Genomic DNA, 45,374 nt, shown 5'->3' with positions numbered 1-45,374 from the left:
TTGGTGGAGCTAAGCGGGATCGAACCGCTGACCTCTTGCATGCCATGCAAGCGCTCTCCCAGCTGAGCTATAGCCCCACGATGCGTTTACGTACCAAATTTGCTGGGTGCAAAATTTGGTGGAGCTAAGCGGGATCGAACCGCTGACCTCTTGCATGCCATGCAAGCGCTCTCCCAGCTGAGCTATAGCCCCGTCACGTAAAGCTTGTCGAGTTGACGGGCGGCATCATATGAATTCCGCCCGAATGTGTCAACGGCAAATTGCAGCGTGTAGTTTCAATCGCTGAAAAATCAGGCAAATGAACAATTTTGGAAAACCGCTCGCATTCAGTAGTTATTCATGTCACGGTTTCCTGTAAAGTGGTGTTATAAAATGAACTACTAATAGACCCACATACATTCAGGGAATTGTTATGTTCAAGGAGAGGATGACGCCAGATGAACTTGCCAGACTGACCGGCTATAGCCGCCAGACCATTAATAAATGGGTACGCAAGGAAGGCTGGACGACGTCACCAAAACCAGGCGTCCAGGGTGGCAAAGCCCGACTGGTTCACGTCAATGAACAGGTTCGTGAATATATTCGTAATGCTGAACGTCCAGAAGGTCAGGGAGAAGCGCCTGCCCTTTCTGGTGATGCGCCGCTTGAAGTATTGCTGGTGACACTGGTGAAAGAGATGACGCCAGTTGAACAAAAACAGTTTACATCCTTGCTTCTGCGGGAAGGGATTATCGGATTGTTACAACGCTTAGGGATTCGCGATAGCAAATAATATGAAAAGATTACGCAATAAAATGACCACCGAAGAACTGGCTGAATGCCTCGGTGTGGCTAAACAAACTGTTAACCGTTGGATCAGAGAAAAAGGCTGGAAAACGGAAAAATTTCCCGGCGTGAAAGGCGGTCGTGCCAGACTTATTCTGGTCGATACGCAAGTTTGCGAGTTTATTCAGAACACGCCAGCCTTCCATAACACACCGATGCTTCTGGAAGCCGAAGAACCCCTTGCCGAATACGCACCGGGGATTCGCACTCCTGCTTATCGGCAAATCATAAGCGCAATAGACAACATGACTCACAGTGAGCAGGAAAAAGTTGCGCAATTTTTGTCACGCGAAGGAATTCGTAATTTCCTTGCTCGTCTCGACATAGATGAATCAGCTTGACATCCTCCACGCCCTGAATGACGAGGATCCCTGCTACGTTCAGGCTGTCGCCTGAATCATTTCGGTGGGTTCCTGCTTCAACGAGTGGCCTGACTGCACCATCTCTCCACAGGCAAGAACGGCGTGCCCCGCCGCTAAAATGTTACGAGCGCCGTTTACATCGGCGTTCGCTGTATATCCACATACCTGGCATCTGAATTTACTTTGTGACAGGCGATTTTCTTTCGCTGTATGACCACAGCACGCGCAACGCTGGCTTGTGTACGCTGGCGGAACAGCAAGCACCTGACCGCCTCGCCAGAGCTGCTTGTACTCAAGCTGGCGGCGCATTTCATACCAGCCCTGATCCAGTATCGAACGGTTTAAACCTGATTTTGCCCGGACATTGCGCCCCGGCTGGCTGACCGTACCCGCTGCTGACTTTGACATGTTGCTGACCTTCAAATCCTCAATGACTATCATTGCGTGGTTTTTGCTGACGGTCGTTGTGACTTTGTGAAGGTAGTCTCTGCGGATATTTGCGGTACAGGAATGCAGTCGCTGTATTTTGCGTTTCTGCTTCTGCCAGTTATTGCTGAATTTGACCTTGCGGCTTAACTGTCGCTGAAGTCTCGCCAGCTTCTTCTGGTTTTTCTGAAAACTGTTTACAGGCTCAAAGACTGTGCCATCTGACAGCGTGGCGAGTTTAGCCACGCCAGCATCCAGTCCGACCATTGATGCTGAAGGGTGAACCGGAGTTGATACTTCACTTTCTGTCTGAATACTGATGTACCACTTACCGCAGGACTGGCTGACAGTGACATTTTTCACAACACCCGTGACCTGACGGCTGTTCCGGTAGCGCATCCAGCCAAGTTTCGGCAGAAAAATACGGCTGTTTTCCTGATCGAGCTTAACGCCCTGCGGGTAGCGGAATGCATCATTCTGTCCCCGCTTTTTGAATCGGGGAAAAGCAGCCCGCTTCCGGAAGAAGTTTTTGTAAGCCCGCTCAAGGTCTTTCAGTGACTGTTGCAATGGCTGTGAGGGCGAATCTTTAAGCCATTGCGTTTCAGTGGCATTTTTCCACTCAACCAGCCAGGAAGCCATTTTCCCGTAAGGGATGTATTTATTACCGGCCTCATGATTCTCATTCTGACGTGCCAGAGCACGATTGAAAACGAAACGACATGCGCCTGCGAAGCGCCTCATTTCACGCTCCTGTTGACCAGCGGGTCTTAACTGGAATTTAAATGCCTGTAGTCGTTTCACAGGCCAAATGATACTTTGGTCTATGAATAAAGAAACCGATATCCGACGGGGAAGGCATTGTGTTTTCCTGATGCATGTTCATCTGGTCTTTGTCACCAGATACCGACGTCAGATTTTTGACTATGACGCGACAGAAAAACTACGCACTTACTTTTCAAATGTATGTGCTGATTTTGAAGCTGAACTGGTTGAAATGGATGGCGAACCAGATCACGTCCATTTGTTAATTAACTATCCTCCCAAACTGGCGATATCCAGTCTGGTAAACAGCCTCAAAGGCGTATCGGGTAGGTTACTGCGACGAGATCGACCAGATATTGCAGTCAGGTATTACTACAAAGGCGTTTTGTGGAGTCCTGGCTATTTTGCCAGTAGCTGCGGAGGTGCGCCAATATCCGTCATCCGCCAATACATTGAACAACAGCAAACACCTGGTCAGGTGGAAAACCGCGCCTTATATCCCCGCCCTGAAGGACGGGGTTTTACGGCGCACCGGATAAATAAAAAACGGCAGGGGTATCTCTCCTGCCGTTTATCTTTTATGCGCTAATTACTGCTGATTTTCGCGTTCCGCAATAAAAGCCAGCGCTTTGTTGATACGCTCGATACTGCGGGTCTTACCGATTGCGTGAACGGTAACATCCAGTGCTGGAGACTGCCCCGCACCGGTTACGGCGACACGCAGCGGCATACCAACTTTACCCATACCCACTTCCAGCTCATCCGCCGTCGCCTGAATAGCGTGATGAACGTTTTCAGCGGTCCAGTCAGTAATCGCGGCCAGTTTGTCACGAACCACTTCCAGCGGCTGACGCGCTACCGGACGCAGATGTTTTTTCGCCGCATCGGCATCGAACTCAGCAAAATCTTCGTAGAAATAACGGCAGCTCTGTGCCATCTCTTTCAGCGTCTTGCAGCGTTCGCCCAGCAGTTTCACCAGATCAGCCAGCTGCGGGCCGTTACGGGTATCGATATTTTCCTGCTCAATGTGCCACTGTAAGTGAGTAGCAACATACTCCGGCGGCAGCGCGTTAATGTAGTGATGGTTCAGCCACAGCAGCTTGTCGGTGTTGAACGCACTGGCAGATTTGCTGACGGCATTCAAAGTGAAGTATTTGATCATCTCTTCACGAGTGAAGATTTCCTGATCGCCGTGGGACCAGCCCAGACGCACCAGATAGTTCAGCAGTGCTTCTGGCAAATAACCGTCATCACGATACTGCATTACGCTGACTGCCCCGTGACGTTTGGACAGTTTTTTGCCGTCATCGCCGTTGATCATAGAAACGTGCGCGTAAACCGGTACCGGCGCTTTCAGGGCTTTAAGAATATTGATCTGGCGTGGCGTGTTGTTGATATGGTCTTCGCCACGGATAACGTGGGTGATTTCCATATCCCAGTCATCGACAACCACACAGAAGTTATAGGTTGGGGAACCATCGGTACGGCGGATAATAAGATCGTCCAGTTCCTGGTTGCTGAACTCGATCGGACCACGGATCTGATCGTCAAAAACAACAGAACCTTCCTGCGGGTTAGCAAAACGTACGACACACGGCTCATCATCAGCGTGATGCTCATGACTGTGGCGGCAGCGACCGTCATAACGCGGCTTCTCACCTTTCGCCATTTGCTCTTCGCGCAGCGCTTCCAGGCGCTCTTTAGAGCAATAGCATTTATAAGCAGTGCCCTCTTCCAGCATCTGATCGATCACCGCGTTGTAGCGATCAAAACGTTTGGTCTGGAAGTACGGACCTTCATCCCACTCCAGGCTCAGCCAGTTCATGCCATCCATAATGGCTTCGATAGCTTCCGGCGTGGAACGCTCAAGATCGGTGTCTTCAATACGCAGCACGAACTCACCGCCGTGATTACGTGCAAAAAGCCAGGAGTAAAGAGCAGTACGCGCGCCGCCAACGTGCAGATAGCCTGTTGGGCTTGGCGCGAAGCGAGTTTTGATTTTCATGAAATGGCCTTACGTTTAGAAAGATGCCGACAACCGGCAAATCCTGGAAAAATTGAGTGGGCGATATTCTATCACTCCCGCCTGATTCCTCAATGTAGTTCGGGTTGCAACCTTACGCATTATTGTTTTCGTTGACAAATTGCGCAACACGGTCTGTTTTGCGATCATCTTGCTTAAATTTACGACGAACGAACAATTTCTTTAGAAAATGCGTTGACTCATTTTGAACTCTCCCTATAATGCGACTCCACACAGCGGGGGTGATTAGCTCAGCTGGGAGAGCACCTCCCTTACAAGGAGGGGGTCGGCGGTTCGATCCCGTCATCACCCACCAACTGCTTTATGTAGTCTCCGCCGTGTAGCAAGAAATTGAGAAGTGGGTGATTAGCTCAGCTGGGAGAGCACCTCCCTTACAAGGAGGGGGTCGGCGGTTCGATCCCGTCATCACCCACCACTTTCTCACCAGCTAAATTTCTTGTAAAAATGTGAAGTACCGAAGTGGGTGATTAGCTCAGCTGGGAGAGCACCTCCCTTACAAGGAGGGGGTCGGCGGTTCGATCCCGTCATCACCCACCACTTCGGGTCGTTAGCTCAGTTGGTAGAGCAGTTGACTTTTAATCAATTGGTCGCAGGTTCGAATCCTGCACGACCCACCAATGTAAAAAAGCGCCCTAAAGGCGCTTTTTTGCTATCTGCGATTTGTATGATTGATTTTTCTTCTCAAGTTCCTTGTTCTTCTACCGATATTACCTCGTACAGTGACGAGGACTGAACAATGGCCACTATCTCTTCAACTTCAATTCCTTCCATACAAACACAGAGTAGTAACAGGGCATCACAAGGTAGCGATGTTGCTTCACAAATCGCGCGGATAAGTCAGCAAATCATCAAACTCACTCAACAAATTAAAGAGATTGTAGATACTAGCGGCAGTGCTGAAGACAAGCAAAAACAGGCCGAATTGATTCAACAGCAAATCACCCTACTGGAAACACAACTGGCGCAGTTGCAGAGACAGCAGGCAGAAAAGGCGCAGGAGAAAGAGCAGCGTTTGTCTCTGAATGTATCCCTTCTAAATCCTGTTGAAAATACGACTCATATCGATATCTATATCTGATACAACGGATCCCCTTCCCGACCAGCCATTAGCGCATTGCCCTGGTCTCGTACCACGTCCCATAACGCTTCAGCGGCGGTGGAAAGTGAACGGTTCTTCCTGCGCACCAGCATCAACTGGCGTTCAACAACCGGCGTAATGCGCTTTACCACCAGCGGGCTACCTTCAGGCAATGGTAGCGCCAGTGCGGGAAGAATACTGATGCCGATGCCTGCGGCTACCATCGGGAACAGCGTCGCCGGATGTCCAATCTCCTGCACAATATTCGCCTGAATACCATTGCGCGCCAGCGCTGCGTCAATCAGCGGTCGGCTGCCTGACGCGTAATCCTGCAACACCAATTTCGCTCCCTGTAATGCCTGCCAGGGTACATAATCTTCCACGGTCAAAGCGCTATCGCGATGGCAAAGCAGAAAGAAAGGCTCGGAAAGAATCGCTTCACATTGCAGATCGCCCACTGGGCCTGGATCGATGACGATGCCAAAGTCGACATCTCCCTGGCGAATACTTTCCATCACCCACTGCTGCGGACGATCGTGCAGGACAAACTGAATATCTGGATAGCGGCGATGGCTTTCAGCAATGCATTGCGGAATAAGATGCGCGGAAATGGTCTGGCTGGCAGCGACCCGAACTTTTCCGCTCAGTTGTTGCCCCATACGCCCGGTATCGCGCAACGTGCTGTTAAGTTCATCCAGCAGTCGCTCAAGACGCAAAGCCAACTGCTGCCCTGCATCTGTAAGCACCACTTCACGCGTGGTTCTGTCCAGCAGGCGAACACCAGTATGATTTTCCAGCTCCTTCACACTGTGACTTACTGCCGACTGGCTCAGGCCGATACGCTCTCCTGCACGACTAAAACTTTTCTCCTGCGCTACTGTGACGAAAACCTTTAATTGTTTTAAAGAATAATTCATCTGTTTTCTTCATGAATGGATGCAATAAATCAATTTTATTTCTCAAACTGGAAGAAGCACAATAGAACCATCGATCATCTGGAGTCTTTATGAAACTTTTTCGTATCCTCGATCCTTTCACCTTAACCCTGATCACGGTGGTGTTGCTGGCCTCTTTCTTTCCGGCCAGAGGCGATTTCGTCCCCTTCTTTGAAAATCTGACCACCGCAGCTATTGCCCTGCTGTTCTTTATGCACGGCGCGAAGTTGTCGCGTGAGGCGATTATTGCTGGCGGTGGTCACTGGCGACTGCATTTGTGGGTAATGTGCAGCACCTTCGTGCTGTTTCCGATTCTGGGTGTACTGTTTGCCTGGTGGAAACCGGTAAATGTCGACCCGATGCTCTACTCCGGTTTTCTCTACTTGTGCATTCTCCCGGCTACCGTGCAGTCTGCAATCGCCTTCACGTCAATGGCGGGCGGTAACGTCGCGGCGGCGGTTTGTTCTGCGTCAGCATCCAGCCTGCTGGGGATTTTCCTTTCACCATTGCTGGTTGGTCTGGTGATGAATGTTCACGGTGCAGGGGGCAGCCTTGAGCAAGTCGGTAAAATTATGCTGCAACTGCTGCTGCCGTTTGTGTTGGGGCATCTTTCCCGGCCGTGGATTGGTGACTGGGTGTCGCGCAATAAAAAATGGATTGCGAAAACTGACCAGACGTCCATTCTGTTAGTGGTTTATACAGCGTTCAGCGAAGCCGTCGTTAATGGTATCTGGCATAAAGTTGGCTGGGGATCATTGCTGTTTATCGTGGTGGTCAGCTGCGTTCTTCTGGCTATCGTGATTGTAGTTAACGTCTTTATGGCACGCCGACTGGGCTTCAATAAAGCAGATGAAATTACTATCGTCTTTTGTGGTTCGAAAAAGAGTCTGGCAAATGGCATCCCGATGGCAAACATTCTGTTCCCCACATCGGTGATCGGTATGATGGTGCTGCCCCTGATGATTTTCCATCAGATCCAATTGATGGTCTGTGCGGTGCTGGCGCGTCGATACAAACGCCAGACCGAACAGTTACAGGCGCAGCAGGAAAGCAGCACCGATAAAGCTTAAAGCGGACGCTTCAGGGGCTGGACCAGTTGCGTCAGCCCCTCGGTTTTAATCAGCAGCGTGATTTGCATTAGCTCACCGAGCTTCCCTGCCGGGAACTCATCTTTGCGGGCAAACCACAGCAGATACTCCTCCGGCAGGTCGATTAAGCGACGCCCTTTGTATTTGCCAAACGGCATTATCGTATTGGCTATTTCAATCAGCTGCTCTTTTTCCATCTCAGCTACCCAGCAAACGCAGCATTTCCGCTTCGTCGATGACTTCAATGCCCAGTTCCTGCGCCTTCGCCAGTTTAGATCCTGCAGCTTCACCCGCTATCACCAGATCGGTTTTCTTCGACACGCTGCCCGCGACTTTCGCGCCCAGTTCGACCAGTCGAGCTTTAGCGTCATCACGCGACATCTGGCTTAAGCTGCCCGTAAGCACCACGGTTTTACCAGCAAACGGGCTGTCAATCTCTTCCGCGTTGATAACGATCGGCGCAGGCCAGTGAACACCTTCCGCCAACAGCTCGCTGATGACATTGCGGTTGCTTTCTTCGGCAAAGAAGTTGTGAACGTGGGATGCAACGACAATGCCAACATCAGGTACCTTTTGCAGCTCTTCAATCGAAGCGGCTTCCAGCGCTTCCAGCGTGCCGAAATATGCCGCCAAACCTGCTGCGGTGGCCTCGCCGACTTCACGGATGCCAAGTGCATAGAGGAAGCGAGCAAAGGTGGTTTCTTTCGCTTTTTCCAGCGCGTTAACCACGTTTTGTGCCGATTTTGGCCCCATACGCTCCAGTCCGGTCAGTTTGCCTGCGGTGAGTTTGAACAGATCCGCCGGAGTGTGGACATATTCTTTTTCAACCAGCTGATCGATGATTTTGTCGCCCATTCCGTCAACATCCATCGCACGGCGGGAAACAAAGTGTTTCAGCGACTCTTTACGCTGCGCACCGCAAATCAGGCCACCGGTACAGCGGGCAACCGCTTCACCTTCCACACGCTCAACGTCAGAACCACATACCGGACAATGCGTCGGGAATACAACCTCACGGGTATCTTCCGGGCGTTCAGAAAGCACGACGTTAACCACCTGCGGGATCACGTCGCCAGCGCGGCGAATCACCACTTTATCGCCAATGCGTAAACCAAGACGTTCGATTTCATCCGCATTGTGTAAGGTTGCGTTACTCACCAGCACGCCAGCAACATGGACAGGTTCCAGACGCGCAACAGGCGTAATCGCGCCAGTACGCCCAACCTGAAACTCGACGTCACGCACAAAGGTCATCTGCTCCTGCGCCGGGAATTTAAACGCTACCGCCCAGCGCGGGGCACGCGCGACAAAGCCAAGCTGCTCCTGCTGTTCCAGTGAGTTGACCTTAATCACCACGCCGTCGATATCAAAGCCCAGCGTCGGGCGGTCTTCTTCCACTTTGTGATAGAACGCCAGCACTTCTTCCGCCGATTCACAAAGCGTTACCCGATCGCTGACCGGCAACCCCCACTTTTTAAATTGCAGTAAACGGCCAAGATGAGTATCCGGCAGCTCGCCACCTTCCAGAACACCAACGCCATAGCAGAAAAAAGTGAGCGGTCGCTTCGCTGTAATACGCGGATCAAGCTGACGCAGTGAACCAGCTGCCGCATTACGTGGGTTAGCAAACACTTTCCCGCCCGTGCGTCGCGCATCTTCGTTAATCTTTTCGAACCCCGCCTGCGGCAGGAACACTTCACCACGCACTTCCAGACGCGCCGGGATATTCTCTCCGTGCAGCTTCAGTGGAATGGCGCGAATGGTACGCACGTTAGACGTGATATCTTCCCCGGTGGTGCCATCGCCACGGGTCGCGGCACTGACTAAAACGCCATTTTCATACAGAATACTGACAGCAAGGCCATCCAGCTTCAGCTCACAGCACCAGGTGACTTTCTCGTTGCTTTTCAGACGGTCCTGCACTCGTTTGTTGAAGGCAAGAAAGCTTTCTTCATCAAAAACGTTATCCAGCGACAGCATTGGCACTTCATGGCGAATCTGGCTGAAAGCCGCCAGCGGCGCAGCACCTACACGTTGGGTAGGCGAATCAGGCGTAATCAGTTCTGGATGTTTGGTTTCCAGCTCGCGCAGTTCGCGCATCAGCCTGTCGTATTCAGCGTCGGGAATTTCCGGCGCATCCATCACATGATAAAGATATTCATGATGGCGAAGCGTCGTTCGCAGTTCTGTCAGTTGTTGTTCGATTGATTCCATATCGCACCATCAATGCTAAAAACCCCCGACAAGCGGGGGTTCGAAGAGGAGTTAATTTGCCTTAAGTGTATCAGGCGTTGGCGTCTTTGACTTCGCGGATGATGTCCTGGTACTCACGCAATTTCTGCGGAGTCATCATACGGCGCTGATCGTCAAGCACGACACCGCCCACTTCATCGGCAATATGCTGCGCAGATTGCAGCATCAGCTTGAAGTTCTGCAGCTCGTCACCGTAAGACGGTACCTGCATAAAGATAGTGACACCCGGAGTAGTGAAATCCTTCATTTCAGGATCAAAGGTTCCCGGTTTCACCATATTCGCCAGGCTGAATAACGCCGGGCCGCTGCCATCCGGGCTAAGATGACGATGGTAAATATTCATATCGCCAAAAATGAAGCCCGCTTGTTGAATGCTGTTAAGAAGCAGTTCACCGTTTAGCTCGCTACCGTGATGCGCCGCGACGTTCATGATAATCACCGCTTCTTTGCGCTTCGGTTTATCCATAACTGGAGCCGGTTCCGCTACAGGCTCAGGCTGTGGTGCCGCTACGGGTTCTGCAGGCTGGAAAGCCTGTTGTGCCGGTTGCGGTGCTGAATGCACTGGCTGTGGCGCTGGCGCGACCTGTGGCGAAACTGGCTGCTGCAACGGCTGTTCAGGCTGCGGCTGATAGGCAGGCTGCTGCACGGGTTGCTGCACCGGCTGCGCTGGACGCGGAGCATGTTGCGGCGGTACCTGCGCTTCAGGCGGCTGCTGGACCGGTTGACGCGGCTGCGCAGACGCATAAGGCGGTTGGTACTGGTGTTGCGGCGACGGACGAGCAGCCTCATGCTCCTGGGCGTTAGCCGGGGCATGATTCACGCGGTGAACACGAACCTCACCAACGCCCTCATCATCTTCGACATCCTCGTCATAAGAATCGTCGTCACGTTTTGACTTCATTCGTTTTAATGGCCGATCGCGGAACATAGAAGATCGTTCTTTACGGCTGGTCCAGAAACCATGTACCAGTAAAGCGATTATGGCGATCGCGCCAACAATGATTAATATCAGACGCAAATCCTGCATCATTATATTCTCTGTTGTTCTAACACCTTGCCACCACGGCAAACATTTACTCACTAAGAGTATTTGCCGATTACCTCAAGTGCAAGTGCACTATTAACTTTCACAGCACAAAGATAGATGAAATCGTGCTTTTTGCTGTTTTTTCGAACATATCCTAACTGTCCATTGCGCAATTACCCGGTAAAATACGCACAATTTTCCTGGGATTGGTCAAAAGGAGCTCATCCTGATTATGGTTTCATCATTCACATCTGCCCCACGCAGCGGTTTTTACTATTTTGCGCAAGGCTGGAAGCTCGTCTCGCAACCTGGGATTCGGCGTTTCGTTATTTTACCGCTGCTGGTCAATATTTTGTTGATGGGGGGCGCATTCTGGTGGCTCTTTACGCAACTCGATGTCTGGATCCCGACTCTCATGAGTTATGTTCCGGACTGGTTACAATGGCTGAGCTATCTGTTGTGGCCTCTGGCTGTCATCTCTGTGCTGTTAGTGTTTGGCTATTTCTTCTCCACGATTGCTAACTGGATTGCCGCTCCGTTTAACGGTTTATTGGCTGAACAACTGGAAGCACGATTGACTGGCGCTACACCGCCAGATACCGGGATTTTCGGTATCATGAAAGATGTGCCGCGAATCATGAAACGCGAATGGCAAAAATTTGCCTGGTATCTGCCGCGCGCAATTGTATTACTAATTCTTTACTTCATCCCTGGTATTGGGCAAACCGTCGCGCCGGTACTGTGGTTCCTGTTTAGCGCCTGGATGTTAGCCATCCAGTATTGCGATTACCCCTTCGATAACCACAAAGTGCCGTTTAAAGAGATGCGCACCGCCCTGCGCACACGCAAAATCACCAATATGCAGTTTGGTGCTTTAACCAGCCTGTTTACGATGATCCCGCTGCTTAATCTGTTCATCATGCCCGTTGCCGTTTGTGGCGCGACGGCGATGTGGGTCGATTGCTATCGCGATAAACACGCAATGTGGCGGTAACAATCTACCGGTTATTTTGTAAACCGTTTGTGTGAAACAGGGGTGGCTTATGCCGCCCCTTATTCCATCTTGCATGTCATTATTTCCCTTCTGCATATAGATATGCTAAATCCTTACTTCCGCATATTCTCTGAGCGGGTATGCTACCTGTTGTATCCCAATTTCATACAGTTAAGGACAGGCCATGAGTAAGATTTTTGAAGATAACTCGCTGACTATCGGTCACACGCCGCTGGTTCGCCTGAATCGCATCGGTAACGGACGCATTCTGGCAAAGGTGGAATCTCGTAACCCCAGCTTCAGCGTTAAGTGCCGTATCGGTGCCAACATGATTTGGGATGCCGAAAAGCGCGGCGTGCTGAAACCAGGCGTTGAACTGGTTGAACCGACCAGCGGTAATACCGGGATTGCACTGGCCTATGTCGCTGCCGCTCGCGGTTACAAACTCACCCTGACCATGCCAGAAACCATGAGTATTGAACGCCGCAAGCTGCTGAAAGCGTTAGGTGCAAACCTGGTGCTGACCGAAGGTGCTAAAGGCATGAAAGGCGCAATCCAAAAAGCAGAAGAAATTGTCGCCAGCAATCCAGAGAAATACCTGCTGCTGCAACAATTCAGCAATCCGGCAAACCCTGAAATTCACGAAAAAACCACCGGTCCGGAGATCTGGGAAGATACCGACGGTCAGGTTGATGTATTTATTGCTGGCGTTGGGACTGGCGGTACGCTGACTGGCGTCAGCCGCTACATTAAAGGCACCAAAGGCAAGACCGATCTTATCTCTGTCGCCGTTGAGCCAACCGATTCTCCAGTTATCGCCCAGGCGCTGGCAGGTGAAGAGATTAAACCTGGCCCGCATAAAATTCAGGGTATTGGCGCTGGTTTTATCCCGGCTAACCTCGATCTCAAGCTGGTCGATAAAGTCATTGGCATCACCAATGAAGAAGCCATTTCTACCGCCCGTCGTCTAATGGAAGAAGAAGGTATTCTTGCAGGTATCTCTTCTGGAGCAGCTGTTGCCGGGGCGTTGAAACTACAAGAAGATGAAATCTTTACCAACAAGAATATTGTGGTTATTCTACCATCATCGGGTGAGCGTTATTTAAGCACCGCATTGTTTGCCGATCTCTTCACTGAGAAAGAATTGCAACAGTAATGCCAGCTTGTTAAAAATGCGTAAAAAAGCACCTTTTCAGGTGCTTTTTTGTGGCCTGCTTCAAACTTTCGCCCCTCCTGGCATTGATTCAGCCTGTCGGAACTGGTATTTAACCAGACTAATTATTTTGATGCGCGAAATTAATCGTTACAGGAAAAGCCAAAGCTGAATCGATTTTATGATTTGGTTCAATTCTTCCTTTAGCGGCATAATGTTTAATGACGTACGAAACGTCAGCGGTCAACACCCGCCAGCAATGGACTGTATTGCGCTCTTCGTGCGTCGCGTCTGTTAAAAACTGGCGCTAACAATACAGGCTAAAGTCGAACCGCCAGGCTAGACTTTAGTTCCACAACACTAAACCTATAAGTTGGGGAAATACAATGTTCCAGCAAGAAGTTACCATTACCGCTCCGAACGGTCTGCACACCCGCCCTGCTGCCCAGTTTGTAAAAGAAGCTAAGGGCTTCACTTCTGAAATTACTGTGACTTCCAACGGCAAAAGCGCCAGCGCGAAAAGCCTGTTTAAACTGCAGACTCTGGGCCTGACTCAAGGTACCGTTGTGACTATCTCCGCAGAAGGCGAAGACGAGCAGAAAGCGGTTGAACATCTGGTTAAACTGATGGCGGAACTCGAGTAATTTCCCGGGTTCTTTTAAAAATCAGTCACAAGTAAGGTAGGGTTATGATTTCAGGCATTTTAGCATCCCCGGGTATCGCTTTCGGTAAAGCTCTGCTTCTGAAAGAAGACGAAATTGTCATTGACCGGAAAAAAATTTCTGCCGACCAGGTTGATCAGGAAGTTGAACGTTTTCTGAGCGGTCGTGCCAAGGCATCAGCCCAGCTGGAAACGATCAAAACGAAAGCTGGTGAAACGTTCGGTGAAGAAAAAGAAGCCATCTTTGAAGGGCATATTATGCTGCTCGAAGATGAGGAGCTGGAGCAGGAAATCATAGCCCTGATTAAAGATAAACACATGACAGCTGACGCAGCTGCTCATGAAGTTATCGAAGGTCAGGCTTCTGCCCTGGAAGAGCTGGATGATGAATACCTGAAAGAACGTGCGGCTGACGTACGTGATATCGGTAAGCGCCTGCTGCGCAACATCCTGGGCCTGAAGATTATCGACCTGAGCGCCATTCAGGATGAAGTCATTCTGGTTGCCGCTGACCTGACGCCGTCCGAAACCGCACAGCTGAACCTGAAGAAGGTGCTGGGTTTCATCACCGACGCGGGTGGCCGTACTTCCCACACCTCTATCATGGCGCGTTCTCTGGAACTGCCTGCTATCGTGGGTACCGGTAGCGTCACCTCTCAGGTGAAAAATGACGACTATCTGATTCTGGATGCCGTAAATAATCAGGTTTACGTCAATCCAACCAACGAAGTTATTGATAAAATGCGCGCTGTTCAGGAGCAAGTGGCTTCTGAAAAAGCAGAGCTTGCTAAACTGAAAGATCTGCCAGCTATTACGCTGGACGGTCACCAGGTAGAAGTGTGCGCTAACATTGGTACGGTTCGTGACGTTGAAGGTGCAGAGCGTAACGGCGCTGAAGGCGTTGGTCTGTATCGTACTGAGTTCCTGTTCATGGACCGCGACGCGCTGCCCACTGAAGAAGAACAGTTTGCTGCTTACAAAGCAGTGGCTGAAGCGTGTGGCTCGCAGGCGGTTATCGTTCGTACCATGGACATCGGCGGCGACAAAGAGCTGCCATACATGAACTTCCCGAAAGAAGAGAACCCGTTCCTCGGCTGGCGCGCTATCCGTATCGCGATGGATCGTAAAGAGATCCTGCGCGATCAGCTCCGCGCTATCCTGCGTGCCTCGGCTTTCGGTAAATTGCGCATTATGTTCCCGATGATCATCTCTGTTGAAGAAGTGCGTGCACTGCGCAAAGAGATCGAAATTTACAAACAGGAACTGCGCGACGAAGGTAAAGCGTTTGACGAGTCAATTGAAATCGGCGTAATGGTGGAAACACCGGCTGCCGCAACAATTGCACGTCATTTAGCCAAAGAAGTTGATTTCTTTAGTATCGGCACCAATGATTTAACGCAGTACACTCTGGCAGTTGACCGTGGTAATGATATGATTTCACACCTTTACCAGCCAATGTCACCGTCCGTGCTGAACTTGATCAAGCAAGTTATTGATGCTTCTCATGCTGAAGGCAAATGGACTGGCATGTGTGGTGAGCTTGCTGGCGATGAACGTGCTACACTTCTGTTGCTGGGGATGGGTCTGGACGAATTCTCTATGAGCGCCATTTCTATCCCGCGCATTAAGAAGATTATCCGTAACACGAACTTCGAAGATGCGAAGGTGTTAGCAGAGCAGGCTCTTGCTCAACCGACAACGGACGAGTTAATGACGCTGGTTAACAAGTTCATTGAAGAAAAAACAATCTGCTAATCCACGAGATGCGGCCCAATTTACTGCTTAGGAGAAGATCATGGGTTTGTTCGATAAACTGAAATCTCTGGTTTCCGACGACAAGAAGGATACCGGAACTATTGAGATCATTGCTCCGCTCTCTGGCGAGATCGTCAATATCGAAGACGTGCCGGATGTCGTTTTTGCGGAAAAAATCGTTGGTGATGGTATTGCTATCAAACCAACGGGTAACAAAATGGTCGCGCCTGTAGACGGCACCATTGGTAAAATCTTTGAAACCAACCACGCATTCTCTATCGAATCTGATAGCGGCGTTGAACTGTTCGTCCACTTCGGTATCGACACCGTTGAACTGAAAGGCGAAGGCTTCAAGCGTATTGCTGAAGAAGGTCAGCGCGTGAAAGTTGGCGATACTGTCATTGAATTTGATCTGCCGCTGCTGGAAGAGAAAGCCAAGTCTACCCTGACTCCGGTTGTTATCTCCAACATGGACGAAATCAAAGAACTGATCAAACTGTCCGGTAGCGTGACTGTGGGTGAAACCCCGGTTATCCGCATCAAGAAGTAATTCTTGCCGCAGTGAAAAATGGCGCCCATCGGCGCCATTTTTTTATGCTTCCGCCAGCGGCGGCAAAATCAATTCATCGCTCTCATGCTGCTGGGTGTAGCGCATCACTTCCAGTACGCGCAACCCCGCGCGGTGCACCGCATCGTTTAATGCCTTCCCTTTCAGCAAACCACTGATAAGCTGAGCACAAAACAGGTCGCCAGTCCCTTTCAGGTCGGTTTTTACCCGTGAATGGGAAATGACATTCACGCTGTCGGCAGTGACCACCACAACCTGCATCTCCTGATTTTCTTCATTACCGGAGGCGCTGGTAATCACCACCCATTTTAATGTGTCTGAAAGCAGACTTTTTGCGGCAGCAATGGCACTGTCGAGATCGCGGCAATTTTTACCGGTCAGGATTTCCAACTCAAAGATATTGGGGGTAATTCCCTGCGCCAGCGGCAGTAAATATTGTCGATACGCTTCGGGAAGGTCAGGTTTGACATAAATTCCGCTGTCAATATCGCCAATCACCGGATCGACCATGATCAATAGGTCAGGATGGTCTTTGCGTAGCGCAGTCAGCCACTCGGCAAGGATTTTGATTTGCGATGCCGTTCCCATATAGCCCGTGGTTACAGCACGAAGTTGGCGCAGCGCATCACGCTCCTGAAGCGCACGCAAATAGCCGCTAAACCATTCGTCCGGAATCGCACCACCGTAGAAAGTGTCATAATGCGGCGTATTGCTCAGCAATACCGTCGGCACGGCAAAGACATTCAGGCCGTTCTGTTTGATAGCAGGCACGGCAATGCTGTTGCCTACGCTGCCGTACACTACCTGCGACTGCACGGCGACGATATCCGCCTGCAGTGCCCTGCTCTTATCGTTAAACAACAACAAACTACTCATTTAATTTTTTCTCCTTGCCGATGATCCTCATCGTATTCCAACCGAAACTTTACCTGATTCTGGCAGTCAAATCGGCTATTACAAAACAAGGATAAGGTAATTCAGTGAAGAAAATCATTTGTCTGGTCATTACACTACTAATGACACTCCCCGCTTACGCGAAGTTAACTGCCCATGAAGAAGCCCGCATCAACGCCATGCTGGAGGGATTAGCACAGAAAAAGGATTTGATATTTGTGCGCAACGGTGATGAACATACCTGCGATGAAGCGGTTTCTCATCTGCGTCTGAAGCTGGGCAATACCCGAAACCGCATTGACACTGCCGAGCAGTTTATTGATAAGGTTGCTTCGTCGTCATCGATTACCGGGAAGCCGTATATTGTGAAGATGCCCGGTAAAAGCGATGAGAACGCACAGCCTTTTTTACATGCGCTAATTGCGCAGACGGATAAAACGGTGCCTGCGCAATAATCTTAAATCCCCGCCCCCTGACTAAAATGCTCTTCCCCAAACACCCCGGTGGAAAGGTAGCGATCGCCACGATCGCAGATGATCGCTACCACCACCGCACCAGGGTTAGCTTTTGCCACCCGCAGTGCTCCGGCAACCGCGCCGCCGGAGCTGACGCCACAGAATATTCCTTCCCGCACCGCCAGTTCGCGCATGGTGTTTTCCGCATCGCGCTGATGAATATCCAGCACCTCATCCACCAGAGAAGCGTTGAAAATCCCCGGCAGATATTCCGCAGGCCAGCGGCGAATGCCGGGAATGCTACTGCCCTCTTCCGGCTGCAGGCCAACAATGGTCACCGGTTTGGATTGTTCGCGCATAAAGCGTGAAACGCCGGTGATAGTGCCGGTTGTTCCCATGCTGGAGACAAAATGGGTAATGCGCCCGCCAGTCTGCTGCCAGATTTCCGGCCCGGTAGTGGTGTAATGGGCGTAAGGGTTATCGGGATTGTTGAACTGATCGAGCAGCTTTCCTTCACCACGATTCGCCATCTCCAGCGCCAGATCGCGCGCACCTTCCATGCCCTGCTCTTTGGTGACAAGAATCAGTTCCGCACCATAAGCACGCATCGCCGCACGGCGTTCCTGACTCATGTTGTCGGGCATCAGCAATTTCATGCGATAGCCTTTAAGCGCGGCAATCATTGCCAGCGCAATGCCGGTGTTACCACTGGTGGCTTCGATTAACACATCACCCGGTTTAATTTCCCCGCGCTTTTCCGCCTCGACGATCATCCAAAGCGCAGCACGATCTTTCACCGAACCTGCCGGGTTATTGCCTTCCAGTTTTAACCACACTTCACTGCCGTTATTCGGCCCCATTCGCTGCAACTTCACCAGAGGCGTATTGCCTATTGTTTGTTCTAATGTACTCACGATCTCTGTCCATACGTGGTGTCGCCTGATGCGACGCTTGCGCGTCTTATCAGGCCTACAGGTTACAAACCTTGCCATTAAAAAACCCGGATCGCGGGAAGCGCCTCCGGGCGTTTAACATTCACTCAACCTATCAGGCGCTTTGTGCGAGAGCAAGTTCCTCATCTCGGGTTTCGATACGCTCGTCGCCGTTATACAGCCGCGCATGTTGCAGACCAACGAATAAACGCTCGCCACGCTGCGGGGCATCGTCGCCATGCATCACGACCGTCAGCGGTTCGTTGTACCACCCCAGCGGCTGCACCACTAATTGGGTGTAGTGACCTTTCGGGCTGGCTTCCAGTACCTGTACCGGCAGCGGCGAATCGAGGCTGGTACGGCGGCTGATATCCACTTCCCACGGGCGCAGGAAGAGATCCACCGGCCCCTGATACGCAGGTGTGTAGCCCAGCGGCCAGCGATGTGCGCCAACATGGAACTGCCCGCCGCGAATGGTTCCCTGCAGGCGGTTCACTTCGCCCATAAATTCGAGCACAAAACGGGTCGCCGGTTCGCGCCATACCTGATCCGGCGCGTCAGCCTGTTCAATATTGCCCTGGCTCATCACAACTACACGATCAGCTACTTCGGTCGCTTCTTCCTGATCGTGGGTCACAAAAACGCTGGTGAATTTTAGTTCTTCATGGAGTTGACGCAGCCAGCGACGCAGCTCTTTACGCACCTGCGCATCCAACGCGCCAAACGGTTCATCAAGCAGCAGAATTTGCGGTTCTACAGCAAGCGCACGCGCCAGCGCTACACGCTGTTTCTGGCCGCCGGAAAGCTGCGCCGGATAACGATCCGCCAGATGGGCAAGCTGGACCATTTCCAGCAATTTTGTCACTTTCGCTTTGATCGCCGCGGCATTCGGGCGCTCGCGACGCGGCAGCACCGTCAGGCCAAAAGCGATATTGTCGAATACCGTCATATGGCGGAACAGCGCGTAATGCTGGAACACGAAACCGACTTTACGGTCGCGCGCATGCAGGCGGCTGACGTCGGTACCGTGGAAACGGATATGCCCGCTGGTTTGATGCTCCAGCCCGGCGATAATCCGCAGCAGCGTGGTTTTCCCGGAGCCGGAGGGCCCCAGCAACGCGACCATCTGACCAGAAGGAATATCCAGTGAGATATCGTTCAGCACCTGGGTGCGACCAAAAGACTTCTTAATATTGGCAATCTCAATGCTCATGATGCTCCTCCTGCTGCGCGCGTTTTTCCTGATTCTCCAGACGCCACTGCAACATACTCTTTAAAAACAGGGTGATAATCGCCATCAGCGTCAACAGCGCGGCGGCGGTAAAGGAGCCGACGGTGTTGTAGTCCTGCTCCAGCAATTCAATCTGTAACGGCAGCGAAAGTGTTTCGCCACGAATCGAGCCGGAAACCACCGACACCGCGCCAAACTCGCCAATCGCGCGGGCGTTGGTCAGCACCACGCCGTAAAGCAGCGCCCAGCGAATATTCGGTAATGTAACGCGACGGAACATCTGCCAGCCAGACGCGCCAAGCAAAATCGCCGCTTCGTCTTCCTGGCTGCCCTGGCTTAACATCACCGGCACCAGCTCGCGCACCACAAACGGACACGTCACAAAGATGGTGACCAGCACCATTCCCGGCCAGGAGAACATGATTTGCAGATTATGTTCATCCAGCCAGCCGCCCAGCGGGCCGTTAGAGCCGTAGAACAGCAGATACACCAGACCGGCAACCACCGGCGATACGGCAAACGGAATGTCCAGTAGCGTCAGCAGTAACTGGCGTCCGGGGAAGTTAAAGCGCGTCACCAGCCAGGCCAGCAGAATGCCGAACACCAGGTTCACCGGTACGGCAATCAGCGCAATCATCACCGTCAGCCAAATCGCGTGCAACATGTCCGGATCGGCCAGATTCTGTAAAACCGGCATCAGCCCCTTGCTGAATGCCTGCACGAAGATGTAAATCATCGGCACCAGCAGGATGAACGCCGAAACCAGCATCCCGATGCCAATCAGAAACCATTTGCCCCAGTTAATCGGGCGCGCGTCATAACGCTTCAATTGGGTAACTTCCGCCATTAATGACCTACCACACGCCGACCAAAGCGACTTTGCAGAGTGTTAATTGAGAACAGCAGCAGCAGAGATGCCGCGAGGATCACCGAAGCAATCGCGCTCGCCGCCGGGTAATCAAACTCCTGCAAGCGCACAAAAATCATCAGCGACGTCACTTCCGTCTTCCAGGCGATGTTCCCGGCGATAAATATCACCGCGCCAAACTCACCAAGACTACGGGTAAACGACAGCGCCACGCCCGCCACCAGCGCCGGAGAAAGCTCCGGCAGCACCACTTTGCAGAAACTTTGCCAGCGCGTTGCGCCAAGCGTTTCTGCCGCTTCTTCATATTCCGGGCCCAACTCTTCCAGCACCGGCTGCACGGTACGCACCACAAACGGGATGCTGGTAAAGGCCATCGCCACCGCGATCCCAAGCCAGGTGTAGGTGACTTTGATATCAAACTTCGCCAGCCATTCACCGTAAAAACCGTTCACGGAAAAGAGCGAGGCCAGCGTTAAACCGGCGACTGCCGTTGGCAGCGCAAAGGGTAAATCCATCAGCGCATCAAGCAGCGTGCGGCCCGGAAAGCGATAGCGGGTTAAGATCCACGCCATCAGCAGACCGAAAACGCCGTTAAAAATTGATGCCACAAACGCCGACAGCAGCGTCACTTTGTAGGCCGCGACCACCTGCGGGTTGGTGATCACCTCCCAGTACTGCGCCCAGCTCATCTCAGAGAGTTGCATAACCAGCGCAGAGAGCGGTAGCAGCAAAATCAGGCACACAAACAGCAGACTGGTGCCGAGGCTTAAGGTAAAGCCCGGCAGCACGCGTCTTGATGAAACTGCAAACATTACTTACGCCCCGCCGCTAACAGCTTGTCTAACTCGCCGCCGCTGGTGAAATGGGTTTTCATCACTTCCGGCCAGGAGCCAAATTTGTCTTCCACGCGGAACAGCTCGGTCTGCGGGAATTTGTCTTTCAGTTTGTCCATGACTTCCGGGTTATTTACGCGGTAGTAATAGTCGGTGATGATGGTCTGCGCCTGCGGGCTGTAGAGCCAATTCAGATAGGCAATTGCTGCTTTTTCCGTACCGTTGTCCTGCACGTTTTTATCGACCCACGCCACCGGGAATTCCGCCAGAATGTTGGTTTTCGGAATCACCACTTCAAAGCCCTGCGCTTCATACTGTTTGCGGATGTTGTTCACTTCCGACTCGAAGCTGATCAGCACATCGCCCAGGCCGCGCTCGGCAAAAGTGGTGGTCGCGCCACGACCGCCAGTATCGAACACTTCAACGTTTTTCAGGAACTGGGTCATAAACTGTTCGGTTTTGGCTTTATCGCCACCGTCAGCTTTGTCCGCTGCGCCCCATGCCGCCAGATAGGTGTAACGCGCGTTACCGGAGGTTTTTGGGTTCGGAAAAATTAGCTTCACATCGGAGCGCACCAGGTCGTTCCAGTCGTGGATATTTTTCGGGTTGCCCTTACGCACCAGGAAGCCCATGGTGGAGTAGAACGGCGAGCTATTATTCGGCAGGCGCGACTGCCAGTCCGCCGGGATAAGCTTGCCTTTATCGTGCAGAATTTGTACGTCGGTCACCTGGTTATAAGTGACAACGTCGGCTTTTAAGCCCTGCAAAATTGCCAGCGCCTGTTTTGATGACCCGGCATGAGATTGTTTTATCGTCAGTTTGTCGCCGCCGTTATCTTTGGCCCATTGTTGCTCAAACGGCGGGTTCAGGGCGGCAAACAGCTCGCGGGAGACGTCATAAGAACTGTTCAGCAGTTCCGTTGCCTGTACATGGCCCGCCAGCAGCAGAGAAGCGACCAGCGCGAGTGAGTTCTTTTTCAGTAAGTTAACGGCCATTGCGCACCCTTATAAATTTAATGACTTTCTAATAGCCATCATATTTATAACGGACGTGAAAGGAGTAACGGTTTTATATACCGTTTGGTGATTTGGAAGTTGAAAAGGGAATAAGACGAAATCCTCCCCACACATGCAGGGAGGAAACAGAGGTGAATCAGATACCGACGCTGACCGTCTCCGGCAGTGTGCTGCCGCCATCAATCACATTCTGTGTACCGGTTAAATAGCTGGATTCATCCGATGCAAGGAAGGCCGCCAGTTCGCCGACTTCCAGCGGATCGGCGAGGCGACGCAGCGGGATTGCTTTTGCCATATCAGTCAGCACCGACTCTGGATCTTCCGGGTTCGACTGGCGGGCAATGCTTTCCGCCATTGGCGTGCGGACGTATCCCGGGCAGATGGCGTTAACGCGAATACCGGATTGCGCGTACTCCACCGCCAGCGATTTTGTCAGGCCAACAATCGCCGCTTTCGTTAAGGCGTACGCCGTTTCACCCGGATCGGCCACCATATCACCAGTGACTGAAGACATCATCACAATGCGACCATCTTTGCGGGCAATCATCTCCGGCAGCACCGCCTTCGTGACGTTCCATACGCCTTTAATATTGATGTCAATATGGAAATCGCGATCGTCATCGCTCATATCGAGGAAACTGCCCAGACGACAAACGCCTGCGTTATTCACCAGGATATCAATGCGCCCTTCTTTTTCCTTCGCGCGTTTGATAGCTGCGGCTACCGACGCCGGGTCACGCACATCGGCGACAACCGCCGTACAGCGATGACCACGACCACACAGTTCGTCCGCCAGCTTTTCGATCTCAGGGGAGATATCCAGCAAGATTAGGTTTGCGCCATGACGCGCAAAAGTTCTGGCAATTCCTTCGCCAATTCCCTGCAATGCGCCCGTAATCAGTGCTGTCTTGCCCGTGAGTTTACCCATTTTAATGCTCTCCTTGTTAATACAGAGCGTTACACTCCATTCCCTCTGAAAATACAGGATAAACAAAATATTGCTGCGGATCAGCTCACTAATTCAGGAAAATCTCAATCCAGTCGCTGCTTTATGCATCATTTCAGGCGTTGTGTTAGCTCACTGCTGCGCTGAATCATTTTCAATGACTCCACATCATTGAGTTGCACAAGACCAACAAACAGTAAATCGGTAACAGAATTTTGCGCCGTGCGGGTAGACATCGACGAGCTACGCCATTCGGTTTCACCGGAAACGGTATCGAGCGTGAAATGCGCCAGCCGCCGCAGCGGAGAGTCAGCCAGAGAAGTAATGGCAATCACCGTTGCCCCCTGCTTTCGTGCCGCTTCTGCGCACAAGACAATCTCTTTTTTACTGCCGCTGTAAGAGATAGCGATTTGTACATCGCCTTTTTTCAACGCCTGGGAAACGGTAGCTTGTACGTGCGTGTCGGCTTCGCAGGCCACGCGATAGCCAATTTTCATCAGTTTGAACGACAGATCGCGCCCCACCAGCGCCGATCCGCCCAGGCCCGTTATCTGGATAAACGGTGCTTTACTGATGACCTCAATGATTTTTTGCAGCCGCGCGTAGTCGAACAACGCGCAGGTTTGCTCCAGCGCCAGCTCTTTTTCGCGATTCAGTTTGCGGGCAATCACTTCCAGCGAATCATCACTGGTAATCGAACTGTGCAGGTGCAGCGCCGTGGCATTCGTTTTCTCCCGGCTGGCACAGTATTCGCCTATTAACGCCATACGCAATTCAGTAAATCCTTGTGCGCCGAGCTTCTGGGCAAACTTCACAATACTCGACTGGCTGATGCCGAGCTGTTTCGCCATCTTGCGCGAAGAGACGGATTTCAGCTCACTCACGTTGGCCCGCAGAAAGTCAGCAATTTTTTGCTCGTTCTCGGTAAATTCACTTTCCGCATTGCGTATTTTCGTCAGGTACAACATCTTCCACTCTCCTGGGCTGGCAGCAAAAATTCCGCTTAAGTTCTTATGACGCTCTTCACACTCTGCGAGTGTAGACTCAATGATTCCTTTATGTCTGTCAATTCGGGATATATGATTCCATACATCTGCAATTATTTGATCGTAAATAGTAAGGTCACCACCGATGCAACTTGAAAAGATGATTACCGAAGGCTCGAACGCCGCCTCGGCTGAAATTGACCGCGTATCAACGCTGGAAATGTGCCGGATTGTCAACGATGAAGATAAAACCGTACCGCTTGCCGTTGAGCGCGTACTGCCGGATATCGCCGCGGCGATCGATGTTATCCACGCCCAGGTAAGCGGCGGCGGTCGTCTGATTTATCTCGGTGCGGGAACATCCGGTCGTCTGGGGATTCTGGATGCCAGCGAATGTCCGCCCACCTACGGCGTGAAACCGGGTTTGGTGGTTGGTTTGATTGCTGGAGGCGAATATGCCATTCAGCACGCGGTGGAAGGCGCTGAAGATAGCCGGGAAGGTGGTGTTAACGATCTGAAAAATATTAATTTAACGGCACAGGATGTGGTGGTTGGTATTGCGGCCAGTGGTCGCACGCCGTATGTAATTGCCGGACTGGAATACGCACGCCAGCTCGGCTGCCGTACAGTGGGAATTTCCTGTAATCCGGGGAGTGCCGTTTCAACCACCGCCGAGTTTGCCATTACACCGATTGTAGGTGCCGAAGTGGTTACCGGTTCTTCGCGAATGAAAGCAGGCACAGCGCAGAAACTGGTGCTCAATATGCTCTCCACCGGGCTGATGATTAAATCCGGCAAAGTGTTCGGCAACCTGATGGTCGATGTGGTCGCCACCAACGAAAAACTGCATGTGCGCCAGGTCAATATCGTTAAAAACGCTACCGGATGTAGCGCAGAGCAAGCGGAAGCGGCGTTAATTGCCTGCGAGCGCAACTGTAAAACGGCCATTGTGATGTTGCTGAAAAATCTCGATGCCGCAGAGGCTAAAAAACGCCTGGATCAACACGGCGGCTTTATTCGTCAGGTTTTAGACAAGGAATAACCCATGGCCAAAGAGATCAGCAGTGAACTTCTGAACACCATTCTTACCCGTGTCGGCGGACCGGGAAATATCGCCAGTTGTGGTAACTGTATGACGCGCCTGCGTCTGGGTGTACATGACAGTTCACTGGTTGATCCCGATATCAAAACGCTGGAAGGCGTGAAGGGCGTCATTTTGACCAGCGACCAGGTGCAGGTCGTTTTTGGGCCTGGTAAAGCGCATCGTGCCGCAAAAGCGATGAGCGAGCTGCTGGGAGAAGCACCGGTACAGGATGCCGCAGAAATCGCCGCCCAGAACAAACGTCAGTTAAAAGCCAAACAAACCTCCGGCGTGCAACAATTTCTCGCCAAATTCGCCACCATCTTCACGCCGCTGATCCCCGGTTTTATTGCCGCCGGTCTGTTGCTGGGAATAGCGACGTTAATTGCCACGGTGATGCACGTTCCGGCAGATGCTCAGGGCACGCTACCCGACGCGCTGAATTTTATGAAGGTGTTCAGCAAAGGTTTGTTCACCTTCCTGGTGATTCTGGTGGGCTATAACGCCGCCCAGGCATTTGGCGGCACGGGCGTCAATGGCGCAATTATTGCCGCACTCTTTTTGCTCGGTTATAACCCCGCTGCAACCACCGGTTACTACGCCGGTTTTCACGATTTCTTTGGTCTGCCCATCGATCCGCGCGGCAATATTATCGGCGTGTTGATTGCCACATGGGCCTGCGCTCGCATTGAAGGCATGGTGCGCCGCTTTATGCCGGACGATCTCGACATGCTGCTGACCTCGTTAATCACCCTACTGATCACCGCTACGCTGGCCTACCTGATCATTATGCCGCTGGGCGGCTGGTTATTCGAAGGTATGTCGTGGCTGTTTATGCACCTGAACAGTAATCCGCTCGGTTGTGCGGTTTTAGCCGGGCTGTTCCTGATCGCCGTGGTATTTGGCGTGCATCAGGGCTTTATTCCTGTTTACCTCGCGTTAATGGACAGCCAGGGATTCAACAGCTTATTTCCCATCCTTTCAATGGCAGGCGCGGGCCAGGTGGGCGCGGCGCTGGCACTCTACTGGCGGGCGCAACCGCACAGTGCATTACGCAGTCAGGTACGCGGGGCGATTATTCCCGGTCTGCTGGGCGTTGGTGAACCGTTGATTTACGGCGTCACCCTGCCCCGCATGAAACCGTTTATTACCGCCTGTTTAGGCGGCGCAGCGGGCGGTTTGTTTATCGGGCTGATAGCCTGGTGGGGTCTGCCGATGGGCTTAAACAGTGCTTTCGGGCCATCCGGCCTGGTGGCGCTGCCGCTGATGACTTCCGCGCAAGGCATTCTTCCGGCAATGGCGGTTTATGCCGGTGGGATTCTGGTGGCATGGGTTTGCGGGTTTATTTTCACCACGCTCTTTGGCTGCCGTAACGTCAATCTGGACTGATATTATGAAACGGACAATGCTCTATCTTTCTCTGCTGGCTGTCAGCTATAGCGTCAGCGCCGCAAAATACCCTGTTCTGACAGAAAGTTCGCCAGAGAAAGCAGGGTTCAACGTCGAACGGCTTAACCAGATGGATCGCTGGATTAGCCAGCAAGTGGACGCCGGTTATCCCGGCGTAAACCTGCTGATTATAAAAGATAATCAGATTGTGTATCGCAAAGCCTGGGGAGCGGCGAAAAAGTACGATGGCAGCGTATTGATGGAACAGCCTGTCAAAGCCACCACCGGGACGCTGTATGACCTGGCTTCCAATACCAAGATGTACGCCACTAACTTTGCTCTGCAAAAGCTAATGAGCGAAGGCAAGCTGCATCCTGACGATCGGATTGCGAAATATATTCCGGGATTTGCCGATAGTCCAAATGACACCATCAAAGGCAAAAACACGCTGCGGATTTCTGACCTGCTGCATCACAGCGGCGGTTTCCCGGCGGACCCACAATATCCGAATAAAGCGGTCGCGGGCGCGTTATATTCCCAGGATAAAGGCCAAACGCTGGAGATGATCAAGCGCACGCCGCTAGAGTATCAGCCCGGCAGCAAGCATATTTACAGTGATGTCGATTATATGCTGCTTGGATTTATCGTCGAGTCGGTCACCGGTCAGCCGCTTGACCGCTATGTTGAAGAGTCGATTTATCGCCCGCTCGGCCTGAAACATACGGTATTTAACCCGTTGCTGAAAGGCTTTAAACCGCAGCAAATTGCCGCCACGGAATTGAACGGCAATACCCGCGATGGAGTGATCCACTTCCCGAATATCCGCACCTCCACTCTCTGGGGTCAGGTGCACGATGAAAAAGCCTTTTATTCGATGGGCGGCGTTTCCGGGCACGCAGGTTTGTTTTCCAATACCGGCGATATTGCGGTGTTAATGCAAACGATGCTGAACGGCGGGGGCTATGGCGATGTGCAGCTGTTCAGTGCGGAAACGGTGAAGATGTTCACCACCAGCTCTAAGGAAGATGCCACTTTTGGCCTCGGCTGGCGCGTGAATGGTAATGCCACCATGACGCCGACGTTTGGCACGCTGGCAAGCCCGCAAACCTACGGTCACACTGGCTGGACCGGAACGGTGACCGTTATCGATCCGGTGAATCATATGGCGATTGTGATGTTAAGCAACAAGCCACATTCGCCAGTTGCCGATCCGCAAAAGAATCCCAATATGTTCGAAAGCGGTCAGTTACCGATTGCAACTTATGGTTGGGTGGTTGATCAGGTATATGCGGCGTTAAAGCAGAAATAATAAAAAGGCCAGTCAGTTGTGTTACTGGCTGGCCTTGAATCATCGAATCAGAAACGCTTACAGCGCCATCAGCTTGTCCAGCGACGGGGCGAAGTAATAGCCGCCAGTAACCGGTTTGGTGAAACGCAACATCGCGTCTCGCTTACCATCGGTATCGCCAAACATGCTCAGCAGTTGCTGCTCAATGTTATGCAGACGCGCGCAGTAGGCGCAGAAGTACAGACCGTGAGTGCCACTGGCGGTGCCGTACGGCAGGCTCTGGCGAACAATCTTCAGCCCTTTGCCATCTTCTTTCAGATCAACGCGGGTCAGGTGAGAGGTTTCCGGACGTTCGTCGCCGTCAATCTCTTCGTTGGCCTCTTTGGTGCGCCCGATCATCATCTCCTGATCGTGAACGCTCATCCGGTTGAGCTGCTTCAGGTTGTGCTCCCAACGCTGCACAAACACATAGCTGCCGCCGGCATCCACGCCGTCTTTGATAACCGCCACTTCGCGACGCGTCTCTTCACCCGCCGGGTTTTCTGTACCGTCAACAAAGCCGCTCAGGTCACGCTCTTCCACCCAACGGAAGCCGTGGATCTCTTCTTTCACTTCAATGCAGTCACCAAAGGCTTCCATCGCCGCCTGGGCGACAGAGAAGTTTACGTCGTGACGCAGAGAAAGAATGTGGATCAACACATCGAACTGGGTGGTCGGCGCAAGGCCTTTACCGTAGCCCGGAAAATCTTTCAGCTCTTCTGCCCCAACGCCGCCGCTCAGAGCGCGCCAGGTGTTGTTACCAAAGGCAACCACCGCACCAAGATGCGCGTCCGGGAATTTCGCTTCAAAAGTTGCCAGTTTGTCGGCAAATGTTTTACTGGCCGCACGCAGGGCGTCAACTTCCCCTTTCACGTTGGCTTCGATCCAAATCGCCGCGCGGCAATGTTCTGGCAAAATGCCACTCTGAACCTGAGACATTGTTCCTCCTGAAAATAATAATGCCACGCAATCCGTGGCATTGTTGAGCGCTATTTTACGTGTTTTTTCGCGGCGGCGGTTTGTTCAGACGCAAATTAACGCCGCCAGATAATTTTACTGACTTTCCAGTTTTTCAGGGTATCGTCCGAAGGCATTAACCCTTCAGGACCACTCCATTCCCCGCTGAACTGGTAGCTAATATGTTGACTGCCTTCGGCTTTACATTCGACGGCACGATTATCATCACCATCAGCTTTTTGGCAATTGCCAAATGCTTTGCTGTAAAGGTCGCTAAACGGTGTACCGATTTTAACACCGGTGTCAGCAGGAATATCGCTATCCAGCACGTCAATGCGACTGATCGTGCCTTGATCGCCGTTAATCACCATCGCCACGTTGTCGCCCTTCATCACTTCAAAAAAGCGCACCACGTTGCCGTTCGCGGTTTTCATTCCGCTGCGCAGGCGATAATCGCCATCAAGCGCATCGGCAATGGCTTGTTCTTGCAGTGGTGTGGACGCCGTTAATTCACCAACGCCCTGCTCGCTCACTTTGGTGGACGACCCAAACCAGTTCCACGGGTTAGCGGCAGACCAGTTAACTGACGACATCGTGGAACAGCCGGTCAGCATCAATGGCATAGCGCATAACATTAAACGCAGCGATTTCATGTCACTTCCTTTGGTTATTCAATAACGTTGCTTGGAGTGCAAATTCACCAAAAAGTGCCGTTATTCTTTTACTTCATTAAAACAAGCGCGTAAACGTCGATTGGTCAGCAGCCAGATTAACGCCACAATATCCGCCACTACCAGCGCCAGACCGAAACCGCTAACGGATTCACCGTTCAGCCACAGCCACGGTTGCCAGCAAAGTAAAACCACCTGCGCCAACAGCAACAGAAAATAGAGTACACGCCAGGTGCGAGGAAACGTAGCCCGCCGACCGCTCAACAAAAACGCCAGCACCGCCGGAATGCCAGGAATCAGCCCCAGCCAGAAATTATCGTGATCGGGATAAAACAGATTTAGCAGCGCAGTACCCTGCTCGCGCGACGCACCGGCAATGACAAACAGCACCCAGGTTCGCGCCTGAAGCAATAGCACAAGCCAGAAGAGCAAGGGTAAACGCAGGCGACCGTGCGCATCATAATGGACAGGATGAAACTCAGTACTCTTCATCTTCAATCAAACGCTTACCCAGACTCAGCACGTCGGCGTGTTCATATCCCAGGCGTTCATACATTCCGAGCACCATGTCGTTATCTTCCGGCACGTTGATCTGAATTTTCGGGCAGCCGCGAGCAATCAGCTTTTTCTCCAGCCGGTTAAGCAACGCATTGGCAATCCCACGCCCACGAAACTCTGGATGCACGCCAAGATAATAAGCAGACCCGCGATGCCCGTCATAACCGCCCATCACCGTTCCGACCACTTCACCGTTCACCTCAGCGACCAGAAACAAACTGACGTCATGGTTCATCTTACGCTCGATGTCCATTTCCGGATCGTTCCACGGACGCAGCAAGTCGCAACGCTCCCAAAGGGTGATGACCTCTTCGAAATCTTCCTGGCGAAATACGCGTATCTCCATGGTATTCGTTACCTTTTTGCGGGTTAAAAGGCTGATTATGGCGTGAACGGTCGAATTAGCCAATATCTGACGAAAATCGGTTGAAAAAGTGGCATAATGGGGAGTTGTCAACTATTGAAATGAAAAGTAAAACAATTCTCAACAGCAAACGGTCGTAACGGATTACGCGATACGATATAACATCTGGAACTTTATTATTACAACTCAGGCCGTATGAGCACTTTTAAACCACTAAAAACACTCACTTCGCGCCGCCAGGTGCTGAAAGCCGGTTTGGCTGCCCTGACGTTGTCAGGAATGTCGCAAGCCATCGCCAAAGACGAACCTTTAAAAACCAGCAATGGACACAGCAAGCCGAAAGCTAAAAAATCTGGCGGCAAACGTGTCGTTGTTCTCGATCCAGGCCACGGCGGGATTGATACCGGAGCGATCGGGCGCAACGGTTCGAAAGAAAAACATGTGGTGCTGGCGATTGCTAAAAACGTCCGTTCCATTTTGCGTAATCATGGGATTGATGCGCGTTTAACGCGTTCTGGCGATACGTTTATCCCACTTTACGATCGCGTTGAAATCGCCCATAAACATGGCGCAGATCTGTTTATGTCAATTCATGCCGATGGCTTTACCAACCCGAAAGCTGCCGGTGCTTCGGTATTTGCCCTCTCTAACCGTGGGGCAAGTAGCGCAATGGCGAAATACCTGTCTGAACGCGAAAACCGCGCCGATGAAGTTGCCGGTAAAAAGGCGACTGACAAGGATCACCTATTGCAGCAAGTGCTGTTTGATCTGGTGCAAACCGATACTATTAAAAACAGCCTGACGCTTGGCTCGCATATTCTGAAAAAGATTAAGCCGGTGCATAAACTGCACAGCCGCAACACCGAACAAGCCGCGTTTGTGGTGTTGAAATCGCCGTCGGTTCCTTCGGTGCTGGTGGAAACCTCGTTTATCACCAACCCGGAAGAAGAGCGGCTGTTAGGCACGGCGGCGTTTCGTCAGAAAATCGCCACAGCGATTGCTGAAGGCGTGATCAGTTATTTCCACTGGTTCGACAACCAGAAAGCACATTCGAAAAAGCGATAAGTTATGAAACCCGACGCACACCAGGTTAAACAGTTTCTGCTCAACCTTCAGGATACGATTTGTCAGCAGTTGACCGCCGTCGATGGCACAGAATTTGTCGAAGATAGCTGGCAGCGCGAAGCTGGTGGCGGCGGGCGTAGTCGGGTGTTGCGTAATGGTGGTGTTTTCGAACAGGCGGGCGTCAACTTTTCACATGTCCACGGTGAGGCGATGCCTGCTTCCGCCACCGCTCATCGCCCGGAACTTGCCGGGCGCAGTTTCGAGGCGATGGGCGTTTCGCTGGTAGTGCATCCGCATAATCCGTATGTTCCCACCAGCCACGCGAATGTGCGCTTTTTTATTGCCGAAAAACCGGGTGCAGAGCCCGTCTGGTGGTTTGGCGGCGGCTTCGATTTAACCCCTTTCTATGGTTTTGAAGAAGACGCCATTCACTGGCACCGCACCGCCCGTGACCTGTGCCTGCCATTTGGTGAAGACGTTTATCCCCGTTACAAAAAGTGGTGCGACGAATACTTCTACCTTAAACATCGCAAAGAACAGCGCGGCATTGGCGGGCTGTTCTTTGATGATCTGAACACGCCAGATTTCGACCACTGTTTTGCCTTTATGCAGGCGGTAGGCAAAGGCTACACCGACGCTTATTTACCAATTGTAGAGCGACGGAAAGCGATGGCCTACGGCGAGCGCGAGCGCAATTTTCAGCTCTACCGTCGCGGTCGTTATGTCGAGTTCAATCTGGTCTGGGATCGCGGCACTCTGTTTGGCCTGCAAACTGGCGGGCGCACCGAGTCGATCCTGATGTCAATGCCGCCACTGGTACGCTGGGAGTATGATTATCAGCCAAAAGATGGCAGCCCAGAAGCGGCGTTAAGTGAGTTTATTAAGGTCAGGGATTGGGTGTAACTCCCTCACCCCCATTCCCGCATCCGCTGATGCAACGTCAACGACGGCTTCTCGGCAAACAGCTGCTGGTAATCCGTGGCAAATTGCCCCAGATGCCAGAATCCCCACTGCATGGCGGCGTCTTTTACCGTTGTGCTTTGCGACCACGGGCTTATCAGTTCGCGGCGCACGGCGTTCAGGCGAATGCGTTTCAGCCACGCGTTTGGGCCAATGCCTAAAATAGCGTGAAACGCGTTTTGTAGCGTGCGGCGGCTGACATGCAGTTGATTACACAAATCCAGCACCGTCACCGGTTCGGACATGTTTTCCAGCACATATTCACGGGCGCGGGAAAGTAATCTACGGTAACTCTGATGACTGATGCTTTCCGCCGTCACCATTGGCTGTGCTTCTTCCAGCATCGCCCCCATCGCCATTAGCAAATTATCCCCCAGCACTTTTCGCACTGCAGGCTGATGGAGATTTTCCGGGTTCTCGCAAAACGTCGCCAGCGCCTGTTGGACAAAGCCCCACAGCGCGGCTTTATGCTGCTCTTTCACTTCCAGCGCCGACTGGCTACGCAGCATATGTAATACCCGATCCGGATTATGCAAAAAGTTAGCCTGACGGGTGATGACATCTTCAGAAAGCACTACGCCCAGGATCGTGTAATCGTCCGGCGTACTTAATTCAAACTCGGTTCCACCGGGGCGCGTCGCTATTTCTGCGCTTCCCAGACATTGCGAACCGATAAATCCCTGCTCACCGCGCGTCGCCGGAATGCCAAACCAGAACGAGTTCGGCCAGACCAGGCACGACTGACGCAGCGCCAGACCGGTGTATTCACGAAAAACCTGAATATCATCGAGTAGAATTTCCGTAAATTCACCATGAAACTTGCCCGGATGCAGCTGATCGTAAATCTGCTGCCAGGCGGTAATCGTTAAAGCATGTTCATAGACATCCGTTGTCTGTCGTTGATGAACATTATCCACTTCGACCTTCGGCGTGAGCTTCAGGTTTTCGGGTAAGGGTTCATGATAAAGATGGTGCAAATTGGCTGTACGGGTCTTTTTCATGATGTTAATGCCGGGTGTTGTAGGACACCCGGCACCTCCGACAGGTTAATGGGGCTTGAGACGATAACGACTACTGCGTTTACGTAACGTCCCGGCAGAAAAGAGCTGTTCGAGCGCATTTCTGGCTTTTTCCAGCGGCCAGCCAAAGTGGGCAGCCACTTCTCCTGCCGTCATTCCCTGACGTACTGATGTTAACAGCGCCAACAACTCGTCAGCAGATTCCGCGACGATAACTGGCGCGTCGGGTTCCTTTACGGGTTGCTTCGGCTGGCGGTTAAAGCCAGTAACCAGCCACTGGGTGTCATCGTCTGGCCGACCGATCTCCTTACGGCTGATGACACGCCCGGTACGCATCGCGGCAGCACAACCTGCGTCCAGCGCAGCACGACACGCCGCCAGATCGCCTTCCACCACCAGCGTTAAGCGACCAGGGTCAAGCACTTCGTGACTGAGCAGACAAACGTTAGCTGCTTTGAGCATGGCCGCTGCATCTATCGCAGCGGCCATGCCGTCCACTTCCAGCAATCCCAGTGCATTGATCATCGGCAACCTCCATTACGCACGCTGGATTGGATTACGCGCGATTTCCAGCACTGCATCGGTAAAGGCGTTACAGGCCGCTTTACACGCTGCCTGGCTACCGGTTAAAAATGCTGCCGAGTAGTTAGTTTCAGACGGTGGCGGGACATAGGTCACCAGCTGTACGTCGGCAGATTTCAACGCTGCATCAATGCCGTAGGTCGCTTCCAGCGGCGGTGCCACCAGATACGCCATCGGATCGCCAAGCGTGATCCCGGCGGTTGATGAGAGATAAGAACCGGTACGCGAAACTACATGTGCCAGGAATGCCGTATCTTGCGCATCATTAGCCCACTGGAAAGCAGCGCCATTTTCAATATGCGCAACCATCGCATCCAGACCGGCACGCACTTCCGCCGGGTTTGGCCCACCAAGCATAATCAGTACTTCACCGGCAGTCGGTGACGGGCCGTGTGCAGCGCCCGCATACAGCGAGCGGCCATACACCACTTCTACCATCGCTTGTTTGGTCGCTTCGTCAGCCGCAATGTAGGTTACGTCATCGGAATCAGCAGAAATCAGCCCGAGGCTACGAATATGCGGCGGCAATTTCAGTTCACGCGCAAAATCGGCGTTAACGGAGGCAATCACCCGCATAGCGGTGACAGACGGTCGAATCAAATCTAAAGCTGGCATGATGCCTCCTTATCGGGTCATGTTGATGCCGGATGCTTTCTGCTCCAGCATACGTTTCGCCAAATCCACAATGACGGCTGCGGCTTCAACCGGCGGCGTGCCGCCCTGGTGAATGTTAGAGATACAGGTGCGATCGGCCTCAACGGTGGTCGCCATACGCGGCGAGTAAACGGCGTAGCAGGAGAGGCTTTCTGACTGACCCAACCCCGGACGTTCGCCCACCAGCAGGATCACTACTTTCGCGCCGAGGATCTCACCGATCTGATCTTCAATCTTCACGCGACCATAACGAACAAAGAATGGTGTACCGACTTTCAGCCCGGCCTGTTTCAGCCCCGCCATCAGCGGTGGCAGGATCTCTTCGTAGTTCACGGTGATCGCATCAGTTGACAGGCCATCAGAAATAACGACCTGTACGTCCGGATTAGCAACACACTGTGCTTTCAGCGCTTCAACAGCTTCTGCACACAGGCGGCGGCCCATATCCGGGCGAGTCAGGTAGAGATTTTTGTCGCTAATTTCAGAGCGTACTTCCAGCAAGCCCTGCGCTTTCACCCACTCTTCCGGCACTTCTTTAAGTACGGTATCTTTCGAACGAGAGTGATCGGCCAGGAAACGCAGCAACGCCTGGGTACGCGGACGCGGACCGGCACGACCGGTACAAACGCGGGCCACGGTGCTGCGACGCAGTTCTGTTAACACATCCGCACGATGTGGGTTTTCAACACCAATCCACGCTTTTGCTTCCGCAGAACCTAAATCCAGCGCACAGCTTTCCGAGGTCACCGGTGCCGCACAGGTGGTAGTGGCGCACTTTGCTTCTGACGGCGCGGGGGCCGTTTGTCCCATTGACGCCATCACGCTGCGTACAATTTCTTCAATCTGTTTTTGATCCATGATGTGTTATCTCCGCGTCATCAGAAGAACAGTGACGGATCGCCCGCCCGTTTGGTCAAGCGACCGTTTGCCATAATGCCCATGCTTTCCAGCCAGCGTTCAAACTCCGGTGACGGGCGCAGGTTGAGTAACTGACGCACAGTGGCAGTGTCGTGGAAGGCGGTGGTCTGGTAGTTGAGCATGATGTCATCGCCCAACGGCATCCCCATGATGTAATTGCAGCCTGCGGTGGCGAGCAGGATCATCAGGTTTTCGTTGAGGTTCTGGTCAGCGTCAGCGTGGTTGGTGTAACAGCAGTCACAGCCCATAGAGATGCCGCTCAGCTTGCCCATAAAGTGATCTTCTAAGCCCGCACGGATAATCTGGCGGTCGTTGTAGAGATACTCCGGCCCAATAAAGCCGACCACGGTGTTGACGATAAACGGATCGTAATGACGCGCCAGCCCATAGTTACGTGCTTCCATCGTCACCTGGTCTGCGCCGAAGTTAGCGCCAGCGGATAGCGCTGAACCTTGTCCGGTTTCGAAGTAGAGGCAGTTTTCCCCGGCGATACGGTTGAACTCTGCACCCACTGCGCGCGCTTCGTCGAGCATCGCCAGTTCCACGCCAAACTCTTTCAGCCCTTTTTCACTGCCACAGATACTCTGGAAAATCAGCCCGCCTGGTGCGCCACGACGAATCGCTTCGATCTGGGTGGTGACGTGCGCCAGTACGCAGCCCTGAGTTGGGATGTTGAATTTGTCGATCACGCCATAGATGGTGTCCAGCACGCGGCTTAAGTTTTCCACGTCGTCAGTCACCGGGTTAACGCCGATCACCGCATCGCCCACCCCGAAGGAAAGCCCTTCGTAGATTTGCGCGGCGATACTTTGCACGTCGTCACGGGTGTCATTTGGCTGCAAACGGGCGCTGAAGGTGCCCGGAATACCGATGGTGGTATTGGCCTTTTTGATTACCGGCATTTTCTTCGCGCCGTAGATCAGGTCCGCGTTGGAGCAAATCTTCGCTATCGCCGCGACCACTTCCGAGGTCAGCCCTTTGCGGGTAAAGGTAATGTCGTCCACGCTGGTTTCATCGCTCAGCACATACTCACGCAGTTCGCTGATGCTCCAGTTTTTAATCTGGTTGTAGGCCGTTTCGTTAACATCGTCCTGAATCAGCCGCGTCACGCAGTCATCTTCATAGGCAATCACCGGATTATTGCGGATGTCCGCTACGGTCATTTCCGACAACACCTGCTTTGCCGCCACGCGCTCCTGTGAACTTGCCGCTGCAACGCCTGCCAGCACATCCCCCGAACGCAGTTCGTTGGCTTTAGCCAGCACCTCTTTTACATCCTTAAACTGATATACATTGCCGAACAATGTGGTCTTTAGTTTCATAAGTCGTTCCCTCAGGAAGAAGTGATGAGTAACATTTCTTCCAGCATTCGAACAATTCTATTTCATCGTTAGCCCTTGTCCTGTAAGGTAATTGTCTTAACACGCCCGTTATTCATCATGCCGAACGCAACCGAACGCGCCGGATACATGATCGGGTTTATCCAGTCGTTACGTCGAGGTATCCGGTTTGAGCAAGACACCACTCACAGCAAAGGCCATCGCAGCCGCGCAGCCAAAAGACAAGCCCTATAAACTCACCGATTCACTGACGCCAGGACTGTTTTTGCTGGTGCATCCCAACGGCAGCAAATACTGGCGATTCAGGTATTGGTTGAATAAACGAGAGTTTTTGCAGGCCATTGGTGTTTACCCGCTAATCACACTCAAAGAAGCACGCAGACGCGCCACAGAGAGCCGATCTCTGATTGCTAATGGAATTAATCCAGTGGAAGAAGCACGCAAGGAAAAAGCCATTGATGCGCTCAACATGGCGGCAGGTTTTAAGACGGTAGCGGAGGACTGGCTGGCTACCAGGGTCAGCGGGTGGTCAGAGTCCTACACGAAACAGGTTAGATCGGCACTGGAAAAAGATGTTTACCCCGTGCTGGGGAAGCGGTCAATTGTCGATATAACGGCCCGTGACGTGCTGGAATTGCTTCAGAAGAAAGAGCGTACCGCACCGGAACAAGCCAGGAAGCTACGCCAGCGTATCGGGGAGATCTTCAAATTTGCCGTTATCACCGAACTGGTGGCAAGAAATCCGGTTGCAGATCTGAACACAGCACTAAAAGCCCGCCGTCCGGGCCACAACGCATGGCTGCAAATTAACGAAATTCAGGCGTTCTATGAAGCACTTGAGAGAGCCGGGAGCGTCCAGATTCAGACGGCAATACGTTTGCTCATATTGAGCGCTCTAAGGACGGTGGAACTGCGTAAAATGCGCTGGGAATGGGTTAACCTGGAAGACGCGATCATCACCCTACCCGCTGAAGTCATGAAGGCCCGTCGCCCGCATGTGGTCCCGCTATCACGGCAGGCGGTAGAGCTATTGCAGGACCAGTTTACTCGCACCGGATACAGCGCTTTCGTCTTCCCTGGTCGATTCATGGATAAGCCCTTGTCTGCCAGCGCGATACTGAAAGCCCTGGAGCGTATCGGATACAAGTCGATAGCCACAGCACACGGCTGGCGTACAACGTTCAGCACGACGCTTAACGAGTCCGGCAGGTACTCACCAGACTGGATTGAAATCCAATTGGCCCACGTCCCGAAGGGTGTACGCGGTGTATATAACCAGGCGGCCTATCTCAAACAGCGCCGTCAAATGCTTCAGGACTACGCCGACGCCATTGATTCAATACTGGCTGGTGAAGGTAATCCGCTGGAACCGTGAACTATAAGGCCGGATTCGTCCGGCTTTTCTTTCGCTAATTATTCCACTATTCCAATTAAGTGGAATAAATTATTCAATATCAAAAACTTACATCAATATTGCAACAATAAAAACGGTGGCTTATGATCAGATCATGATTTTCGGTATGTGAACAGCAAAAACAAGAAGCCCGGAAAGGCGGCAACCAATCCGGGCGATATGGGAAAAGAGATTAGGAGGTTTCCCCATGCGTAATAGTTTAGCAGTTCGCTTTAGCTTGCAGCAAGGCGAAGAATTATCACAGGAATATCAATTCATCAAATACGAAGAAGCGCCGGAACAGGTGCAAATAGCTTTTGATGATCAGCACTACGGCAACACTATCCGCTACGACGGTAAAAAATGGTTTCTCAATCCGGTAACAAATGCCATTCACGTATGTCAAATCATTACGCCAGTAAATAACAGCGCGGATAACGATTCGGCTATTGACGCTGAACTGGTGACAGAACCACTACCGCCAGTACAAGAAAGCGATGTAAAACCCGACGCCATCGATCTGACAGCAGAAGCCAGAGAGCGCAAACAACCGAAGCCGGAACAACCGCAAGCCAAGGATAACAAACAGTGGCACGGTAACACGGCGTATCTGAATACGTTTGCTTGTCATCTTCATGAAGTGCTACCACAGGCCATCTATAGCACATGGTGCGACAAACAAACGGCGGCACACTTCCACCTGCTTTACGCGCTTTGCTACCTGGCAAGCTACGAAAACAAAGATGAAGGTATCGAGCTTGGCGAGGTGTTATATGGTGCTGAAAAGATCACAAAGGGCGGCGTAGTACCTGGTTTCCATATGGCCCGATCAACGTTCGATATCAAGATTAACGAGCTTGAACAGTGGGGATTAATCAAGGTAACACGAGGTAAGAAACGTAAGGACGGGCAAGGCAACTTGCCGAACAGTATCAAACTGAACTTTAAGCCGTACAGTTTAAAATAATCACACTAGGCGGGCAATGTTCCCGCCTTTTCTTTGCCTCAATCCTATAAAATTCACATCCCGAAAATCGGTATCTGGGTATCCCGAAAATCGGTAAGTAATAATAAGTATTATCCTTAAAGGTAAAAACCATATAAGTAAGATCTATCTCTTCAAGAATGTATATATTCACTACGTTCATATATACATGAGAAGTTTCCCTTTCATGCAGTCAAAACTACATTCATCAGCATCGCTTTCTGCGCTCTCCTTCCCAGCAAGCTGGAAAGGCCCATTCACTCACGCACAACCTGCAAACCAGACCAACATACCATCATGGCGATTCGTTCATGGGTAGCGCGGGTATATCTCAAAGGGTGATTTCTTCTTGGTGGACCTTCGGAAGACTTCGAGCAATCGCCAGCTCAAAAGACGGTCTGGCAGTGATGGTTATCATCGACAGCATTGAGCGCTACCGCGCCAACTTACAGCAGCAGGATAACTACCGAAGGAAAACCCACGCCGAAAGGGATTGACTCACTGCAAAGCCAATGGGTTTTATCAGCGTATACAGACCAGACAGGAAACAGCAGCAAAGCAGCGTATAGCCAGGTGCAGACAGTACCATCATACAACGCACAGCAGGCTGAGGTGAACACTCAAACAGGTTTATCCCCGCAGCCGACCAACGCAAACCATCCTGACCGTGCCAAATTCGAACGGAATGGTGCCTGTAACGCGATGAACACATATAACCGCTCACTTGCTTACCTGAAAACTTCACGTCGCCACAGAGCGATTTAGACGCATTATAATTGATGCGATTTCATTAAATTTTCACCAGACACCGGAACAACGCCGATTAATCCAGGAATGGATTCATCGACATGCGCCGCTTTCCCCGCAGAACAGTCTCGCCTGAATAGTCTCACCAACCAGATTTCAGATTGTCCAATCAGGCACGTCTCATTAAACGACAGAATGCGGCCTACAACGCCATCGCTGCCGATCTCGTTTGAGCAAGGTGCTGAGACTGAATGACGGACGCCCACTCCTCAGAGCTGAGGAATCGCCACACAGAACGCTGAGATCTGATATTACCGCCGCACCATTCCACGCCAGACGAATCAATCTAATCACACCTGAGCAAATGCATTGCCAAAAATTAAGGCCGTCAGAATGCGTTATATTGCGTTTAAACGGCATCTAATTTTAATTAGTTTTGATGTGGTGATTGCAGGCAAAAAAAATCCCGCCGGAGAGAGCGGGGAAGTGAAATCAATCGTTGTAGTTATAGATCACATTTTGAGTAAGGGTTACCAGCCCTTGAGTAATATTATCCCTGTATTACGTGAGATGCGCAATTATTTTTTGCTAATTAAAAGTTTTGTAAACATTACAGAATATCCCCTTTCCCTATATGGTAAAAGATGTGAAACAGGGACATGAGGAATATAATATTAAGTATCAACAGTAATGTTGGTCTTTAATTTCATTCAGGGCGCGGTGAGGGTTTTCCCATATTTTTCCTCACCGCTACTTTTTGAGGTGAGAACATGAATGATAGCGAATTAATGACGGTGAGCGAGGTAGCCGCTTTATTCGGCGTTACCCGACGCACTATATTCCGCTGGCTGAACAAGATTAAAGGTTGGCCCGTTCCGGTTACTCCGGTCGGTGCACGAATTAAGTTTATCCGATCTGAGATTTTGGAATTCTATAAAAACAAAGGCGCTCGCCACCAATGAAAACAGCTACTGAGATTATCAAATAACCTATTGATTTAATAAGCTAGCTACCGCAATTTCTGAAGGAATAGGCAGCATGAAAATCAAAGCAAACACAATTAAAGAAATAACATCAATCAAAGTAAAAGGAGCAGATGCCATGCATTCATTAGACAGTTATTTTCAGCGCACGACAGCCCCTAAATCAGCCGCCCAGGAACGCCGTGAGGAATTCCAGGAAAAAGTGATGCGTTCTGCTGATTATATTGCGGACAAGTTCGTGGAAACGGTTCGGCCACTTGTTGATGAAGTAGCTGATAAACTTCAGTCTGAAATGCCGGAAGACATGGAAGGCACTGCAAAGGCGCGACTCCTTTTTGAATTAAGTCGTCGTTTCGGCGTGTCAATAAGCACTTTTAAATAATCGGAGGAGAAAAGACAATGGACGCATTTGATGTACTGACAAACAAAGGCGATGAACTGGTAGCACAGCGTGATAAAACCGCCAACGAAGGGGAACGCGCACTGTTAAATAAGCAGATTAAAGCGATCCGTATGGCCCAGTTTAAATTAATCAGCAATGAAGTTATCGAAATAATTAAACCGCAGATCCCACAAATCGTTGCTGACGCTATTAAAGCCGCCGGACTGGAGAAACGCATTGCCGGGCTGAAAACGAACGCAGAGAAAATGGAGATGCACAAACAGAGCGGTGCTCCGACTCCGGATGAGTACTTCTCACCGGATGCTGAGTTTATGGCGCAGGTTGAGGAACGTCTGGGTAGCTGTCTCACCGAGGAACAGCGTCGCTATTTTGATGGAGTGGATAGTTCGGCAGGTATTGACCTGAACTCGTGTTTCGGTCGTGAAATTGAGCATTTTGATGCCGCCCCGTCTATGCCGGAGCCAGAACCAGAAATGGCCGCCGATCCTGAAGCTGAGCAACGGAAACGCGTATTCAATGCGATAGGGATTCGGTACTGATCGGATAAAAGAAAGCCGGGAATTACCCCGGCTGACTTAACAATGTGACCAATGAACAAATCGGACAAGACAAACAGGATAAGCAGTCTCGAAACAATGTTCGGGAACTATATTAGCACAAGTCCGGAGAAAATCATCATGTTGGCACTACGCATCATGCAGGGCATCGCTAAGACCCTCGCAGAACATGTCTTAGACCTGAAACATTCGCCACTGAGCAAACAGGCCATGAAGCGCCAAACGCTTCGTCTGTGGGCTGAATATTCGCTTGGAACTATCAATAAAATCATCGACATGAAATCGGGGCCGAGCAACCAGAGCGCGGAGGAAATGGAGTTCATCAGGCGTTTAATTCTCATTCGCAGAGATATTCATAGCCAGTTACACAGCGTGGGAATCGATATTAATGATGGGACGGGCGATTAATTTTCGGACAAGTACAATGCGCGCGCGAGGAGCTGAACATGAAGCAAGATATTGCAGACAGGCTGGAGATACTCGAAGGCCAGCGGGCAGAAGCGAAACAACTACGTAAGCAGGCCAGAAGAGCGCACAGGAACTACGAAGCAGAATCACTGACCGCTTTCATCAACTTCACAAACCGTTGCATCCAGGAGTGTTACAGGGAGGATGCAGAAAACTGGCTGGATTCATTGCCAGAACAGACTCTGCATGAACTGAACGGCGACCAGTAAATAAATCCAGTACGTTTCCCGCAGTGCGCATAACGTACATTATGTGAAAAACGATATGGATGTATATCAGTATTGATTTCATTGAGAAAACTGGGTTTTCAGTGGCACAGACAAAGAAGCATAGCTGATACAGCTTTATAAGCCATTGATTCTATTAAGTGATGTTTTTTGTGATTGGTTGAAGCAAACCAAAACACGATGCCACTGAAGCGTTAATAAACTGTTTCAATGTGAAATTATTAGAGTAAAGAACAATTTGGAGGGTCCGCAAACGCGGATAACAATATCATGAGTGGAAATCTCGGGACCATATACTACGAGGTCGATGCCCGCACTGGGAAACTTCTTATCGCGCAACAGCAGGCGGAAGAGGCGTTCGATCGCATTGAACGAGGAGCGCGGAAGGCTGATAGCGGCGTCAAAAAGTTAAATACGCAGATGACTAAAACATCAGCCGCAGTCAAAACCAACCTTTCCCCGGCAATCCGTAACGCATCATACCAGATCGCAGACCTTGCCACTCAATTGCAGATGGGCGGTAATGCGCTTCAGGCGTTCGCTGTGCAGGGTGCGCAGTTATTAGCTGGCTTTGGCACGATGGGCGCGGTAGCTGGCGCGGTGCTGGCTATCGCTGGCGCTATGGGTGGAAGCCTGGCACAAGGCGCTGATAGTGCAGCCGGATCGGTTGAGTATCTGGACAAGGCGATCACCAAACTGAACGAGGTCATAGCTGTAAATGAACAGGGCGTGACGGTGATGAGTGATAGTTACGCCAGACTTTCTAAGGTTAACGCTGAAGTAGCGAAACAGATGCGGAACATGGCTGAAATTCAGGCAATTGCAGCACTGCGTGACCTGAAAGAACAGGCAAGCCAGGCACAGGGGGAAATGTCGTCATTCTGGCGCAGCTTGCAGGGTGGTAAAGCTGACGCAGCAGCAGCAGCACAGGCACTTGATGATCTTGGAATCACAACCAACGACTACAAAGAGGCGATAGCCATACTGAACGCCAATCAGCCGGATACACAGGCGCAAATGGCAACGCTAGCCAAATCCGTGATGTATGTTGGAGAGCAATATGATCTGACCAACCAGCAAGCATACGAATTTATACGCGCACTAAATAAGGCCGCGACAACGAAAACGCCGGAAGCCATGCAGGAGCTATCTGGCTTCATGCAGGTTTTGCTTCAGGATACCGAAAACGGTAACGAGGCATTCCGTGAACTGGCTATCAAATTCGTCGATGCACAAACCAAAGGCGCAATGTTGGAGGACCAACTAAACCGACTGAAAGGCGCTATTAGTGACGCAGCCACAGAAGCCAGAAACGCAAACTTTACCACTATGCTCAACACCGTCGCCGCACGCCTGGCAACCATTGAGCAAGGTTGGGAGGCAGGCGTTAGGATGCAGATGAAAGCCCAGGGCTACACTGAAGAGCAGATCGATGAATATGTGAACATGGAAACGGCGTACCGTGATGCAAAAGCCGCTTTGGACGAGAAGAACAAGGCCGACCGTGAAGCTATTGCGCTATCCAAACGCCAGGCCGCAGAAGCAGCCCGCAAGGCAAAACAGGAAGAAGCTGAAGCACAACGCAAGGCCAAACAGTTAGCCGCGCAGAAGGAGCAGGCAGGACGCTTTACGCAGCAAGTAATGACGGAATACCTGACGACCGTAGATCCGGCAACAGGCAAGGCGTTTAACCCTGCCGCACAAGTAGAAATGCAGGAGCAGCAGAAGAAAGCGGCGCTGGATAAATACAGACAGTTGGGCGTCCTGGATGAACAGCAGTACCAGAACACGCTAACCGCCATCCAGAAAACCGCGTCAATGCGCCGCCAGCAAATCATCAAAGACGAGGCCGACACGTTATTCAACAATCAGCAACAGTTGATCGGCACATTTGGCGATTTCTTCGGTGAACTGTCTGGAGTCATAGCAGACGGTGCAGGTGAGCAAAACGCGGCATATCAAGCGCTATTTGCTGTGCAGAAGGGTTTTGTATTGGCATCAGCAGCTTTAAGCCTTCAGAAAGCGCTTGCTGAGGCAAACGCCTTGCCTTTCCCGGCTAATCTTCCGGCCTATGCGCAAGCTATGTCAGCAGGTACGCAGATCATTTCAGCTATTCGTGGAATAGCTTTCGGTGGCGGACGCTACAACGGCGGCGCGGTTGGTGCTGGCAACCTGTACCGCGTGGGTGAACACGGTAAGCCTGAGATATTCAAGGCGAACAATGGCAGCCAGTACATGATCCCAGGTGATAACGGTCGCGTGATAAGTAATCGTGACATTGGCGGCGGTGGCGGCGTAACAATCAACAGCCCGATCACCATTAACACTACGAATGGCTTCAGTGATGAAGACTCAAGGCGTCTTGAGGAAGCGATGAAGCGCGTAGCTATGGGCGTTTGCAGGCAGGAGTCAACCAGACCGGGAGGAATGTTAGCCCCGCGCCGTCGTTAACCAAATCCCACGCCAGGGGAACAGACTGGCGGACCTTCAAAGACGGTCGCACACCGTGTTTGACATAATTTATTGTTTTTTGCTTGCTCTTATTATTGCAGCCGTTAGGGTAATGACTCCAACTTATTGATAGTGTTTTATGTTCAGATAATGCCCGATGACTTTGTCATGCAGCTCCACCGA

Annotated in this window: 48 protein-coding genes, 6 tRNA genes and 1 pseudogene; 29 read left to right on the top strand and 26 right to left on the bottom strand. The window is 51.6% G+C overall.

The window, feature by feature from the left end:
• Nucleotide 1 precedes the first annotated feature (1 nt).
• Together OQV04_RS13970 and OQV04_RS13965 are read right to left on the bottom strand one after the other, a co-directional pair.
• Nucleotides 2-77 (bottom strand) — tRNA-Ala (locus tag OQV04_RS13970).
• A 39-nt stretch (nt 78-116) separates the two neighbouring features.
• A tRNA-Ala gene (locus OQV04_RS13965) sits at nt 117-192 on the bottom strand.
• Nucleotides 193-412: 220 nt separating this feature from the next.
• Between OQV04_RS13965 and OQV04_RS13960 the strand changes: the two genes are divergently transcribed.
• Nucleotides 413-772: a MerR family transcriptional regulator gene (locus tag OQV04_RS13960; RefSeq protein WP_122987372.1), complete on the top strand. Its 360-nt coding sequence runs from the start codon at nt 413-415 to the stop codon at nt 770-772.
• 1 nt (nt 773) lies between these two features.
• Nucleotides 774-1,166: a MerR family transcriptional regulator gene (locus tag OQV04_RS13955; protein ID WP_000826499.1), complete on the top strand. Its 393-nt coding sequence runs from the start codon at nt 774-776 to the stop codon at nt 1,164-1,166.
• Nucleotides 1,167-1,205: 39 nt separating this feature from the next.
• Here the strand turns inward: OQV04_RS13955 and OQV04_RS13950 are convergent, their stop codons facing one another.
• On the bottom strand, nt 1,206-2,414 hold the full coding sequence (locus OQV04_RS13950; RefSeq protein ID WP_071999256.1) for an RNA-guided endonuclease InsQ/TnpB family protein: 1,209 nt from the start codon (nt 2,412-2,414) through the stop codon (nt 1,206-1,208).
• 22 nt (nt 2,415-2,436) lie between these two features.
• Between OQV04_RS13950 and tnpA the strand changes: the two are divergent.
• Nucleotides 2,437-2,847 (top strand): annotated as a pseudogene (gene tnpA, locus OQV04_RS13945) (IS200/IS605 family transposase); the annotation flags it as partial.
• A 117-nt stretch (nt 2,848-2,964) separates the two neighbouring features.
• Here tnpA and gltX read toward each other — a convergent pair.
• The gene (gene gltX / locus OQV04_RS13940) at nt 2,965-4,380 is read right to left on the bottom strand and encodes a glutamate--tRNA ligase (protein WP_000695640.1); all 1,416 of its coding nucleotides are present in this window, start codon (nt 4,378-4,380) and stop codon (nt 2,965-2,967) included.
• 258 nt (nt 4,381-4,638) lie between these two features.
• Between gltX and OQV04_RS13935 the strand changes: the two genes are divergently transcribed.
• The 5 genes from OQV04_RS13935 (at nt 4,639) to OQV04_RS13915 (ending at nt 5,497) form a co-directional block, all read left to right on the top strand.
• Nucleotides 4,639-4,714 (top strand) — tRNA-Val (locus tag OQV04_RS13935).
• 44 nt (nt 4,715-4,758) lie between these two features.
• Nucleotides 4,759-4,834: transfer RNA gene (locus tag OQV04_RS13930), tRNA-Val, on the top strand.
• 46 nt (nt 4,835-4,880) lie between these two features.
• Nucleotides 4,881-4,956, top strand: a tRNA-Val gene (locus OQV04_RS13925).
• A 4-nt stretch (nt 4,957-4,960) separates the two neighbouring features.
• Nucleotides 4,961-5,036: transfer RNA gene (locus OQV04_RS13920), tRNA-Lys, on the top strand.
• A 119-nt stretch (nt 5,037-5,155) separates the two neighbouring features.
• Complete coding sequence (locus OQV04_RS13915) at nt 5,156-5,497, top strand: FlxA-like family protein (RefSeq protein ID WP_000201414.1); 342 nt, start codon at nt 5,156-5,158, stop codon at nt 5,495-5,497.
• On the opposite strand, the gene OQV04_RS13910 is transcribed toward OQV04_RS13915, so the two are convergent.
• Nucleotides 5,488-6,414 carry a LysR family transcriptional regulator gene (locus OQV04_RS13910; protein ID WP_032281388.1) on the bottom strand — a complete coding sequence of 309 codons (927 nt, stop codon included), beginning with the start codon at nt 6,412-6,414 and terminating at the stop codon, nt 5,488-5,490. The two genes, OQV04_RS13915 and OQV04_RS13910, sit on opposite strands and share 10 nt — an antisense overlap.
• An 89-nt stretch (nt 6,415-6,503) precedes the next feature.
• Between OQV04_RS13910 and OQV04_RS13905 the strand changes: the two genes are divergently transcribed.
• Nucleotides 6,504-7,502: a bile acid:sodium symporter family protein gene (locus OQV04_RS13905; protein ID WP_000765605.1), complete on the top strand. Its 999-nt coding sequence runs from the start codon at nt 6,504-6,506 to the stop codon at nt 7,500-7,502.
• On the opposite strand, the gene OQV04_RS13900 is transcribed toward OQV04_RS13905, so the two are convergent.
• The 3 genes from OQV04_RS13900 to zipA form a co-directional block, all read right to left on the bottom strand.
• The gene (locus OQV04_RS13900) at nt 7,499-7,717 is read right to left on the bottom strand and encodes a DUF3820 family protein (RefSeq protein WP_000410201.1); all 219 of its coding nucleotides are present in this window, start codon (nt 7,715-7,717) and stop codon (nt 7,499-7,501) included. The two genes, OQV04_RS13905 and OQV04_RS13900, sit on opposite strands and share 4 nt — an antisense overlap.
• Nucleotide 7,718: 1 nt before the next feature.
• Nucleotides 7,719-9,734, bottom strand: coding sequence for an NAD-dependent DNA ligase LigA (gene ligA / locus OQV04_RS13895; protein ID WP_000443694.1), 2,016 nt, complete (start codon nt 9,732-9,734; stop codon nt 7,719-7,721).
• Between the two features lie 70 nt (nt 9,735-9,804).
• Nucleotides 9,805-10,803 (bottom strand): cell division protein ZipA, encoded by a 999-nt coding sequence (zipA, locus tag OQV04_RS13890; RefSeq protein WP_001299866.1) that lies wholly within the window; start codon nt 10,801-10,803, stop codon nt 9,805-9,807.
• A 229-nt stretch (nt 10,804-11,032) separates the two neighbouring features.
• On the opposite strand from zipA, the gene cysZ reads away from it, so the two are divergent.
• The 5 genes from cysZ to crr all read left to right on the top strand — a co-directional run bounded on the left by cysZ (nt 11,033) and on the right by crr (nt 15,913).
• Nucleotides 11,033-11,794, top strand: a complete 762-nt coding sequence (cysZ, locus tag OQV04_RS13885) for a sulfate transporter CysZ (RefSeq protein WP_000254839.1) — start codon at nt 11,033-11,035, stop codon at nt 11,792-11,794.
• A gap of 184 nt (nt 11,795-11,978) precedes the next feature.
• Nucleotides 11,979-12,950, top strand: a complete 972-nt coding sequence (cysK, locus tag OQV04_RS13880) for a cysteine synthase A (RefSeq protein ID WP_032281389.1) — start codon at nt 11,979-11,981, stop codon at nt 12,948-12,950.
• Between the two features lie 383 nt (nt 12,951-13,333).
• Nucleotides 13,334-13,591 carry a phosphocarrier protein Hpr gene (ptsH, locus tag OQV04_RS13875; protein ID WP_000487600.1) on the top strand — a complete coding sequence of 86 codons (258 nt, stop codon included), beginning with the start codon at nt 13,334-13,336 and terminating at the stop codon, nt 13,589-13,591.
• Between the two features lie 44 nt (nt 13,592-13,635).
• On the top strand, nt 13,636-15,363 hold the full coding sequence (ptsI, locus tag OQV04_RS13870; RefSeq protein ID WP_000623136.1) for a phosphoenolpyruvate-protein phosphotransferase PtsI: 1,728 nt from the start codon (nt 13,636-13,638) through the stop codon (nt 15,361-15,363).
• A gap of 40 nt (nt 15,364-15,403) precedes the next feature.
• Nucleotides 15,404-15,913, top strand: coding sequence for a PTS glucose transporter subunit IIA (crr, locus tag OQV04_RS13865; RefSeq protein WP_000522247.1), 510 nt, complete (start codon nt 15,404-15,406; stop codon nt 15,911-15,913).
• Nucleotides 15,914-15,955: 42 nt separating this feature from the next.
• Here the strand turns inward: crr and pdxK are convergent, their stop codons facing one another.
• On the bottom strand, nt 15,956-16,807 hold the full coding sequence (pdxK, locus tag OQV04_RS13860) for a pyridoxine/pyridoxal/pyridoxamine kinase (protein WP_000096669.1): 852 nt from the start codon (nt 16,805-16,807) through the stop codon (nt 15,956-15,958).
• A 104-nt stretch (nt 16,808-16,911) separates the two neighbouring features.
• On the opposite strand from pdxK, the gene OQV04_RS13855 reads away from it, so the two are divergent.
• Nucleotides 16,912-17,280, top strand: coding sequence for a YfeK family protein (locus OQV04_RS13855; protein ID WP_000719945.1), 369 nt, complete (start codon nt 16,912-16,914; stop codon nt 17,278-17,280).
• A gap of 2 nt (nt 17,281-17,282) precedes the next feature.
• Here the strand turns inward: OQV04_RS13855 and cysM are convergent, their stop codons facing one another.
• The 7 genes from cysM to murR all read right to left on the bottom strand — a co-directional run bounded on the left by cysM (nt 17,283) and on the right by murR (nt 24,074).
• The gene (cysM, locus tag OQV04_RS13850; RefSeq protein WP_032281390.1) at nt 17,283-18,194 is read right to left on the bottom strand and encodes a cysteine synthase B; all 912 of its coding nucleotides are present in this window, start codon (nt 18,192-18,194) and stop codon (nt 17,283-17,285) included.
• A gap of 133 nt (nt 18,195-18,327) precedes the next feature.
• Nucleotides 18,328-19,425 (bottom strand): sulfate/thiosulfate ABC transporter ATP-binding protein CysA, encoded by a 1,098-nt coding sequence (gene cysA, locus OQV04_RS13845; protein ID WP_000021036.1) that lies wholly within the window; start codon nt 19,423-19,425, stop codon nt 18,328-18,330.
• Complete coding sequence (gene cysW, locus OQV04_RS13840; protein ID WP_000852686.1) at nt 19,415-20,290, bottom strand: sulfate/thiosulfate ABC transporter permease CysW; 876 nt, start codon at nt 20,288-20,290, stop codon at nt 19,415-19,417. Before cysW ends, cysA begins: the two co-directional genes overlap by 11 nt.
• Entirely contained in the window at nt 20,290-21,123 is an 834-nt protein-coding gene (gene cysT, locus OQV04_RS13835; protein ID WP_000458420.1) for a sulfate/thiosulfate ABC transporter permease CysT, read from the bottom strand. The genes cysW and cysT overlap by 1 nt, the downstream gene beginning before the upstream one ends.
• Complete coding sequence (cysP, locus tag OQV04_RS13830; RefSeq protein WP_032281391.1) at nt 21,123-22,139, bottom strand: thiosulfate/sulfate ABC transporter substrate-binding protein CysP; 1,017 nt, start codon at nt 22,137-22,139, stop codon at nt 21,123-21,125. The genes cysT and cysP overlap by 1 nt, the downstream gene beginning before the upstream one ends.
• 157 nt (nt 22,140-22,296) lie before the next feature.
• Nucleotides 22,297-23,088 (bottom strand): SDR family oxidoreductase UcpA, encoded by a 792-nt coding sequence (gene ucpA, locus OQV04_RS13825; protein WP_000517428.1) that lies wholly within the window; start codon nt 23,086-23,088, stop codon nt 22,297-22,299.
• Between the two features lie 128 nt (nt 23,089-23,216).
• On the bottom strand, nt 23,217-24,074 hold the full coding sequence (gene murR, locus OQV04_RS13820) for an HTH-type transcriptional regulator MurR (RefSeq protein ID WP_032281392.1): 858 nt from the start codon (nt 24,072-24,074) through the stop codon (nt 23,217-23,219).
• Between the two features lie 163 nt (nt 24,075-24,237).
• On the opposite strand from murR, the gene murQ reads away from it, so the two are divergent.
• From murQ to pbp4b, 3 genes are read left to right on the top strand one after another with little or no spacing between them, the layout of a single operon-like run.
• On the top strand, nt 24,238-25,134 hold the full coding sequence (gene murQ / locus OQV04_RS13815) for an N-acetylmuramic acid 6-phosphate etherase (protein WP_101969484.1): 897 nt from the start codon (nt 24,238-24,240) through the stop codon (nt 25,132-25,134).
• 3 nt (nt 25,135-25,137) lie between these two features.
• Complete coding sequence (gene murP, locus OQV04_RS13810) at nt 25,138-26,562, top strand: PTS N-acetylmuramic acid transporter subunit IIBC (protein WP_274446669.1); 1,425 nt, start codon at nt 25,138-25,140, stop codon at nt 26,560-26,562.
• Nucleotides 26,563-26,566: 4 nt separating this feature from the next.
• Complete coding sequence (gene pbp4b / locus OQV04_RS13805; RefSeq protein WP_032281394.1) at nt 26,567-27,871, top strand: penicillin binding protein PBP4B; 1,305 nt, start codon at nt 26,567-26,569, stop codon at nt 27,869-27,871.
• Between the two features lie 57 nt (nt 27,872-27,928).
• On the opposite strand, the gene yfeX is transcribed toward pbp4b, so the two are convergent.
• The 4 genes from yfeX to OQV04_RS13785 all read right to left on the bottom strand — a co-directional run bounded on the left by yfeX (nt 27,929) and on the right by OQV04_RS13785 (nt 30,421).
• Nucleotides 27,929-28,828, bottom strand: coding sequence for a porphyrinogen peroxidase (gene yfeX / locus OQV04_RS13800; protein ID WP_000084590.1), 900 nt, complete (start codon nt 28,826-28,828; stop codon nt 27,929-27,931).
• A 95-nt stretch (nt 28,829-28,923) separates the two neighbouring features.
• Complete coding sequence (locus tag OQV04_RS13795; RefSeq protein WP_000838945.1) at nt 28,924-29,499, bottom strand: RpoE-regulated lipoprotein; 576 nt, start codon at nt 29,497-29,499, stop codon at nt 28,924-28,926.
• Between the two features lie 60 nt (nt 29,500-29,559).
• Nucleotides 29,560-30,009: a DUF2919 domain-containing protein gene (locus tag OQV04_RS13790; protein WP_001313137.1), complete on the bottom strand. Its 450-nt coding sequence runs from the start codon at nt 30,007-30,009 to the stop codon at nt 29,560-29,562.
• On the bottom strand, nt 29,996-30,421 hold the full coding sequence (locus OQV04_RS13785) for a GNAT family acetyltransferase (protein WP_000406000.1): 426 nt from the start codon (nt 30,419-30,421) through the stop codon (nt 29,996-29,998). Before OQV04_RS13785 ends, OQV04_RS13790 begins: the two co-directional genes overlap by 14 nt.
• Nucleotides 30,422-30,634: 213 nt before the next feature.
• Here OQV04_RS13785 and amiA point away from each other — a divergent pair, with 213 nt between their 5' ends.
• A complete protein-coding gene (gene amiA, locus OQV04_RS13780) occupies nt 30,635-31,504 on the top strand; it encodes an N-acetylmuramoyl-L-alanine amidase AmiA (RefSeq protein WP_000102891.1) in 870 nt (289 codons plus the stop codon).
• A gap of 3 nt (nt 31,505-31,507) precedes the next feature.
• A complete protein-coding gene (hemF, locus tag OQV04_RS13775) occupies nt 31,508-32,407 on the top strand; it encodes an oxygen-dependent coproporphyrinogen oxidase (protein ID WP_032281395.1) in 900 nt (299 codons plus the stop codon).
• 5 nt (nt 32,408-32,412) lie between these two features.
• Here the strand turns inward: hemF and eutR are convergent, their stop codons facing one another.
• From eutR to eutB, 5 genes are read right to left on the bottom strand one after another with little or no spacing between them, the layout of a single operon-like run.
• Entirely contained in the window at nt 32,413-33,465 is a 1,053-nt protein-coding gene (gene eutR / locus OQV04_RS13770; RefSeq protein ID WP_000753709.1) for an HTH-type transcriptional regulator EutR, read from the bottom strand.
• A 45-nt stretch (nt 33,466-33,510) separates the two neighbouring features.
• On the bottom strand, nt 33,511-34,008 hold the full coding sequence (gene eutK, locus OQV04_RS13765) for an ethanolamine utilization microcompartment protein EutK (protein ID WP_032281397.1): 498 nt from the start codon (nt 34,006-34,008) through the stop codon (nt 33,511-33,513).
• Nucleotides 34,009-34,020: 12 nt separating this feature from the next.
• Complete coding sequence (gene eutL, locus OQV04_RS13760) at nt 34,021-34,680, bottom strand: ethanolamine utilization microcompartment protein EutL (RefSeq protein WP_001111027.1); 660 nt, start codon at nt 34,678-34,680, stop codon at nt 34,021-34,023.
• 9 nt (nt 34,681-34,689) lie between these two features.
• Nucleotides 34,690-35,577: an ethanolamine ammonia-lyase subunit beta gene (gene eutC / locus OQV04_RS13755; RefSeq protein WP_000372367.1), complete on the bottom strand. Its 888-nt coding sequence runs from the start codon at nt 35,575-35,577 to the stop codon at nt 34,690-34,692.
• Between the two features lie 20 nt (nt 35,578-35,597).
• Complete coding sequence (gene eutB / locus OQV04_RS13750) at nt 35,598-36,959, bottom strand: ethanolamine ammonia-lyase subunit alpha (protein WP_032281398.1); 1,362 nt, start codon at nt 36,957-36,959, stop codon at nt 35,598-35,600.
• Nucleotides 36,960-37,146: 187 nt separating this feature from the next.
• On the opposite strand from eutB, the gene OQV04_RS13745 reads away from it, so the two are divergent.
• The 9 genes from OQV04_RS13745 to OQV04_RS13705 all read left to right on the top strand — a co-directional run bounded on the left by OQV04_RS13745 (nt 37,147) and on the right by OQV04_RS13705 (nt 45,191).
• Nucleotides 37,147-38,352 carry a tyrosine-type recombinase/integrase gene (locus OQV04_RS13745; RefSeq protein ID WP_032281399.1) on the top strand — a complete coding sequence of 402 codons (1,206 nt, stop codon included), beginning with the start codon at nt 37,147-37,149 and terminating at the stop codon, nt 38,350-38,352.
• Nucleotides 38,353-38,578: 226 nt separating this feature from the next.
• The gene (locus OQV04_RS13740; RefSeq protein ID WP_247806748.1) at nt 38,579-39,337 is read left to right on the top strand and encodes a hypothetical protein; all 759 of its coding nucleotides are present in this window, start codon (nt 38,579-38,581) and stop codon (nt 39,335-39,337) included.
• A gap of 1,158 nt (nt 39,338-40,495) precedes the next feature.
• On the top strand, nt 40,496-40,765 hold the full coding sequence (locus tag OQV04_RS13735; RefSeq protein ID WP_001268866.1) for a hypothetical protein: 270 nt from the start codon (nt 40,496-40,498) through the stop codon (nt 40,763-40,765).
• A gap of 107 nt (nt 40,766-40,872) precedes the next feature.
• On the top strand, nt 40,873-41,064 hold the full coding sequence (locus OQV04_RS13730) for a helix-turn-helix domain-containing protein (RefSeq protein ID WP_032281402.1): 192 nt from the start codon (nt 40,873-40,875) through the stop codon (nt 41,062-41,064).
• Between the two features lie 76 nt (nt 41,065-41,140).
• Nucleotides 41,141-41,467: a hypothetical protein gene (locus tag OQV04_RS13725; RefSeq protein ID WP_000692633.1), complete on the top strand. Its 327-nt coding sequence runs from the start codon at nt 41,141-41,143 to the stop codon at nt 41,465-41,467.
• Nucleotides 41,468-41,484: 17 nt separating this feature from the next.
• On the top strand, nt 41,485-42,027 hold the full coding sequence (locus OQV04_RS13720) for a hypothetical protein (RefSeq protein WP_032281403.1): 543 nt from the start codon (nt 41,485-41,487) through the stop codon (nt 42,025-42,027).
• Nucleotides 42,028-42,165: 138 nt separating this feature from the next.
• Nucleotides 42,166-42,453, top strand: a complete 288-nt coding sequence (locus tag OQV04_RS13715; protein WP_001373377.1) for a hypothetical protein — start codon at nt 42,166-42,168, stop codon at nt 42,451-42,453.
• 38 nt (nt 42,454-42,491) lie between these two features.
• Entirely contained in the window at nt 42,492-42,722 is a 231-nt protein-coding gene (locus OQV04_RS13710; protein ID WP_000806590.1) for a hypothetical protein, read from the top strand.
• A gap of 288 nt (nt 42,723-43,010) precedes the next feature.
• Complete coding sequence (locus tag OQV04_RS13705; protein ID WP_101969488.1) at nt 43,011-45,191, top strand: hypothetical protein; 2,181 nt, start codon at nt 43,011-43,013, stop codon at nt 45,189-45,191.
• A gap of 123 nt (nt 45,192-45,314) precedes the next feature.
• On the opposite strand, the gene OQV04_RS25080 is transcribed toward OQV04_RS13705, so the two are convergent.
• On the bottom strand, nt 45,315-45,374 hold a 60-nt coding region (locus tag OQV04_RS25080; protein WP_071528444.1), incomplete at its 5' end, for an IS1 family transposase.

Source organism: Escherichia sp. Lx600-2, assembly GCF_036662595.1.
Taxonomy (GTDB): Bacteria; Pseudomonadota; Gammaproteobacteria; order Enterobacterales; family Enterobacteriaceae; genus Escherichia; species Escherichia coli.
The sequence above is the reverse complement of the archived record's forward strand: the minus strand, read 5'-3'. Positions and strand labels throughout refer to the sequence as shown.

Bases quoted from the DNA above. Each gene is read 5' to 3' on its own strand.
- cysA (WP_000021036.1), bottom strand. From the start codon at position 19,425: ATGAGCATTGAGATTGCCAATATTAAGAAGTCTTTTGGTCGCACCCAG.
- zipA (WP_001299866.1), bottom strand. From the start codon at position 10,803: ATGATGCAGGATTTGCGTCTGATATTAATCATTGTTGGCGCGATCGCC.
- OQV04_RS13715 (WP_001373377.1), top strand. From the start codon at position 42,166: ATGTTGGCACTACGCATCATGCAGGGCATCGCTAAGACCCTCGCAGAA.
- OQV04_RS13725 (WP_000692633.1), top strand. From the start codon at position 41,141: ATGAAAATCAAAGCAAACACAATTAAAGAAATAACATCAATCAAAGTA.
- ligA (WP_000443694.1), bottom strand. From the start codon at position 9,734: ATGGAATCAATCGAACAACAACTGACAGAACTGCGAACGACGCTTCGC.
- murP (WP_274446669.1), top strand. From the start codon at position 25,138: ATGGCCAAAGAGATCAGCAGTGAACTTCTGAACACCATTCTTACCCGT.
- cysP (WP_032281391.1), bottom strand. From the start codon at position 22,139: ATGGCCGTTAACTTACTGAAAAAGAACTCACTCGCGCTGGTCGCTTCT.
- OQV04_RS13915 (WP_000201414.1), top strand. From the start codon at position 5,156: ATGGCCACTATCTCTTCAACTTCAATTCCTTCCATACAAACACAGAGT.
- OQV04_RS13710 (WP_000806590.1), top strand. From the start codon at position 42,492: ATGAAGCAAGATATTGCAGACAGGCTGGAGATACTCGAAGGCCAGCGG.
- OQV04_RS13720 (WP_032281403.1), top strand. From the start codon at position 41,485: ATGGACGCATTTGATGTACTGACAAACAAAGGCGATGAACTGGTAGCA.
- OQV04_RS13900 (WP_000410201.1), bottom strand. From the start codon at position 7,717: ATGGAAAAAGAGCAGCTGATTGAAATAGCCAATACGATAATGCCGTTT.
- OQV04_RS13785 (WP_000406000.1), bottom strand. From the start codon at position 30,421: ATGGAGATACGCGTATTTCGCCAGGAAGATTTCGAAGAGGTCATCACC.
- OQV04_RS13955 (WP_000826499.1), top strand. From the start codon at position 774: ATGAAAAGATTACGCAATAAAATGACCACCGAAGAACTGGCTGAATGC.
- gltX (WP_000695640.1), bottom strand. From the start codon at position 4,380: ATGAAAATCAAAACTCGCTTCGCGCCAAGCCCAACAGGCTATCTGCAC.
- ucpA (WP_000517428.1), bottom strand. From the start codon at position 23,088: ATGGGTAAACTCACGGGCAAGACAGCACTGATTACGGGCGCATTGCAG.
- pdxK (WP_000096669.1), bottom strand. From the start codon at position 16,807: ATGAGTAGTTTGTTGTTGTTTAACGATAAGAGCAGGGCACTGCAGGCG.
- OQV04_RS13790 (WP_001313137.1), bottom strand. From the start codon at position 30,009: ATGAAGAGTACTGAGTTTCATCCTGTCCATTATGATGCGCACGGTCGC.
- pbp4b (WP_032281394.1), top strand. From the start codon at position 26,567: ATGAAACGGACAATGCTCTATCTTTCTCTGCTGGCTGTCAGCTATAGC.
- cysW (WP_000852686.1), bottom strand. From the start codon at position 20,290: ATGGCGGAAGTTACCCAATTGAAGCGTTATGACGCGCGCCCGATTAAC.
- cysK (WP_032281389.1), top strand. From the start codon at position 11,979: ATGAGTAAGATTTTTGAAGATAACTCGCTGACTATCGGTCACACGCCG.
- OQV04_RS13740 (WP_247806748.1), top strand. From the start codon at position 38,579: ATGCGTAATAGTTTAGCAGTTCGCTTTAGCTTGCAGCAAGGCGAAGAA.
- OQV04_RS13705 (WP_101969488.1), top strand. From the start codon at position 43,011: ATGAGTGGAAATCTCGGGACCATATACTACGAGGTCGATGCCCGCACT.
- ptsH (WP_000487600.1), top strand. From the start codon at position 13,334: ATGTTCCAGCAAGAAGTTACCATTACCGCTCCGAACGGTCTGCACACC.
- murQ (WP_101969484.1), top strand. From the start codon at position 24,238: ATGCAACTTGAAAAGATGATTACCGAAGGCTCGAACGCCGCCTCGGCT.
- cysT (WP_000458420.1), bottom strand. From the start codon at position 21,123: ATGTTTGCAGTTTCATCAAGACGCGTGCTGCCGGGCTTTACCTTAAGC.
- cysZ (WP_000254839.1), top strand. From the start codon at position 11,033: ATGGTTTCATCATTCACATCTGCCCCACGCAGCGGTTTTTACTATTTT.
- eutL (WP_001111027.1), bottom strand. From the start codon at position 34,680: ATGCCAGCTTTAGATTTGATTCGACCGTCTGTCACCGCTATGCGGGTG.
- ptsI (WP_000623136.1), top strand. From the start codon at position 13,636: ATGATTTCAGGCATTTTAGCATCCCCGGGTATCGCTTTCGGTAAAGCT.
- eutB (WP_032281398.1), bottom strand. From the start codon at position 36,959: ATGAAACTAAAGACCACATTGTTCGGCAATGTATATCAGTTTAAGGAT.
- OQV04_RS13960 (WP_122987372.1), top strand. From the start codon at position 413: ATGTTCAAGGAGAGGATGACGCCAGATGAACTTGCCAGACTGACCGGC.
- OQV04_RS13795 (WP_000838945.1), bottom strand. From the start codon at position 29,499: ATGAAATCGCTGCGTTTAATGTTATGCGCTATGCCATTGATGCTGACC.
- OQV04_RS13905 (WP_000765605.1), top strand. From the start codon at position 6,504: ATGAAACTTTTTCGTATCCTCGATCCTTTCACCTTAACCCTGATCACG.
- eutR (WP_000753709.1), bottom strand. From the start codon at position 33,465: ATGAAAAAGACCCGTACAGCCAATTTGCACCATCTTTATCATGAACCC.
- OQV04_RS13735 (WP_001268866.1), top strand. From the start codon at position 40,496: ATGCGTTATATTGCGTTTAAACGGCATCTAATTTTAATTAGTTTTGAT.
- amiA (WP_000102891.1), top strand. From the start codon at position 30,635: ATGAGCACTTTTAAACCACTAAAAACACTCACTTCGCGCCGCCAGGTG.
- OQV04_RS13910 (WP_032281388.1), bottom strand. From the start codon at position 6,414: ATGAATTATTCTTTAAAACAATTAAAGGTTTTCGTCACAGTAGCGCAG.
- eutK (WP_032281397.1), bottom strand. From the start codon at position 34,008: ATGATCAATGCACTGGGATTGCTGGAAGTGGACGGCATGGCCGCTGCG.
- eutC (WP_000372367.1), bottom strand. From the start codon at position 35,577: ATGGATCAAAAACAGATTGAAGAAATTGTACGCAGCGTGATGGCGTCA.
- yfeX (WP_000084590.1), bottom strand. From the start codon at position 28,828: ATGTCTCAGGTTCAGAGTGGCATTTTGCCAGAACATTGCCGCGCGGCG.
- hemF (WP_032281395.1), top strand. From the start codon at position 31,508: ATGAAACCCGACGCACACCAGGTTAAACAGTTTCTGCTCAACCTTCAG.
- OQV04_RS13730 (WP_032281402.1), top strand. From the start codon at position 40,873: ATGAATGATAGCGAATTAATGACGGTGAGCGAGGTAGCCGCTTTATTC.
- murR (WP_032281392.1), bottom strand. From the start codon at position 24,074: ATGTTGTACCTGACGAAAATACGCAATGCGGAAAGTGAATTTACCGAG.
- crr (WP_000522247.1), top strand. From the start codon at position 15,404: ATGGGTTTGTTCGATAAACTGAAATCTCTGGTTTCCGACGACAAGAAG.